The organism is Microcoleus sp. D2_18a_B4 (assembly GCF_036702475.1).
Lineage (GTDB): Bacteria > Cyanobacteriota > Cyanobacteriia > Cyanobacteriales > Microcoleaceae > Microcoleus.
Genome location: NZ_JAUBTL010000051.1, coordinates 1 through 48,563 on the forward strand (window position 1 = coordinate 1; position 48,563 = coordinate 48,563).

Genomic DNA, 48,563 nt, shown 5'->3' on the forward strand with positions numbered 1-48,563 from the left:
ACTGTTGACTGTTGACTGTTGACTGTTGACTGTTGACTGTTGACTGTTGACTGTTGACTGTTGACTGTTGACTGTTCTCATTTTGTCCTATACTTCGATCGCACTATTCTTGATATCTGGGAAAAGTGCGATCGATCAAAAGTTTTCCCCTACCAATCGTCTCACTTCCACGGTTGATAAATTCATCATTTGCGCTACCTGTTCCAGACTCATTCCAGAATTTAAGAGTTGAGTTACGAGCTGGCGCAATGTTGACTCCGCTGCCACTCGTCCCAGTTTTTCTTCCTTATGAGTCTTCAAAAACTCACCCGTTTCAGGAACTCTAAACCTCAATTCTCCTGAAATTAGATGCAATTCCAGTCCCAGCACTTCACTGAATAACCACAGCGTATCGAAAGCGATATTGTTGGCTGCAATCGGCTCATACTGATTGTTTATTAAACGTACTCCCTGTAAAATTGGATTTAGGTAATCTCCCGACGGATCGTACTGAAAATATTCCCTAACTCCCAAAGCCAGATAAATTTCCCGTTTGGTTTCTTGGTCTTTCGTATGAGTTGTTTCCGAAGTAATTTCTAACACAAAATTGGGAGTAATTCCGCCTTCTTCCCAAACTTTATAATTATCCCTTTTGCGGTTGGCAACTCCAAACACCACATAAATATCGGGAGCAACAACCGCTTGGTTGTTCCCTTGTTCATAATAAATGAAAGAATTGGCTGACACGTAAACATCCGAACGTTCTTGAAAGTAAAGCTTGACAGCTTCTACGCTGTAAGTCATGTAATCGCGCGTGATGTCGCTTTCAGCCATCGGCTCTCCGTCGCTGCTGGGATATTCAATTTCTAGTTGTTCGGCTTGAGTTAAAATTGTCATTTTTCAATCTTCCTCAAAGTTATTAATTTAATGTCGGGTAAATAAGCGTTCTAAGGTTTGTAGTGAGGACTTTATTCCTAGTAATTTTATGAGAGCTGAAGTCCTCAGTACAAAACTCTTTAATGGTGGTCGTGACCGCTGACATGATATGATTTAATGCTATAGCAAAACCTTTTGATTTGTAAACAATGGGTTCAATCATCACAAACGTTTCAGGTCGTTCTACATTCACGACTCCAATAGACTTGCTATATCAATGGCTGGTTGAGTAATATATTCCAGAGCGATCGTTCTACAAGGCGTAAATATAAGTAAGGGGAGAGTTAGGGTGGCTCTCCCCCTAAGTTTATTTAGGCAGCCGCCATACTTAAGACTATCGAAATAGAAAAAAAGCCAATCGTCATCCAGATGCAGACACCAATTACGGTTATGGTAGCCGCCCAAGGGCGAATTTTTATTGGGTGAGCTAGGATCATTGTTATCAATAAAGCTGTCAGGATGAGTACAGCAACAATCAATGGCAGTTGGTTAGATACTAAATAAAGTAGCGTGAGAGGGCCAAGTAACGATCCTGCTATAAAAGCTGGAATTAATATTATATAACCAATACTCGCAACTGCGACAAACAAACATATTGGTATGCAGCATACTAAGATTGTTGGTAGAAGAACAGATAAACGTCTTGGCATAAGTTATGGGGAATTTAAGAACGGCGAATGTTGTTTACAAAAATGCGATCGCTAATTAACGACTCATCGTAAGTAGGTGTGCAGAATTAATTACACAATATTTCTACTGAAACCCTTGCCTAGCAAGGAGTCTTTATGTAATTAATTTTGTGTGGTTACTTATAGCAAGTCTATTGGAGTCGTGAATGTAGAACGACCTGAAACGTTTGTGATGATTGAACCCATTGTTTACAAATCAAATGGTTTTGCTATAGCATTCTCTCGGAACTTTTAAAAGTTCGAGATTCCTCCAAAAAATCAACAGCCGTAAGGTACGCAGGGAGCACGCTACATAATTATGTTATGCGTCCTGGACTTTAAGGCTGGTAAGATGGTGTACCGATACAGACTATTTAAATTCTAATTAATCCCTCTGTCTAAAATAATCATTTCCGAACCCACAACCGGACTTCTAGCTATTAACTTGCCTTCCATATTCGCAATTTCTAACTTGCTGAAATCGAGTGAGTTAGCCTCCTTCCACATCTTCGTTGCTAGTTGATTTTGCTCAACTACGCTGAGTTTGTACCAATCTTCAGCGACTTTTACTGTCAAAATGCTGCTGGAAAAATTAGCTTGAACAGACTCAACTAAACCGCCGCCCAGTCGATTCTTAATGTCAGTAACTTGATTTTGAATCGCAGCAATCAGAGACTGTTCGGGCGTCAGCGGTGGCGGTGGGATAATTTCTACTGGTTGGGGTTTTTCCGGCGCCACTAAATCGGGCAACTTGCTTTTGAAGTTAGCAGAGATTGGCTCAGATGGTACGATCGCCTCTGGCGATTTCGGCGTTCCCGATGCCAGAAAATCATCAAAAGTTTGCGGCGACTGCTGCGCTGCTGGCAAAGGCACTTTTGCTACTTTCTCCGGCGGTTTTGGCGAGAAACTGTTGAGAGTTAAACCGACTGCAACGATTAGAATTGCTGCTATGGCGGCGTTTAAAATTGGATCGGACAGCTTCTGGTTCGTAGATGGTGGCAGTAGCGATCGCACTAGCCGCACAATACTTTGCCAAAGTACACCGACGTTCTGTAAAAAGCTCCCTTCCCTGCGTTGGGATACAGGCTTTTTATCAACTTTTACAGCAACTTTTGGTGGCACGCTGTTAACTTCCGCAGCAACAGCGGGAGGAGTTACTGTTGCTGAGTCAGAAGCGGTGGGCGCGATCGGCTTTACTTGCTGCAACGGGGGTTCGGCTGGTAATTTTTTGCCTTTTTTTCCCAAATTCCCAATCGATGCCATCAAAGTTTTGATTCTCTGATTTTTGGGAACCGCGCTGCTGGCATTTTGAGTTTTGCTGCCAGTGGGGGCAGACTTTGGGGCCGAATCAACCTCCGGTGTCGGAGATTGAGAGGGTTCTGGAGTTGACTGGTTTAGTTGTTCTTCTGACATTTTCTCTGCCTTGGGGCGTTGCAAATATATCTAAAAGCGATAAATTTTTAGTTGAGCCATCTCAACCTTAATTTATCATTTCATTAGTTGTAACTGAATCAAAATGAGCATCAAACGCCGTCACTTTCTAATTTTAGGCAGTCTCAGCAGCTTAGGTTTTGCCGGAGTCTGGAAAATGTTGCAGCTTCGGAGTGCCTGGGGTACAGATGCCAACGCTGCTGTCCCTTCTAACGTTGAGGCAGAAAGGGCGATCGTCCCTTTGCCGGCCTCACCGCCTATTTTACGCTTTATTTCGGTAGCCGACACCGGTACCGGCGCTGAAGGTCAGTATGCTGTCGCTGAGGCGATGGCGCAATATCACCGGGAAAACCCTTTTAATGTTACTGTTCTCGCCGGCGACAATATCTACAATAACGGCGAAATTGAAAAAATTAATGCTGTTTTCGAGCGACCTTATCAGCCCTTATTACAGCAAGGTGTAAAATTTTATGCTTGTCTGGGAAATCACGATATCCGCACTGCTAACGGCGATCCGCAAGTTAAATATGCGGGTTTTAATATGCAAGGTCGCTACTATACTTTTCGGCGCGATCCGGTACAGTTTTTTGCTTTAGATACCAATCACAATGCTGACTGGGAAAAGCAGCTTGTTTGGCTGGAAAAAGAGTTGAGTCAGAGCACCGCACCTTGGAAAGTTGTGTTCGGCCACCACCCGATTTATTCCTCTGGCGTCTACGGATCGGATCAATCTTTTATTAAGACTTTGACACCTTTGTTTCAAAAGTACGGCGTGCAGCTTTATATCAACGGACACGAGCACAGTTACGAACGCACTCGCTCGATTAACGGTACGACTTATTTAATTTGCGGTGCCGGCGGTGGCACTCGTCCGGTGAGTCGTTCTGAGTGGACGGAGTATTCTGCTAGCCGCCTGAGTTTTGCGACGTTTGATGTCTATGAAGACAGGATGTTTGTCAGTTCTATCGGTACTGACAAACGGGTTTTCGACCGAGGGGTGATTCAAGTGCGATCGGCTTAATTCAAATTATATTCAGGAGGCAACAAAATGAATAGGGGTTTTAGAGCCAATAAAACTGGTTTTGTTTTAGAAACAACTGTAGAAGGTACGTTGAGAGGCCACGGATATCTCGAAATATGTCCCCAGTTGCCGAAAAAGCGCAAGCGAGATTGGCTCTTAATCTCTACTGAAAATCCCAAGCGATATGCTAAACAGGTTTATATCGGGTCTAGCATTTATGAAACTGAAATAAATGTCGATTTTTATATTGTTGGTTGCGGTTTATTTCCTCTGGGTCTAATTGTTGAGTGCAAGTGGCAAGAAGACAAAGGTTCAGTAGACGAGAAGTATCCTTACCTCAATTTAAATATTAAAAATTGCTATCGGGTTCCTACTATTGTTATAGTGGGCGGTGATGGTATGAGACAAGGTTCGATCGACTGGTTTAAAAAACAAATTCCTGACAATCAAAATCTGTTGGCAGTTCACAAGCTCGAAGGTTTTATTACCTGGGCTAACAAATATCTGTAACAGAAATTACGGAACTTGGCCGCGTCTGGCGAAACTAGGTATTGCTCCTACAAAATATGCTTAGGATCGCGAATTAAATAATTTACACAAGTTTGTGGGGAGTATGGGTTGGGCACTCTTAGCCCGCCCTTTCTGGACGGGCGGGACGCCCATCCCACAAGAACCATCACGCATTGTAAGTTATTTAATTCTCATTCCTTAATTAGAGACTTGGCTTAAATAAGATTTAAAATAAACGTATTAATAATTCCTTGATTTTTCCGCGTTTGAAACTATTAGAATTAATTCCTCTAGATGCTGAGATTTCAATGAGCTTGGGCAGAGATTTATTTGGGAAAAGTTGAGTATCGCTGTAGATTTTTTCGATAAAATCGCAGTTTGAATTAGACAGCATAACTTTCACGCCCCGTTCTGCTAGTTGGGCAAAAATATCTCTCAGTTTAAGCTGTTCCGATTCTTTGAAATTATCTCGGCTGTAAGTCGTGAAGTTACTGGTGGCACTGATTGGATAATAAGGCGGGTCAAAATAAACAAAGTCTTCGCTGCTGGTAGCAAAATCCAAAATTTCATCGAATTTTCTGACTTCAATTTGAGCGGGCGCGAGTAAAGATGAGACCGATCGCAGTAAATCTGCTTGACAAATGTTAGGATTTTTGTATCGACCTATGGGAACATTAAATTCACCTTTTGAGTTTTCTCTGTAGAGGCCGTTGTAACAAGTTTTATTTAGGTAAATCAGGCGTGCTGCTTTTTCTGTATCTGTTGTGTAGGAGCGCGATCGCACCCAGTAATAATAATCTTTATTGGCCTTGGTATGTTCTAACTGATGCTCCTCTAAAAGTAGAATCAGTTCCTCAACTTTATCCCTGACACAGCGATAAGCATTAATCAACTCAGGATTAATATCTGTTAAAACAGCTTGCAAACCAGGGTGCTGCTGTGCTAAGTAAAAAAATACAGCTCCGCCGCCCAAAAAAGGCTCGTAGTAAGTGGTGAACTTTTCAGGAAAATAAGGTTGATATTGTCCAATCAACCGAGTTTTGCCTCCTGCCCATTTCAGAAAGGGACGTGGCAAGACGAAAGAAGGTGCGGCAGCAGACATTTATCTAGAAATAACGGCCCTCTAATATTTATCACAACTAGAACTCAATAGAAATACTTCTGAAGTTCTTACCGGAGGTCGCGTGGCATTAAACAGACAGTGCCGGAGCGATCGGCGAAAAGTTTTCGTTAGAATTATATATGTCAGCCTCGCCGGCAAAAATGCCCGATCGCCCGATCGGCAGATTTAGCTCCGGCTGTGCCAAAATTGTCTAACTCGCTCACAAGTGTTACCAGTCAAAGATTGTGCTGTGACACTTTACCCCACCAAGCTCATGCAAGATTTTATTAATAACGTCTCTCGCTACCCGCGCTTTTTCATTACGATATGCCTGGGAATTTTCTTTTTCCTGTTCGAGCGACTCAAACCCCTGCTCGATCGACCGGCAACTGCGATCGCCCTGATTAGTTCGATTGTAGCGACTTTTGTCTTTCTAACTTTTACACTGCGGGCTATGTTAGGCCTGAGTTCGGTTTAAAGCCTGCGCTTGAACGCAAACATCAACTGCAAATTCAGTTAACACACTAACTCCCAAAGTAACTGCCAACTCTTGCAGGCGATCGCACACTTGACAATAGTCGCTGCGATACATTGGAAGAGGAAAAAAATTGCGCTAGTTACGCCCGCGCTGCTCAACCAAGCCGCAGGCAAACATTACCGAAGTGCAGGACAAGCGTTTGGGGCTATCAACATTCACTGGGGAAATACTGCACCTCTGTTTCCCCGGTGTCCCACTTAATCATTAGGAAGCGGCACACCCCGCCCCGCTTTCCTCTCCCGTTAACCTGACGGTATCACGAGAGTTTCCAGCGGACAAGACAGATGAAGTTTGAACATATCTATCAATTTTTTCAAGACCCCCCTCCTGTTTATCTAAACAAGGAATTAGCTGTGTGTTACATTCTTTCCGTGTTATTGCGCGGAGATTCCTACGGTACAGAACTGATTGGCCAACTAGAGAGGGAATTCCCCATCTACCGACTTTCTGATACCGTTCTCTACAGCGCTCTGAAATTCCTCGAAGATGAAGCCGTAATCACCGGTTACTGGAAAAAAGTAGAAGGACGTGGCCGCCCCCGTCGGATGTATCAAATCCTCCCTGAGTGGCGGCACCAAGCTCAAGACCTCGCTCGTCTCTGGCATGAGTACATTGGTCAGGGAAACGGCGCGTCCGAGCGTCGTTCCCGCGCCTTAGAAACTGGTCAGACGGGTTAGCCGAGTTGGAATCGGATGCCTAAACCCTGGAGATGCTGGCGCTACTTGCAAAGCGATTTGCCTGATTGCCTTCGCTTTGCTCGATCGCCCGCCGCACACCGATTAAAGCAGCTACACAACGTCAGGACTTACGCACGGTCACTTGAGAATTAGGGATGATGGGGAGATAGGGGAATTGGGTGATGGAGAGCAAAACGCCTTGCAGAAGAAGCTTTCTGCGAATTTTGATAACAAAGTGTCTGCGTAAGTCCTCGATCGCTTTCGTATGTAAAGTTCTGTAAAGTAATAGTAGATCATTTAAATTACACAAACTTCTACCGATGGATACTGCTGTTCTTCCTTCTACCTTTGTGCTAACGCTACTGCTGGCTGTTGGCTTGTTTTTCTTCATCAAGGCTTCAGTCAAAGATCGAATCGAACAAGTCAAGCTGGCTTCCGAGAGCGCCCAAGAGTCACTGTTAACCGACTTACAACAGTATTTTGCCCAGAGAGCTTACCGAGTTGCAGCCGTCGATGCCCCCAACTATAAAGTCACGTTTGAGGGTTTTGTCAGGCCGAGTTGGTTTCTAGCTATTTTTCTAACTCTGCTGAGTGCAGGCGGCGCTCTGTGCTTGGGACTGGTTTTGGGAATGCTAGTTCCCCAACAAGGTCAAATTTTCCTAGCTTTGGTACTGCTGTCCCCGCTGGCGGGGGTATTTTACTGGAAAAAAGCTGGACGCTCTGAGCAAGTCTCGCTCAAACTCGAATCAGTTGCTGAGTCGGGAAGCCCAACCAAGAGCTTTGTTACTGTCAGAGCTCACCGGGATGAACTAGCAGCCATGCAAAAAGCTTTAGATTTGAAACTGATCGATTAAAAGTTTGACGCGGAACGTTTTTTGATATGCTAGATGCCGTAGTTAGACTTCTAGCTGACAAACCCATAACTCAAGAGCGGCTTTCTCGTTGATAAACCCGTGGCTGTTTTTTTGATCCACTTGTTCGATCGACAAAACAGTCAATCAAAAAAAACCATTATCGTGAAAGTGCCAATTGTGGCGATCGCCCTTGGGGTGCGATCACGCCTGTTGCGATGGCTCCTTATACCCTAATTTCTAAGGACTTTTCGCAGAAATTTCAGTTGGCACTCTCCAGACAATGAGAACTCTCGCGCTTTTGTTAAAAGACTTAGAAAAACATTGCTGTCAATGTTTTGAGCTAAACATTTTGAGCTATGCGCGGCTGGCTGACACCACAGGAATTTTTTCTGTGGTAGCTTCCAACATCACCTTTAAGCTGGGAAACAAGAAATGGTTTTCTTCTACGTATTGGGCTCCAAATAAACCTTTTTCAGCCCAGAAGTATCTGTCAGTGGTATGCTCGTTACGCTTGACTAACAGCAAAGCTGGGGGAGCAATGCCTTCTGCATGGATGAACTTGCGAGCCGCTGTTACGGGTTTATCTTCGCCGCTCTCGATGCTATATTGAGGCACACACTCTAAAATTCTGCGTCCTTCTTGTCGGCGGCGACTCTTGCGTTTGCGTCTCCTGGCCAATTTCTTTACCTCCTCTGTGAGCAGACAGTATGAGCAGACAGGTTGTAATGATAGCTACCAAATCCGAGGCCAGTATATCCGTTCTAGCTCAAAAAATCAACTGTTTTTAATATATCGACATAATCTTAACATTCGTGCCGATCGACAAAACTGTAGCGGTTGTGGTATGGTTGGCCGCAAGTTCCGGCAAGAGCCAAGCTTGGGGATCGGTGGAAGCTGCGCCGACGGCGAGGCGGGGCAATTTTGGTTCATGAAAGCCCCATGCCTTCAACATAGCTGTCTTCTATCAAAGGGAAGAAACCTGAAATCTAGAAGTCTCTCATCAGTAATCGGCCGCCGATCGTTTGTAATTTACTTAGAATTCCGTTAGATATCTTAATGTGGCGCTCATGTTAATGCCAGCCAGTTCAGAATTTGTCAAACTTTGCCGCTCGCAGGTAGCCATCGCCGTTAGTTTGGGAGCGGAATTCAGCGCGGTATACCTGACACAAGAGATCGTAGAAGGCAGCGAAGCAAAGTTGGTGCCGATCGCAGTTTACCCAGAAACCTCAGCCGAATCGGAAGAAAATCAGGGGTTGAGGTTGCAATCTCCCGAAAGCTCGACAGTGAAACCGGTACCGCGACTGCTGGCGCCACCTGTTCGGCCTGTGGAAGAATCAACGGTAGGGGCGATCGCACCCGATCGACTTCCGGGTAAGGAGCGCACTTCCCATCAGTGCCAAGGCCCGGAGAATGTGTGGCAGCAGCGGATGCAAATTGTGACGCCTCTGATACACGAGGGAGCTGTAATGGGACTTCTAGTCAGCGGTAGGCAAGACAGGCCTTGGAACGAGCGAGAGGAGGCTCAAATACAACAAATTGCTCGCACCTTAGCCCTAGCCTGCATTTTAGACCAGCGATCGCAGTGGATGCAGCAGGAATTGGGTACGAGTCGGCAAATCCAGGCTCAGGTTTACGACACGATGCACAATTTGCTGCATCAGTTCAAAAGTCCGCTGACAGCGTTGCGAACTTTTGGCAAGCTGTTAGCACGGCGGCTGGTACCGGAAGACAAAAACCGCAATGTGGCTTTTAGTATTGTCCGAGAGAGCGATCGGCTGCAAGAGTTGCTCAGCCAGTTCGATCGAACTGTTGACACCGGCGAAGCACATCTAAAACTGCGATCGGGCACTTCAGAAAAAGCAATGTCCAATGTCGAATCAATCCGGCATTCTCCCCTGTCGCTGTCACCTGCGGCCAATGTCCAGGAATCCTGTTTTGTTACAGAAGTCTTAAAACCGCTGTTAACTTCCGCCGAGGCGATCGCATCCGAAAGGCATCTGAAATTGGTAGCCGACATCGAGGCGGATTTGCCACCAGTCTCCGCGAACGATCGAGCTTTGCGCGAAGTTTTGAGCAATTTAATTGACAATGCTTTGAAATATACCCCTGCAGGCCGCCAAATTTATATTAAAGTAAGGTACAAAGCAGCGGATGGCGATCGGGCAGGATACAGCCAATTGCCTGCCATAGCAGTTGCCGTCAGCGACACAGGTTCCGGCATTCCCCCCCAAGATTTAGAGCATTTATTTGAGCGGCACTACCGGGGAGAAAAAGCGCAGACAGAAATTCCCGGCACAGGATTGGGTTTGGCGATCGCCCGCGATTTAGTCCGCCAAATGCAAGGAGAAATAGAAGTATTTTCCCCAGTCAATCCTGAATGGCTGCCCTCGGCGGAAACTCATTTATATCCAACCAATCGCGGCACTACCTTTGTGGTTTGGCTACCCGTGAATAAGTAACGAACTCTATTGCTTGGAGACATTTTTTATGAAGCATCTGCCTTTCTTCGATAAAATTCCCAATTTTTCAAATTCTTTAGAAGTTTTCAAAAAACACTTTTTTCGTGTACGGTTTTTAGCTGCTTTTAACATTCTGACTGTTCTGATTTTGGGCGCGCTGAGCGTATACGCCAAACTCTACAACCAGGGAGACGGAGTTGAACGCCTGTTTAGCGATCCTTTTAATTTCTGGTTCCCTTACGAAGGCATTCTCACCGGAGTTTCCGAAGTCCTATGGTGCATCCCAGTCGCAATTTGTGCATTTACTTTCGGAGTGGTGCGCCAAAAAGACCCGCGGAGTCGATCGGCGATCTTCTTATTTTTTAGTGCTTTACTACTCGGAGTCTTTTTCCTGGATGACAGGTTTCGGATGACTTTGATTCTTTCTCGATTGGGAATATCTAGCAAATTAATTAATTTATGTTATGGTAGTGCTGTTTTCCTTTACGGAGTTAAGTTTTGGCGATACATCAAAACCACTCCTTACCTGCCATTAGTCGCAGCATTCCTCTTGTTTGCTATCTCACGCTTTGAGGATCGTTTGGAGTCTCAAAGTCTAGGAGTACACGCGATGTTAGAAGATGGCACTAAATTATTAGCCCTTCTGAATTTAACACTGTATTTTTGGCACGTATGTCATCAAGAAATAGGGCGACATTTGCATCTGAGGGAAGAACCTTGAGCAGATGATTTTACAAAAAAAGCCGTTGCTCAATTAGGGTATCACTAAGCAACGCGGGCGATCGCATAGGAGCCAAATAATTTCTTTGATTTTGATATGGAATTGAAAGAGCGGCAGATTTTAGATAGTGAATTAAAAATCGAAGGGAATGTCTTAGCAACAAGTTGCCTGAGTGAGAATAACAAATATTTTTTGGTTTCACACGAGCTAAATAATGTCTTAACCTTGTATTTTCGCCCTCAACTATTGTGATACAGCATATTCCATGTAGATGTAGATCGCGAGAAACCGGGTTTCGAGCAACAGAATCAGTAATGATACGAGAACTGTAAAGAAACCCGGTTTCTGGGGTGCACTTCATAAACCTAGAATACGCTGTATATGGAATAAGCTGTCGCGCATTTAAACTGTATATTCAGGGCGGGCGGGACGCCCAACCCCTACTCCCCACAAGACTTTAAATTTTTTTGACATACAATTTAAAGGCAGAACAGCTTATGCTGTATTTTTACGACACAGTTGGTAACGTCTGCGAACATATTGTTAAAAAATATAGCGGTTCTCAAGCGTTGTGAGGTATGGGGGCTTTGTCCTATGCCCTATGCCCTATGCCCTATGCCCTATGCCCGCGTGAGCACCTCATGTTACTGAGAAAGGCTATATATTGAAAACCAATACAATTACAGCGTATCCCAGCTTTATGAAGTGCAGCTTTAGACACGGCAATGCCATTCCCCTACGGGGATTGAGCCATCAGGGGTTTACTTCATAAACCTGTAATCTGCTCTAAGTTAGAAGAATGTGGCTAAAGCCGCAGTGGCTATCCCGACCCCAGAAGGGGGGGACTTGCTGCGGGGAAAAATTCAGTCATAATTTTGATTAATGAGCAATTACCAATTAGCAATTACCCTATTCTCATGCAACTGAAAAACGGTATACGATCAATTCAGCCCGATGAGTTTTCTAGGCATTCGCTAGGGCGGCGATGTTAGTGCATTTACAGATAGTCGGCAGCTCAATAATAAACTGCGTTCCCTGCTCTGGCTTAGAAATACACTCCAATTGACCACAGTGCTTTTCTATTAGAATTTTTCGGCTGATTGACAATCCCATGCCTGTACCTTTTCCTATGGGTTTAGTAGTAAAAAAGGGAGTGAAAAGTTTAGCACGAACTGTTTCTGTCATGCCCAAACCATTATCAGCAATTGTTATCAGGATGCGGGAATCCGAGCTAATGTTGTCATGGGAATTGCCTGGTACAACTTCAGTCCGAATCAAAATCTGGGGGTGAAAAACTGCACCATCTCCTCTTTCTCTACTTAGCCGCTCTTCTAAAGCATCTATAGCATTCGCTAAAAGGTTCATAAACACCTGATTGAGCTGACCGGCATAACAGTTCACCAGCGGCAATGCACCATAGTCTTTTATCACATTAATAGCAGGGCGATCGGACTTAGCCTTTAGTCGGTGCTGTAAGATCATCAAAGTGCTATTAATGCCTTCGTGGATATCGACTGATTTAATTTCAGTTTCATCCAACCGAGAAAAATTGCGTAGAGAGTGAACAATATTGCGAATGCGTTCGATCCCTAACTGCATGGAAGAAAGCAATTTTGGTAAATCATCTATGATAAATGGCAACTCTCCATCTTCTATTTCATGGATAATTTCTGCTTCGGGTTGCGGGTAATACCTTTGGTAAAGATTCACCATATTAATGAGTTCTTTAATATAGTCGTTGGCGTGGGAGAGATTGCCGTAAATAAAGTTAACCGGATTGTTAATTTCATGAGCCACACCTGCAACTAATTGACCGAGACTAGACATTTTTTCACTTTGAACTAGCTGGAGTTGTGTTTCTTGGAGTTCTTTGACAAAATGATCTAAGGCAACAGATTTTTGGTGCTCTTTTTCTTCACTGAGACGGAGTGCTTTCTCTACTTGTTCGCGTCGCTCTATTTCAGCCTGCAAACTCTGACTCAGAGAAAAACTTCTCAAAGCTGTTAGAATCGTAGTGTATAGCTTTGATGTCGTTAATTCAGTTTTAGTTTTATAGTCATTAATATCGTAATTGATAATAATGCTTTTTTCAGGTACTTGTCCGGGTTGACCCGTGCGTAAAATAATTCGCACTAAATGATTGCCTAAAACTTCTCGGACATATTTAACAAAGTTTAAGCCAGCATCATCTGTTTCCATAATTACATCAAGTAAGATGATGGCAACATCAGGATTTTCTTGGATTAGCTGTTTAGCTTCACGAGCGGAGTAAGCATTAATGAAGGTTAAAGATTTATTTTCAAAGACAAACTTCCTTAGTGAAATTTCGGTAGCGGTGTGAACTTGAGCCTCATCATCTACAACTAAAATTTTCCAGCTTTCACTCAGTTTTTCTTCTGTGGTTTCATCTGCAAATAATATCTCGTCATCCGAGTCCATTACTTCGGCAAAGTATACTGTTTCTGGAGATGGTGGAGTTAAGAAATCGTCAAAATCACTTTTCATTGCTGTACACCTTTATTTTTTACTAATGTGTAGGTTTGAAGTTAGAAAACCTGTTAAGCAAAAGGCAGAAGGGAGAAGAGTTAGACAGCAACCTTTTCAGTCATCCTTATTTTACTTTTAATGAGGTGAACTTACTTAGTTATCTTGGCCAGGAAATCGGAATTGTAACTCTACATTGGTGAATCAAGTTGCATCGGTAATTTAATAATAAACTTGGTTCCTCTTCCCACCTCACTTAGACATTCAATTTCACCTTTTAGTTTTTGGGTGACTAAATTGTAAACAATATGTAACCCTAACCCACTGCCACCTTGACCACGCTTAGTGGTAAAGAATGGATCAAAAATTTTACTTAAGTTTTCTGGGGGAATACCTTTACCTTCATCGGCGTATTCAAACCTTAGCCGATTGCCTTCTTGCTCCCAAGCAAAGATTAGTTCCCCAGAAATCCCTGGTTCGTAGGCATGAATCAGAGAATTGATTAGCAAGTTTGTCACAACTTGGGACAAGGCTCCTGGATAAGAATCTATAGCAATTTTGCTATCTCCCTTAATTTTAAGCGAATGTGGGCTATTTTTCAACTTTGGTTTTAATTGTAATAAAATTTCATCAAGATAAGGTCTGATCTGGAAAGTACGCCGTTCTTCGCTAGAGCGATCTACTGCTACTTGCTTAAAGCTTTGAATCAATGCTGCCGCGCGCTCTAGGTTAATTAGAAGTGCCTTACTGCTTTGGGTAGCAATATCGACAAATTCTTCTAAATCCGATCGCTTCATTTTGCCACTTTTATAAAGAGAGGCAAATTCTGTGGTATTTTCTGCCAAAGCTGAAGCAACCGTGACACCCACTCCGATGGGAGTATTAATTTCATGGGCAACACCAGCAACTAATCCTCCCAGAGATGCCATTTTTTCAGATTCGACTAGCTGAGTTTGGGTGGCTTTTAAAGCCTCTAGGGTGTTCGATAATTGTTGAGTCCGATCGCTCACTAATTGCTCTAAGTTTTGATTAAACTCCTGTAAATTTTTGTAAAGTTGAGCATTCTCAATGGAAATAGCAATTTGGGCAGATAACAGTTTTAACAATTCTAGGCGATCGGTAGTAAAAGCCCCTTCAGTCAGGTTATTTTCCAAATAAAGAATGCCTGTCAGCTTACCTTGGTGCAGCAGAGGAGTGCAAAGAATAGACTTCGGTTGAGTGGCTGCAATATAAGGATCGCGGGTAAATTGTCCCTCTTGGGCCGCATTATTTAACACCACATTTTCCTGGGTGCGAATCACATAATTGGCGATCGCACAAGCCAGCAAAGGAGTTCCCCCAGAAGCTGCTATCGGATTGAGAGGAAGCGATTGCAGCACACTAACTTCATCCTCCTGCACCGAACCTTCCGCCTCTAGCGCCCAGTTTCCCGCTTTTTCTAAAATCAAAAAACCTTTTTGCGCCCCCGCATTCTCGATCGCAATTTTCATCAATCTTTCCAGCAACCTACTCAAAACTATTTCACCCGAAATCGCTTGAGAAGCTTTCATCACCGTAGCTAAATCTAGCGTCTCACCCAAATTACTGCTAGTAGTCGCCGTCGTTGTGCGGTTAACCTTTGTTTGAGTAGTTGTCTTTCCTGATGTTCTCACTATTAATTGGGGATACTTTTCCTCCAAACTCTCAACTTTACGTTTAGCCCCCCAGTATTGGTAGCCATAGTGGGCTTTAGTCAAGTAGATGTGGGCAAATTCTTCTTTATCTTTCCCCAACCAGAACTTAGCAGCCAGTTCCGCCGCCAGCGCTTCATTCTGAATAAAATCATGCTCTCTAGCCTCAGCTATCGCGCGATCGTACAAATCCATCGCCTCCAAATCTCGACCTGAAATTCTCGCCATTTCTGCCGCCACCAGCGAGAACTTATGTGCAAAACTTTCCGAGCAGTTGTCCGCCCAAACTTTGATTTGTTTCTGATTAGCTTCTAATTGCTGCCAGTAATCTTTTCGCTCCGATTCAGAAACCTCTGAATACAGAGCAGTTAAAATCAGACAACGGTAAAAATAATGATGAGCACTAGAAATATGACCCATCAAATAATCGATCAGCTCTGCCGCGCGTTCAGATGCTTCTAGCGCCTCACTATACTGTTCGTAAAGATATAAAGTCTGCGCTTTTAAAACATAAAACTCGCACAGCGCTGCCATGCTTTTACGGTCCTGAAAATTTTCTAAATGCTGTTTTTCGCTAACTTCATCCTCTTCGCCCATCAAATTTAAAATTGCTATCTTATTAGCAATAATAATATCAATAGCCCACAAATTTTTAGTATGATAGCAGAAATGGAGCGACTTGCCAATATCTTCCAAAAGGTTATTCAAATTCATGCCTTGGAAGAAATAGGTAATAGTTTGAAACATCCGGTTATAACCCGTCCATTGCAAATTACCAGATTGCAAGCCAACTTTATAACCTTCGTTATTAATTTCCGCCGTAGTTTTGAGCGGTCTCACCCAGCAGTTTAAGTAATTGGCAAAAATCACACTATCTTGGCAGTTTTGAGACAAGTTATTTGAATTTTCGCTGAGAGTCAGAGCGAGTCTGCCAAACTCATAAGCCGATTGGTAATCCCCTAAAATTGAATTCAGGATAATTCCATAACATGAATAGCAGTAAGACCCTCCCGCTACAAAACCGTACTTGAGAGAAAGGTTAATCGCTTTGATCACAGTCAACTTCCACAGCTCTTGAGATGAAAAGAACGTTAGCGGCCCCATGTTTCCCAATAATTTCATGGCCATTTGTTGAGCCGGATCTTTCATCTTGTCGGCATTAATTAATGCAGCAATTTCTTGGTTAGCCAAGTTGGCTTTAGCTGCCGCCATTTCCGCATTAACCGCCTCGCTTAAATTATCTTCATCCAAGTCTATGCCCAGCAATTGAAGGGCTTTTAATCCCGATTGAATTGCTTCTTGATATTTACTTAGCAGAGTGTACTGCACGATCAAAATGTTGTAAATTTCGGCTTTTTCTAGATCAGATTTAGCCTGGGCAAATGCCACTTCTATTAAAGCTTCTGATTCTTCAAAATTGCCGTTTAAATATTCGGCTTCGGCTAGCTCCTTATGAAAGGTAAAAGCTAGTTCGTAGGAGTCTTGCCAAATATCGCCCGGTAAAATTTCTAGACCGAATTTTAAGTAATCTCTGGCAGCAGCATAAGCCGTTGCATCTTTGGCTTTGCGAGCGGCTGTTAAATTTAAAATAGCTAGTTCAGTTTTCTCGCGTTCATCAAGGATTAAATTCCGACCCGAATTTAAATGATCGGCAATTTCAAAAATTCTTTCGGCTCGTCGCTCAGGAGAAATATTTGCCAGTAACAGACGACCAATTTGTAGGTGAATTGCTGTTTGCAGTTTTGAGTCAATTAAAGCGTAACCTGACTGCTGCACGCGGTCGTGCAAAAATCTATAAGTAGTAATTACCAAGTCGGAGTTAATTATTTCTGATTCGGTAGCACCTAACTCAGAAGTAGTTAAGATTAATCCCTCTTGGATGGCTGGCAATAGTTCTTGAAACGTGGCTCCCCAAGATTTTTCATTAATAATTGAAAGAGTGTTTAAGTCAAAACTATTACCCACGCAAGCAGCCAAACGCAAAACTTGCTGAGTTGATTGGGGAAGTCTTTTCAATTTCCCAATCATCAATTCAATGACGTTATCAGTAATACCTACGGATTCAATTTCGGAAATATTCCAATCCCAGTTTCTTTCATGAAAATTGAATCTCAGCAGGCTTTCTTGATAGAGAGTTTTGAGAAACTGATTGACAAAAAAAGGATTGCCTTGAGTTTTACTGACCACTAACTCGGCGAGGGGGAGCGCTGATTTTTGGTCTTTACGCACGGTATCAGTAATTAAGTTAACTATGTGGTGAAGGTGTAAGGGAGCTAAAGTAATTCGCTCGATGCTTGCACCTTCATTTTGCAGCTCGTCCAAAGTCATCATTAAAGGATGAGATGGGTTAACTTCGTTGTCTCGATAAGCACCAATTAGAAATAGATAGTTGGTTTGCTCATCGGCGAGCATTACTTGTAGCAATTTCAATGTAGCGGCATCAGCCCATTGTAAATCGTCGAGAAAGATGACTAAGGGATAGTCAACTGAACAAAAGACGCGGATGAATTTTTGAAATACTAAATTAAAGCGGTTTTGTGCTTCTGTAGCGCCTAATTCTTGTACGGCTGGCTGTGGGCCAATGATTAATTCTACTTCAGGAATGACATCGACAATGATTTGACTATTAGCGCCAACAGCAGCTAATATTTTTTCTTTCCAGGTATTGAGTTGATTTTGGCTTTCAGTTAAGAGTTGCTTGACTAATGATTGAAAGGCTTTGACAACGGCGGCGTAAGGGATATTTCGTTGAAATTGGTCGAATTTTCCGGCAATAAAATAACCTCTGGCTTTAGTAATTGGTTTATAAACTTCTTGTACTAAGGCGGATTTACCAATGCCAGAGTAACCGGATACTAGCATCATTTCGGTGCTGCCTCTGCTGACTCGCTCAAAGGCTGCTAATAAGGTTTCAACTTCTGTTTCTCTGCCGTAAAGTTTTTGAGGTATTTGAAACTTATCTGTAATATCTTTTTGGGCGATGGCAAAATCGGCAATTCCTCCCGTAGTTTTTAATTGTTCTAGGCATTCTTCTAAGTCAGCGATAATTCCCCAAGGGCTTTGATATCTGGCTTCAGCGGTTTTCGCTAATAGCTTCATCACAATATTAGAAACAGCTTTAGGAATTTCTAGATTGATTTGGTGGGGCGGTACTGCCTGTTTGGCAATGTGACAGTGGATTAATTCCATTGCATCGCTGTAATCCCAGGGCACTTGCCCCGTTAGCATTTCGTAAAAAGTTACTCCTAATGAGTAAAAATCAGTGCGGTAGTCTATCGCTCGGTTCATTCTGCCTGTTTGTTCCGGCGATATATAGCTCAGAGTGCCTTCTAAAACATTAGGATTTTTCAGGCTAGGATTTTCGCGCTTTAAAACAGTAGAGATGCCAAAATCTATAATTTGAACTCGCCCTGTGCTTGAGTTGATAATAATATTGCTGGGATTGATATCTTTATGAATAATTTTATGTCGATGAATTTCACCTAAAGCCCTGGTTGTTTTAATAGCTGTTAAGAAAAACTCTTCTAAGGTAAGTTTGTGAGAAGCCAACCAGAGCTTTAATGAGTCTCCACCACAATCCTCGAAAATGATAGCCAAACTGTTATGGTATCTTTCTAAGCTGTAGGTTTGAGGGACACTTTCTAGGTTAAGATTGTGTGTGATTTCGTATTCCTGCTTGTATCTGACTAACGAAGCTGGCATCGGATAATCTTGTTTGAGAAATTTGATAATTACCGGTTTTTTGTCTTGCTTTCTCAGTCCCCGGTAAACTAAAGAATTATTACTTTCATGGATTTGGTTGGTAATGTCGTAGCCCGGTAAGTTAATCATTCTTACATCCTCTTGTCAGTATTAATACTCAATTATTTTTTAGCAATTGTTAATTAATTAAGTAAATGTATCCTCTAATACATAATAATATCCGAAAATTTAAGAAAAACTTCAGTGTAAAAAGAAAAGTTATTTTTTATTAACATTTCTTAAAAATAAGAGGGCTAAACATTCCGGTCAGGAGTCCGATCGCTCTACAGTTTCCTGCAAAATCCGGCAAAACAGAGTGAAGTGCGATCGCCGTTAGTCTTCATAGGAGATTTGGGCCTTGCATAATTAGAGTATAAATAGGGCGAATCACCATGCAATGAAAGCGAGTGCAAATTAACCCATATCCGTACAAACACTAAGAAAAAAGGAAAACAGAACCACATTTGTGTCAAATGTGGCTGTCAATCGATCGCTGATTATGACTCCCACGCCTGGTTACAGCAAGACTCTGAAACCGGAATGCCTAAAAATGTAGGTCAATCGTATAGGTTTTCGGGCAATTAACGAATCAAGGGAGTTCATCACACCACCCTAATAAATTCGGTAACACTTGTGGGAAAACTATTAGGATGTCATAGTTTCGAGACATTTGAGAGGGTTTCCGGTTGCATCTGAGATATTGCACCATTCTCAATTAGGTTTTTAGGAACAGGCAAGATGCCGGTTCCACAAAAGATAAATTTTCTTGTGGAACAGGCCGAAAAGCCTGTTGCTGACAATGGTGCGCCTCTTTTTCCTTCTTCATTCAACATCCCCATTACCAAGGATTGCCAATCATTGTAAAGGCGGCCCAATAATAAGGATGCGAAAGCACTCGATCGCCCCGCGCCGCAATTTCTGGAGGCAAAATTAGATCCCCAGAAAGCCCATCGGCTCGCAACATTCCGTCTTGAATCCGCACGCGCCCCCGCAGCATCTCCAATTGCGCGCGGCGCAAAGCCTCCGCTTTAATCATCAAATTGCCACCGCGTCTGGGGGCCCGCAACTGCCGATAAAACTCAGTCATCAGCCCCAAAGTCCCATCATCGCTGACTTCCCACAAACTCGCTAAAGCGGATCTAGCACCGCTAGCTACCGCCAAACCCGCAAACCCCAACTCCGCCTCTTCGTCGCCCAAAGCGGTACTGCACGCGCTTAAAACTAACAGATTCACCGGCGGTTCATTCCACCGCAACTGTGCCATTTGATCGATACGTAATTTAGTATCCCACAACTGAATGTAAGAATTTTTCGGTTCCCCAGGCAGGAATTCGCTGTGAGTTGCTAAGTGAATGATTCCAAAAGGCCGATTTGCCCGCTGAGCTTGCAAATTTCCCAGAGTAAAATCTTGATTCAAAAATAATTTTCCTTCACTTGGCGGCGCGATCGACTCTAACTCCACCGGTACCGCTGGTAATGGCGCTTTATCTTCAAATACCGACGCCCCCATTGCCAAAACTTCATCATCCGCAATATTGTCGTAGCCGATATCAGTCAAACTCAGACTCGGCATCACGCTAATACTGTATTGCTCAACTAAAAATTGTTTGCCATTGTGAAGAGCAGCAAAGGGCACACTCCGCAAACCTGCTGCCGGAATTACAATTAAATTGTCAATCTTTAAAGCGGCCAATTCTGGGGCCATTGGCGCAATTAACCAGCGATAAAGTTTTTGAGCAGAATCCAAATAACTAATGCTGCTTCTTCTTCTGGGATTAGTTATTTCGGTTTGCAGGGCATCCGCCAATTGCAACACCTGCCACCGCGTTGTCGCCGGAACTACAACGCGCATCGGTTGAGCGTTAGCTGTGACTAACACTAATTCTAAAAGCTCCCCGTTAGGAACATCGGGAATTTCTTGGCTCAGTGGCGACAACCTCTGGGCCAACTTATCTTCTAAGGGGCGATGGGGCCCGGAGGTGAGGTTATTTCTCACAGGCAATAGATTAGATAAATCCCCACTTGCCACCAGCACAGAACCATTTTCTTTGGCTGCGGCTGCATCCGATCTCCTGAGCCAATTCATATAAATAATTGCAGATTTTATCCCACTAATTTGTTCGTTTTTGCGAAGGGTTTCGTAAATCACCGATAGATTAGTAATCGGCTTCCTTGGGGGCAAATCTAGATATTTTTCGTACTCGCGAGTAAAGGTTTGTTCAAATTCTAAAACTCCCGAACCTGCCGCATCTAATCTGCGAGAAGGAGCGAAAATATCCTGGCTAATTGGGGAATTTCGGTCTCGATTGGGCGATCGCAATTCTACTTGCAAAGATGCCGGAAATGACTGCTCCGGATCGGGATTTACGGACTCTAGAGGCGGTTCGGGAATTGGTTCGGGAATTGGTGCGGGAATTGGTGCGGGAATTGGTTCGGGAATTGGTGCGGGAATTGGTGCGGGAATTGGTTCGGGAATTGGTTCGGGAATTGGTTCGGGAATTGGTGCAGGAGTAGAGGGCGCGGTCGGTGTAATTAGGGAAATCTGATTTGGTAAACTTCCTTGGGTGTAAGTTTGTCCAAAAGAAAAAGTGGGCAAAATGGCGTTTCCCACGCCAGCATTAATGCTTCCTCTGGTTCCATTGTCGATCGCGCCGCCAACTACAAACGGTCGATCGCTATTGCCTCCGTGGCGAATTGCGATCGCCCCCGCCCCCGCACCTCCGGTAGTAGAAATACTGGAAACATTGCCCGATATATCATCGTTGAAAACATTGTTCGATCGAAACAAACCGAGGGTTCTCACATCAACGCTGCCGCCAGTGCCACCAGTGCCGCCTCTAGCGTTGATAAAGCCCAACTGAATGTCAGCAGTCGCGTTCAGGGAGACGCCCCCGCCGTTTCCGTTTGAAGTGCCGCTGGAGTTGAGATCGAGAGCGGAAATCCCCGCCTTCGACGTGACAGCAATATTTCCGCCGATCGCCCCCGAAGCGTTCAAAGCTCCCGCAGTTAAAGGGCCAGCATTGGTTTGGAGAGCGATCGCGCCTCCTGTGCCCGCCGATGACGAGTCGATCGCACCTGCAGCAACAGTATTCCCCTCAACCCGAATCCTCCCACCATTCGAGGTAATATTGCCAGTCCGAACCTCGCCGCTTCCTTGCAGGTTCACGCTGCCACCATCCGTCCTTAAATTACCCTCTAAGAGGACATTTTCTGCCTTGATATCGGCTCCCAAAACGGCCGTGCTGTCCCCCCCGAAGCGAGCGGAATCTCGCGCGTTAACGCTCAAAATGCGCGCTGTAATGGTGGAAGCAGCCGTCACGCTAGCAGCATCGGCCGAGAGCTGGCCCAACCTCTGAGTTTGACCGACTAGGCCGCCAAAAGTAATGTTGCCGCCAGCGCGCAGCGTCAAATTATTAGCCCGGCCCGGCGTGCTGTCGAGGGTATTGGCAAAAGTGATATTGCCGGTAGTGGCGGCTAGGGCGGCGGTGCGATCGACTGTGACGTTACTATTGAAAGTCATGTCGCCAGATGTCGCCATATTGCCGGATACCTCGGTACTGCGGGCGTTGACATTCAAACTCGCCAGCGGTGCAGCTTGACCAACTGTAGCGCCGAACAGCACTCGCCCAGCGTCTAGTCTCAGGGCGTGAGCTCCGTCTAGGCTACCGGAGAACAGAATGTTGCCGGTAGCTTCCGTGCTCAAAGCCACGTCAGCATTGAGGGATGCGTTTCCTGTAAAAGTGAGATCGCCGCCGGATGTCGCAATGTTGGCGTTGAGATCAGTTTGGGGCGCGTCGAGAGTCAAGCTAGCGCTGCCGCTTGTATTCAGGGGATTGTCGATCGCGATCGAGCTGCCTTGAAGTGTCAGCGGGCTGTTGAAGGTAATGGGTGCGACGATCGCGATCGACGAGCTGCTACCGTTTTCGCGCCCGATCGCGATCGAGCCGAAATCCCCCGCCAAAGCGCCGAGATCCGTTGCCGTCAAGTCTAAAAGGCCCAAAATATCGCCGGTGCCACCGATTTGAATTCGTCGGTTGTCGTTGGGCTGCAAGCGAATTGTTCCCCCCGCACTGCTGACAGAATTGCTGCCGCCTCTGAAGTCAATGCCGCTAGCAGTGAGAGCGATATTGCCGCTGTTAGCATTGAGTCCGCCCAGAGAGATGCTGCTGGCAAAAATGTTGATGTTGCCACCTTGAGTCTCGATTAAATCGTTGGGGTCATTGACCAAAAACACTCCGCCCGCTCTAAATGTTACCGTGTCTCCCGTTCTCGCTTGCAGGGAAAGTTTGTTATCGGGCAAGTCTTGGAGGGTGATGTAGCCGGGGGTATCTAAAACCACGTTGCTGCCGGCTGTCATCTGTTCCAACTGCACTTCTGAGATCGATGTTTCATTGGGTTCGGGTTCCGATTCCAGTTCCCCGCCAGTCGATGGCGCGCTCGTGTCGCCGTTACCGCTGACGATCGTAATATTTGCCGGATCGAGCCACAAATTGCCGATCGCACCGTTAGTCGCGCGGGTATCGACCTCTCCTTGGAAAGTTAAAGCATTTTTGCCGGAAACTTCTACTCTGCCGCCGTTACCTGCGGCAGTGCCCCCGCGAGCAGTAATATTGCCCAAGAAGCGAGTTATATTGTCTGACCAAATTACCGCCGTGCCGCCATTGCCGCGGTCGATCGCGTTTGCTGCGATCGTAGAATCAGGACTAACATAAGTTACCTGGGCGTTTGGCACTGGTTCCATCCCCCGGAAACCGCCTCCGACGCGCACAGTACCTCCGCCGTCAGTGCCGGAAGCATCGATATTTGCGCCGAAGAGTCCGACTTTTTCCCCTAAAATATTGACTGTGCCGCCAGCATTCCCAGAGGGAGCAAATACATTTACAGAACCGGAGACGATCGCACTTCCGGCAACTGCCGGCACTGTTTGCCCGCCAGTCAGTACCAATTGACCTTGTTCGTTAGTGGTTAAACCTGTGGCTGACACTACGCCGGAGCCCGTCAGCAACTGAGGCAAAGAAACCGGGGCGATCGCCGATTGTTCTGACTGCAAAGACGGAGTAATTTCTAAACTTAATAAATTGCCAACTTGACTGATGCGGACTGCATTTTGTCCCGGAACAGCAGCCACAGTAATTTGACCGTTGGGAGCGGATAATTGTCCTGTATTAATAACGGTTCCACCGAGCAAAGTTAAACTTTGCCCGCTGCCAACTGCCAAGTTTCCGGCATTGATAATTGCACCGATTTGTGAATTATTAAAATTAAATTGATTGGGATTTCCCAGTAAAGCTTTGTAATCATTAATTCCCGCCGAATTGAACCAGCGATCGCCGAAACCAATACCTGTAGCAGTTGTCGCGAAAAAAGACCCCGGCACGTTTAATCTAGCATTTTGACCGAAGACAATTCCCGCCGGATTCATTAAGAATAAATTTGAGTTGCCGCCGGTTACAGAAATCAGACCGTTAATGATGGAAACATTGTTGCCGGAAATCCGCCCTAAAATATTTTGAATATTTGGATTAGTTAGAAAATTAGCGATTTGACCTTCGCTGAGATTAAATTGGCTGAAGCTGTGAAACAGATTTGCGCCGTTTCCTGACAGTTGTCCGCCACTAATGTCTGTGCGGTTTTGCTCGGAGTTAACAACAGTATTAGTGCCGTCATTTGCAGGAACGACAGATTGCGATCGAACTGCTAGCGGTAGCAGCCAAAAACCTAATGTCAAAATTAGAGCAGAACGAAAATAGGTCATTAGTCAGTTGTCAGTTCTCAGTTGTCAGTTGTCAATAGTCATTACTCAATAGTCATTAGTTAGTGGTTATTTTTCTTATATTTGTTGTTATTTGTTGGTTCCAATGACCAATGCCCCATGCCCCATGCCCCATGCCCCATGCCCCATTCCCCATTCCCCATTCTAATCTCTTATCGTTTTGATTTTTTTTGAGCTGTAATGTTCCGCCCAAGTGCCAATAAACTTAAAAAGGTCGATCAAACACTACCACCGCCGGGGTCGATCGCACTCCCAAACCACCCGTTGCCAGAATGTCGGAAATACAATGCAGATTTTATAGCAATCCTAAATGATTCGTGTAATTCTTGTAGGGGCAATCCCCCCGTGGTTGCCCCGATAGATAGGGGGTAGGCACGGGGAGTAGGGGTAGCACTACCCCTACATATTTTTACAAATGATTTAGGATTGCTATATATTGATCTGTAACGAGTGTATTGACAAAATCCCCCCAGAGTCCTAGGATTGGAGCACTGATTGGGTGGGAAAGTAAAAACCCACACAATAACTGGCTCCTCTAATAAAGTTAAAAGCAAAATATTGATGCTTTTAGAGACCAACCATGCAAACTCAAACTTCCTCATTTCTAACTGAACAAATAGTAGAGCAGATATTTTCGTCAGGCGAACTGACTCGCGATGACAGACAGCGAATTCAGTCAATGCTCTTAAATGAGTCTATCGGAGAAAATGAATTGAGCTTAATTGAAAGAGTCATGGAAGGCGTAGTCAAGGGAATACTTGACGTGCTCGATTAGTTTAGAAATGGCGCTCACCTATCTAAATGTAGGGTGCGCCGAGCCGCGCACCTTACCTTAATTTTAAATATAGCAACCGCCAAGACGGTTAGGACATTCTTAATCGCCGAAACCATAGCTATTACTGCTTTTTCCTTCTTCCTTCTTCCTTCTTCCTTCTGCTATAAAATCGAAAATTCTGTCACCGTTCTAAAAATCATCATCGGGGCCCTCATCCGGGCCGTCATCCGAGCTCTGATCGCGACGCACAAGTTCAGAAGGAGGCCTATCGTTACTCCAGGCCCACCACACGCCGCCGCACTGGCAGCGGTAAAATTCTTGCCACTTGCGGCGGTTGAACTCGGTATATACTGGCGATCGGCGATTAATCCAGACCTCAGCGGCATCCGTGCAGCTAGCGCCACACTTGGGGCAGCAAAACTCATTAGCGTGAACCGCCGTCGCAGTCCATTCAGGAGGATGTGGAGCAAAAGCTTCCATGTGTTAGAGTTTCTATCTAAACTGCTGGTAATTACGGCAAATCAAGGGTTGCTAAAGATCCGCAGAGTTCGGAATGACCTAAGCAATGACATAAGTACGCTGTTGAGTGCGTAATTCATCAGCCCGTTATTTTTTTTAGCATTTGCCGTCAGATGAATAGTATAACTGATGTGGTGCAAACCGTCGATCGGCATTCTTAAGTATTTCAAGGACTAGGCTCATGTCTATCTACAATCTTATCTCGTTTCTGGGCATCTTTGGCTTGTGTGCGATCGCCTGGGTTTTTTCCGAAAACCGACAGCCCAAGTATATTCCCTGGCGCGTCATCATCTGGGGCATTGGCTTGCAGTTAGTCTTAGGATTTTTAGTATTCCTGTTCCCCCCAACTCGCATCGCTTTAGAGGGGTTTACTAAGTTACTGGATGGAGTATTCACTGCTGCTGACGCTGGAGCTAGATTTGTATTCGGGAGTAATGTTGTACCCATACCTGGTAAAGAGCCTGCAGTTAATTTAGGATATATTTTTGCCTTTAGAGCTTTACCGACAGTCATCTTTTTTTCTGGCCTCATGGCCTTGCTATACAACATCGGCGTGATTCAAATTGTCACCGAACTTTTTGCCAAAATCTTTTATATGACAATGCGGTTGAGCGGCGCAGAAGCCCTCAGCGGCGCGGCTAATATTTTCGTAGGAATTGAAGCGGCAATTGTTGTCAAGCCTTATTTGCCGAAAATGACTCGTTCGGAACTTTGTGCAATCCTCTCTTGCTGTTTTGGGACAGCCGCTTCTTCAACTTTAGCAATTTACGTCAGTTTTCTAAAGCCAGTTTTTCCCAATATTTTATGGCATTTAGTTTCCGCCTCAATTATCGCCATTCCCGCTTGTTTTGTTCTATCCAAAATCTTAGTACCTGAAACAGGCGTGCCCGTGACAATGGGTGGCATTCCCAAGGAAGAACCAAAGCCTAAAGGCCGCGAGTTTGTGGGCGAAGAAATTTCCGAAATGGATCGCGCAGAATTCAAACAAGAGACTGTTGGGGGAGAACCCATCGAACGAGTCAGCCCTTTGGATGCAGCGATAATTGGTGCATTGGACGGTGTAAAAATGGCGGTGGCAATTGCCGCTGTTTTGATTTTAATCTTAGGCTTAGTTTCGTTAATTAATCAATTCTTTGGTTGGCTGGCATTTTTGCCCGGCCCCATTGGTGGTTTTTTCAAAGTTGTCACCTTAGCAAACATTATGGGATTTTTATTTTATCCCCTGACGCTATTAACAGGAGTTCCCTTTGATGACTCTTGGCAAGCGTCAGTAATCATCGGTCGCAGGCTATTAGAAACAGCCATTCCGCCCTATCAAAGTTTAGCAGAAGCATCGGCAAAAGGACTGGTGAGCGATCGTACAGTTTTAATTGTCAGTTACGCCCTATCCGGCTTCGCCCACTTAGCCTCCGTCGGCATATTTGTCGGCGGTACGATCGCCCTAATTCCATCCCGCCGCAAAGACATTTCCGAACTAGGTTGGAAAGCATTATTTGTCGGCACCTTAGCTACAATGATGATCGCTTGCATCGCCGGCACCTTCGACACCGGAGACGCCAGCATTTTAGGCGCTCAAACAGCTCCTGCGGCCCCGTTAACAGCCCCTGATTCTCCGAAACCGCTGCCATCCCCAGCCGCGAATTCAAAGCCATCTGTTGCCCCAGCAATTGCCAGTCCGAAGCCTTCGCCCAATACCGAAAAAGCGGCTCCGAGAGCTCAAAAATCTCCCTCTCCCGCATCCAAGAAAAACCCTTAATTATCTTCTATGGACTTGTAGGGGCGGGTTTTACGAACAATATTTAACTCCCGTCAAAAATCTACAGAAACCCGCCCCCACACAACCCATAACCTACATCTACTTTGATTTCGATCGCATCAGCCATTGGGTGGGGGCGGGTTTACGAGATTGTAGGTTTTAGGCAATTATTGTCGGTAAAACCCGCCCCTACAAGCCCCTGATAGATATTATTGTTTTTTAGGCAGATGCAATCACCAATTACCAATTATCAATTACCCTAAAATTTATGAATCCCGATCCAGAAATTCGCCGCCTGTTAGATGTGATGCCCGCTTCCGGCCGCATGATGTGTAAAATTATTAATAAGCCACAACAATCAACGGTAATTGACTGCGATTTTCCTTTGCCTTGGAATCAATCTCGCCCGATTTATATTAATTTTGATTTGTGGCGGCTGCTATCTAAGCCGCAGCGGGATTTACTGCTATTGCGGAATGTAAGTTTTCTGTGCAATTTTAAGTGGTTTAAACCGGATATTTATCAAGGTGCGGCTCTGGCGGGAATTGTCGGGACTGTTGTAGAATTGTTGCAGGGAGATGCGATCGGCACTGCGATCGCGGGCGGTTTGACGGGACTCGCCATGACTCGCATTTGGCGCGACAACCGCAGTTCCCAAGTAGAGTTAGATGCTGACGAAGGGGCGATTAGAGTAGCGGGAAGGCGCGGTTACAACGAAGCAGAAGCGGCCGGACATTTGCTTGGGGCGATCGAGGCTGTGGCGCAAATTGAAGGCCGCAGTTTGGATTTTAATGAGTTGATTCGGTGTCAAAACTTAAAGGCAATATCGGGTATTTCGGCGGTGGGCGTACCCGATAGTGTCAGGCAAGAGTGAGAATGACTTCCCGATCGCAACTGATCAAAGCCAGAGTAGTTTTCTGGCAACCCGTCAATAATGTGAAGGCCGAGTCTCAAGATAAGGAGAACATAGAAATTATAGCTTAGCTATGTCTTCTCCCTAATCAGGCGATCGCCCCTACTGCAAAAAAATATCGCTACTCTACCCGATCGACCTTAACATACAAAGATTCCAGAAACTTAACCGCTTCATCCACCATAGCTTCTGGTAATTTCTCCAGAATCGCATTCTGAGAAGTTTCTTGATTAATTTCTTCTGGTTGCTGCAAGTCTGTTTCTACTAAGGTGCCAGTTTCAAATGATTTTTGCTTCGATCAAGCTGCTTTTGGAGTTACAAAACTTCTACTTTCCTCGTCTTAATGAGTAAACTGCATCCCAAATCCTCGCTCTAATAATTACTTCACCTCAGACTATTTGGATCGATTCCTAACTCCCGCAATTTTTGTGCTAATCTGTTCACCTGTTCTTCAGGAGTCAGATAACGTTTTCCCTCTGCGTCGTACCAATACAGCCACTCCCTCGTCACCCCAGAATAATTTCCCCTTTCACAACCAATTCCTAAACCTATTTCGGGCATCCAAACGGGATGTCCCGACTGTAATTCATACTTCCCATTAACTAACTTATGTACTTCCAATCGGGGTTTGCGACGGCGACGAGATGAATAGATAATGTAATAAAGCACGCCTAAATCTTGATATTCCTCCAACTTTGTGCTGTATTCCTTGCGATACTTTTTGGAAACGACTTCCAGCACCAAAGTTGGGACAACATTTTCATCCCACAGCACGTAACTGGGACGCAATTCTTCATCGTAAAACCGTTCTACTCCTAAACTCAAGAAACCGTCGGGGACAATTGGAGCTTTTTCAGGGTGATAATAGATACCCATATCTATGCCAAAAAACCAGTCCATGCGTTCTGCCCAAATTATGAGCAATATCGCTTTTAGCAACCCCGGTATTAGTTCTTGAAGTTCATTATCCACAGGCGTTTCGTCAGAATCTGGCAGTTCATCGGCTGAGGGCAAGTACCTCGGCAAGTTGTAATTTAACATTGCAGTTTTTCCCAAAACTTACATCAATTATAGCGTGGTTGTTTGTCGCTCGACCCTATATAACGTTTTTTATTGCTCGCCATTGCATGATAACCGCCTAATTTTAATACCTAATTTAAACGCCTAATTTGAGCGATTAAATAAACACTTTACTACTGAAAAAAAACCATATTAAAATTTGTAAATAATTGAGTCATGTATTTATTTGTGGTCTAAGATAACGTCATTGCTCAACTAGATATAGTTTTCGCTTGCCGCAGAGCGAGCGAGAAAAAATCATCAATTAGGACGCATATTGATTGCAGTAGCTCGATGCTAGATCGCGCTCGCAATCGCGTGCAAGTCTGTCACTTTCCTATGGGCAAACATACCCAATTTACAATACAGCCATGAACAACCCAGAAACTGCGAATGCCTGGATTATTTACCGACTCCTGCCCAACTTTCAGCGCTTACCCGTCGCCCAATTTCGCAGCCGCAGCGAAGCAGAATCTTCCCTGAAAGTCATCCGGCAAATGCTACCCAATACCGAATTAATACTTGCTTTCGAGGTTGGGCCAGAAAATCCAACTACCGAACTCAATCAGCCCCCTGCTAAAGAACCAAACTTGCAAACTTCAGTTAACCGAGAACTCTTGAAACTTTTCATTATCAGTTCTCGTCCTGTTGTTTCCCGCGTCATTCATTCTTTTCACCGCGATAATTTTGCCTGCGTTTCTGACTGGAGTCCGCTTGTCCCAACTCAAAATCCAGGTGAAGTGATGAGCGTCTTAATTAAACATTTGGCCGCTGACTCTTAGCGTTTGATTGAACAGTCTCGATCGTATTTATAGCGGTAAGGTGCGCCCAGCGCACCCTACATCTACATCAGCGGGGTGATGCTTATTGGTAATAGCTTTAGCAATGTCAGTTTATTGAGTCATAAATTTCTCGATCGCTCTTTCTAGTCGATCGGATCTGATATCTTGTACCATTGTCAGCAACGGGCTAGAAGCCCGTTCCACAAAGAATGGATAGTCTTGTGGGGAGTAGGGGTTGGGCAGGTCAGCAACGGGCTAGAAGCCCGTTCCACAAAGAATGGATAGTCTTGTGGGGAGTAGGGGTTGGGCAGGTCAGCAACGGGCTAGAAGCCCGTTCCACAAAGAATGGATTGTCTTGTGGGGAGTAGGGGTTGGGTACGTCAGCAACGGGCTAGAAGCCCGTTCCACAAAGAATGGATTGTCTTGTGGGGAGTAGGGGTTGGGTACGTCAGCAACGGGCTAGAAGCCCGTTCCACAAAGAATGGATTGTCTTGTGGAGTCGGCTTCTAGCCCGCCCATAAAAAACTTATTGAGAATGTTGCAAGATGTAAGTCGGATCGTAGGGAGCATCTCATATTTGTAAAAACACTTCTTCTGGCTCCTTCCTTCTTCCTTCTTCCTCTTTTCTCCTGACTCCTGACTCCTGACTCCTACCTCCAATTTCTAGCGGAGGGCTGCTTTCATTGAGACGCTCCCGGACTGTCGTTGCGGGCGATCGCCAACTCAGGAACAATGATAAACTTGATATTCATACCCATCCACCGCAGGCAACTCGCGCGATTCAACCTGGCATTTTTGTGCTTCTAGATTCACAGGTGCGCGAAAATTAACCAACCACAAATCAAGCGGGCGTTCTAATTGACTGAGTGTTTTATAAAGTATCCCTGCCGCTATTTCCGGCCCATCCCTTCTCTGATTAGCTAAAAGAAACAGCGGAGAATCAAAAGCTTTAACTTCTTCTTTCTTCCTAACATCCGTTATATCCGTTACATCCGCTACAAAATCCGTTGCCGAACTTCTTTCCCATTCCCACCCTATCCCCATCAACTCTCCTATTTCTACATGAGTCTTTTGAGTAGTGGCAATTAACACGGGAACTTTCGATAATTCGCGGATAACCGGAATTAAAAGGTCTGGTTTGTAATATTTGCGATAGCCGAGATTGGAATTTACTGTGACACCGCTCACAAAACCCATTGCTAAAATTAGCACCACTGCTTTTTTGCCCGGAACTTCGATCGCCCGTAAATTAAACCATTGACTTTTTACTGTATGTGTGTTAAAAGTAACCGCCAAGGTTGCTCCTAAAAGCAATATCACCCCCGGAAAGTAGACGAAATTGTATCGAGCCCCGCGAGTTAGGTCAATTCCTAGAATATATGCAAAGCTGAAAAATAGGAAAATTGCTCCTAGCACAAACCCGCCGAAAGTAACAGTACCTAAACGAGTATCTGGCGTTGTTAAGGAATTTTTAAAAGCGCTAAACAGGATGGGAAGCACCAATATAAAAAATATTGTCATGGCGATCGCCGATACAACTACTACTGCCAAATTTTGCGATTCCACAGGCAGCAGAGACATGACAGTGATCCATCCAGCTAAAGCTTGAAAAATCGGATTTATCCAATCTAAAAATGTGCGATCGCCGCTGACAATCCAATTAGTTAGTTCGCTGCCGTATTTATTCGACAAAAATACCGGCAGCCAAACTAAACCGCCCGCCAAAGTACCCATCGCTACTGCGAAAAGCCGCCACAGGATTTGAAATTGCCAAATATTAGGCCGCTGGCTGTTGTCAATTGGCAACTTTCCATTTAACTGCTGCGAGATTACCGCAATTAATGCTATTGCTTCGGCACACAAAGTCAGTGCAAAAAAGTAGTGAACCGCAATTCCCAAACAGTTAACAACTACCCAAAGCAGCACCGCCCAAATAGGTATGGGAGCGCGCTGTTGCAGCTTTTTGGCAGCTAAGGCGAGGCAAAAAAGAGAGGCAATAACTAATAAGATTCCTAAAGTGTAATGGCGAGCTTCTTGAGCCAGATAAATGCCGTAGGGAGAAACTGCCATCATCGCGGCCGCACATTGACCGACTAAACGAGAACTAAAAGCAAACTTGCCCAAAAAGTAGATAGCGGGAACTGAAATCACGCCCAATAGAGCAGGGAGCGATCGCCCAATCCAAACTAAACTATCCTGTGAAGGCCCAAACAGTCGCATCCACCAGTGGGCGAGCATAAAATACACTGGTGGATGGTTGCTTTCTAGCAGCAAATGGTTGAGGACATCTGCAATCCCAGCACCGGAACCTAATTGTAGCGGTTGTAATAATGTAGAAAGGTCGATCGCGCGATCGAGATGCACCCCTCGAAAACTGTTGCCCAAGCTAAAAACTAGAGTCGAAAACTCGTCTGTCCACAGCGGTTTAGAGTTTAAATTGGCAAATCGCAAGATCAAGGCGATCGCCGTCCACAGTAATAGCAACAACAGTTGTTTGTTCTTTATCATTAATTCAGTCATTCAAAGGCATTGGGAAGAAGAGTCATTAGTCATTAGTCATTAGTCATTAGTCATTTTATCAATGATCCATTACCAATTACCCATTACCCATTACCCATTACCCATTACCTATCTACGTCCGTCACCCGCCAACTCAACTTCATATTAATCCAGAAATTCCACAGAGTCACAGCCACGATCGCAATTAAGTTAGCCAAATATTCATTCATCCCAAAAACATTAAACAGCACATTAACCAGCAGCACATTCAAAATCAAACCCATCAAGCAAATGGTATTAAATTTCAACAGCCGTTTCAATCGCTGGCGCTTTCCTGGCTGCCGCTTAGAAATATCCCCAAAAGTCCACAAATCATTCCACAAAAAGTTACTGATAATTGCAAATTCAGCCGCAACGATCAGACTGCGAGTTAGCTCCCAATTGAGGATATCCCGCAGCACGTACAAAACCCCCATATTCACAAATACGCCGCTGAAACCCACAAGGCCAAACCGCAGAAACTTGCCCATCGGCCAGCGGGCAAACCGCAACCTCAGCAAATGCCGCAAATACTCAATATACTGTTTCCAGGTAACTTTGCTCTCGCCTTCTTGTCGCTCCTGAAACACGTAACCAACTTCTCCAATCCAGCGGATGTCGCCCCTGCCGAGCACTTCAATCAAAATTTTGTAACCTGCAGGATTCATGGTTTTGCCCGCTATGCAACTGCGACGCACCATAAAATAGCCGCTCATCGGATCGGAAACTCGGCCCACCACTCCCGGCAGGATCACCAACCCCACGGTTTGAGCGCCCCGCGATAAAAATCGCCTGACAACGCTCCAGTCGCTCACCCCGCCGTCGGCAACGTGGCGGCTCGCAGCGGCCAAATCGGCGCCCCGCTGAATTTCTGCTAAAAGCTGCAACAGCGTCTCCGGGGGATGCTGCAAGTCGGCATCGATGACGCCCAAAACCTCGCCCCGAGCGGCCTGCCACCCGCGAATTACCGCTGTGGAAAGTCCCCGCTCGTCTTCGCGGCGCATCACCCGCAATTGCGGATATTCCGGTGTCAGGGACAGGGCGACTTCCCAGGTGCGATCGGGGCTGTTGTCATCGACTACAATTAGTTCGTAGTTGCCGGGAATACTTCCGTCGAGCAAGTGGCTCAATTTTTCCACAATACTCTTGACATTCTTGCACTCGTTGTAGGTGGGAATGACCAGGGAAAAATAAATGGGCGGTGTGCCTGCGTCTGTAAAAGTTGAATTGAAAGTCTGTACAGCAGGAATTTGCAAAGGCCCAGACGGCACTGGCAAGAGGTGATTGGCTTGGTTTATGCCCATAATTTCAGTTCCCAAAAAGTAAAGGATGGTGTTGTAAGACTTGAGATTTTAGAAGATCGTTCCTCCATAATTGATTAGTTAAAATATAAAAACGCCTTAATTCCAGGCAGCAATTCAGTAGCTTAGCTAACAAAAAAACTGTGGATGCAATTCTAGATCGAGCTTTACAAGGTTATAACATCTCTACAGCAGAGGCATTGGTTCTTTTGCAGCAAAGAGATCCCGATGCGCGAGCTTCTATTCAAGCAACCGCTGACTTGCTCCGCCGCCGACAATCAGGGGATACTGTCACCTACGTTATCAATCGGAATATTAACTTTACTAACATTTGCGAGCAGCATTGCAGTTTTTGTGCATTCCGCCGCGACGAGGGAGATGAGGGCGCTTTTTGGTTAGATGCGGCTCAAATTCAGGAAAAGGCAACTGATGCAGTGCAGCGGGGTGCGACGGAAATTTGTATGCAGGGGGGCTTAAATCTTCAAGCTAAGCTCAACGGCGCATTTTTACCTTATTATCTGCAATTGGTGAAAACTATTAAGGATAAGTTTCCTCAATTGCACTTGCACGCTTTTTCGCCCCAAGAAATAGAATTTATTGCCAGAGGAGATAATCTTAGTTTCAGCTATGTAATTTCAGCTTTGCAGGATGCGGGAGTTGGTTCGATGCCGGGAACTGCGGCGGAAGTTCTCGACGATTCTGTGCGACGGGTAATTTGCCCAGAAAAACTAAATTCGGCAACTTGGCTGGAAATTGTGGGAACTGCTCACCGTCTGGGTTTGCCGACAACGAGTACGATGCTTTGCGGGCATATTGAGACGGCAGGGCAGCAGGTTTTGCATTTAGAAAAAGTGCGATCGCTCCAACAAACTGCGATCGACCAAAACTATGGGGCACGCATTACAGAATTTATTTTACTACCATTTGTCGGACAGCAAGCACCGGCACCTTTGCGGAGTCGAGTCGGCCGCGACCAACCAATTTTAGCAGATACATTGTTACTCACCGCAGTATCGAGAATCTTCTTAGGCAATTTGATTTCCAATCACCAGCCGAGTTGGGTAAAATTAGGTTTAGATGGAGCTACAGAAGCGCTGAAATGGGGCTGCAATGACATCGGCGGCACTTTGATGGAAGAGCACATTACAACGATGGCCGGTGCGGTTGGCGGCAGTTGTCAGTCTGTCGAAGATTTGCAAAATGCGATTCGTTCTTTGGGCCGGAGTTATCAGCAAAGAGATACAATTTATCGACCTTTAGGGGTTGACAATTTGGCAGTAAGTGTGTGATTTTTGGGATACCAAGTGCGAAGTGCGTAACGTCTCCTACGAGTTTAGCCGTTAGCGAAGCCCTAGGAGAGGATCGCACTTTCAAATTCTTCTAGCGCTTGCAAATTTCCAACCTGCCAAGCACGTTCTACTGTAGCCGGAATCAGTTGGGCGATCGCGATTTCTGGAAAATTCGGACTAATATCCGATTCTACATACTCTCCATCTTGCAGCAAATAAATGAGAAGTCTGCCGCTGTCATAAACCCATACTTCTGGAGCTCCAATAATTTTATAGGCATCGATCTTAGTTTTAGAAGTAACATCCGTCTCAATTGCCAAATCGGGCGGCGGATCGTCCGGTAAAAGTCGGCGGCGGCCAATCATCCGCTGATAATTTAGAATATAAAAGCAAGCATCAGGTTCAACTCCTGCTGCACCTTCCCGTTTGAAAGTAGTAGAACCAAATGGTTCATATATTCTGCCCGCAGACTTGAGTAAATTTTTTACAATATCGGAAATTAAATCTTTCGGAATTTCCCGATCTAGTAAGGGAACCCTAATTTCTAAGGTACTGTTGCTGTAGGCAATTCTAGTTCTTCGCTTTTCTCCTAATTCCTGCAAAATCGACTCAAATTCCAGCCAAGTTATATTGGGAATAGTTACCACACTACCGGGAGAAAGCGTTATTTGGCTAACTGGTTTTAGGACGGGGGTGATAACAATCATAAGCTGAATTGCGAGCTAGTTGTTAAGTTTGTGCCAAGGGCAGGCAGGATGCCTACCCCACAAGAAAATTTATTCTTTGTGGAACAGGCATCTTGCCTGTTCTCGATCGTTAAATTTGTGCCAAGGGCAGGCAGGATGCCTAACCCCTACACCCTACAAGTAAACTCATTCTTTGTGGAACAGGCATCTTGCCTGTTCTCGATCGTTAAATTTGTGCCAAGGGCAGGCAGGATGCCTAACCCCTACACCCCACAAGAAAACTCATTCTTTGTGGAACAGGTATCTTGCCTGTTCTCGATCGTTAAATTTGTGCCAAGGGCAGGCAGGATGCCTACCCTACAAGTAAACTCATTCTTTGTGGAACAGGCATCTTGCCTGTTCTTGATAAGAATACAAGATATCTGTTGAGTTTAGCACGGGCAACGAGAAGAGATTCGCGATCGCACTTTTGACTCAATTCTAGAAACATCGATCGCACATTTATGAATTCATTGCAGCCGGATTAATTTGACTAAAAGACTCATGATTTCTCCCTGATCGGGTGTAATAATGATCCGATTGTCGGGAATCGCGATCCTCTTCGAGGGCTGCGCTAACGGATGAGTCCAACGAACAGCTTCCTCGTAGCGCAATGCGTGCAGTTGGTGGATAGTTCGGCGTACCCCCAGCGGCGAACCAATGATGACGTGACGGACTGCTTCGCGATCGCCCTCAAAGGTTTGGTTGGTTAAAACATTCGGCGATGTTTGGTTGGATGATGAATCTTGCAACATAGCTTTGACCAATAATTTTGGATAGGTTTGATGCTTTGTAACGGTAAAACCGCGTACAATGACAGATTGAAGAAAAGACAACAATTCCCCTACAGCACAAGTGGCTTAGCTGGTGCTGTCTAATCTATATTAGACTAACTGTAAATTAATTTAGGGTAGATTTCAATTATTTTAGGCCAAAGCCAAATAAATTAATATAACTTAACAAATAGCCTATGGAAACCTCAGAAAGAGCCGATCGATCGCCCCTAATGCGACTGAGAGTTCAGCGGTTTATGACTCAAAAGCAGCTAGCAGAAGCACTTGGCGTTACGGAAGCGACGGTAAGCAACTGGGAATCGGGGCGATCGGTACCGAAGCTAACGCCTGTTCAATACAAGAAGTTGCTAGAGATTCTGCAAATTACCTCTGCTGAATTACCAGACCAATTTGGTTTTCCCAGCGAGGGCGATCGATAGAATATTAAGAGTGGCAAATAATAATGATACTGTTTACCTTCTCAGCCAATTAAAAATGTGGTGGTTCATCAAAATGACAACTCTGACCGTAGAAATTCTTTGTTCTGAGGCGGCAATATTTTCAGCAGCCGAGTCTCAACACCCGGAACCTCTGCTTTACGGAATCACAGACGGAAAGGCTGTTGGAACATATTTGGAGCAAAAGTTCAGACTCTATCTCAAGCAGCAATATGAATTTATAGATGGCAATTCAGCAAGCGGCATCGATTTCCCAGGGATATTGGTTGACGTGAAGGTAACAAGTGTTAGGCAACCGCAGTCGTCATGTCCTTTCAAATCTGCAAGGCAAAAGATTTTTGGGCTGGGATATTCACTGATTATCTTTGTTTACGAAAAGACAGACAACAGTACCATCCGAACTGCAACGCTGAATATTTTGCATACAATTTACGTTAGTGCCGAAAGAACAGCAGATTTTCAAATGACCCGTGGAATTCGCTATATTTTAGATAACGAAGGCAATAAAGATGATTTGCTTGCTTTCATGTTTGACAAAAATCTACCTGTTGACGAAATTGAAGCAGGTAACATTGCAGACGAAATACTGAGAAACCCACCCTTGCAAGGTTTTTTGACCATTTCTAATGCGTTGCAATGGCGACTTCAGTATGGAAGGGTCATTGAGCGTGCCGGACAACAGGAAGGTGTTATCGCAGTTTATAAATCTAACCAATGAGTTCTAACAATCGCAAAACCAAACTAGAATACGGCGATTTTCAGACACCGCCGGCATTAGCCGAGATGGTATGTCGAAAATTAGTAGAACTTAATGTCAATCCTGGCACCATAATTGAGCCGACGTGCGGTATCGGTAATTTTATTCAAGCTGCTGCACGTTCGTTTCCATCCGCCGCCAAAATTATCGGGGTTGAAATAAATCAAAATTACTTAAAAGAAGTCAGACTAAATAAGCAATTATTTCAGGATGAGAGATGCGATATTTGGCACGGAGATTTCTTTGATTTTGATTGGAAATCATTAGTCGATCGATGTAGCACTCGACTGCTTGTACTCGGCAACTTTCCGTGGGTGACCAACTCGCAACAAGGAACTATTGGTAGCGAAAATTTACCTAAAAAAAACAATTTTCAAAATCACAGTGGCTTAGATGCTCTCACAGGTAAGAGTAACTTCGATATCTCAGAATGGATGCTGATTCAGGCGGTGCAATGGCTGCAAAAGCGCGATGCCGATCTAGCGATGCTTTGCAAGACTTCGACTGCTAGAAAGTTATTGAATTACCTTCACTCTCAAAAACTCAATCTCGCTGACTGTGCAACTTACAAAATAGATGCTAAAAAATATTTTGATGCAAATGTTGATGCTTGTTTGTTAGTCTGCAAATTTGATGCTCATTCGCGAAACTACTTCTGCGATGTATTTAGCAGTTTAGAAACTTCAGACTGTCACCGAATTGGATATCACAACAATCTCTTGGTTAAGGATATAAATTCTTTCAGTAAATTGAGTAATTTATATGCTGTGAATTCAGGGACAAAATGGCGATCGGGTGTAAAGCACGACTGTTCTAACGTGATGGAGTTTCGCAAAATAGACAATTATTTTGTAAATACATTCGGAGAAGTTGTCGATATTGAGGACACTTATCTGTTTCCGCTAATCAAAGGCTCTGGTGTTGCTCAAAATCGAATTAATGCTACCGATCGATATATGCTCATTACTCAAAAATTTATCGGGGAGTCAACTGAAAATATCAAAAAAATAGCTCCTAAAACCGGGCGCTATCTGGAGGATTGCGGGCAATATTTAGATAATCGAAAAAGCAAAATTTATCAAAACAACCCTCGATTTTCGATTTTTGGAGTTGGCGATTATACCTTCAAACTTTGGAAAATTGCGATTTGCGGGCTTTATAAAAAACTGGATTTTAGGTTGATCGGTGAAATAGCTGATAAACCTGTGGTTTTTGATGATACTGTTTACTTTCTCGGCTTTGACGACGAGGGAGTTGCGCGTCAAACTTTTGAGCTTTTGAATTCACCGGCGGCGATTAACTTTTATTCAGCGATCGTATTTTGGGATGAAAAGCGCCCGATTAAATCCAGTATTTTAAATTGTCTGAATCTGGCACTACTGGCAGATTGGGAGTTTGTAACCGCAGATGCACGCAGATAAACGCAGATGGATAGAGATATAATTTATATTATCAGTAATTCTGAAAACCTATAACTCTAACTTTACCCAAGCTCGTAAACTTCGAGGAATTTGTGGAGTGGCTGCCTGAAAATTCGGCAGTAAGCTGATTATAACTCACATTTTTCAGCATTTGCATGAACAGGCAAGATGCCTGTTCCAGAAGAGATCAATTTTCTTGTGGGGTGGGCCGAAGAGCCCGCCCCAAAAAGACTTAATCTCTCGCGCTTTTACACCTTAAACTTCTCCACAATTCGTCTCATCGCTTCCTCCACATTCTCCCGACTATTAAACGCCGAAATGCGGAAATAACCCTCACCCGCCGCACCAAAACCAGAACCCGGAGTTCCCACCACATTGCAAGTTTCCAGCAACTTCTGAAAGAAATCCCAACTCGACAAACCGTGAGGCGTTTTCACCCACACATAAGGTGCATTTTCGCCACCAAAAACCTCGATTCCCGCCGCTGTCAATTTCTCCCGAATAATCGCAGCATTTTCCATGTAAAAATTGACTAAAGCCTGAATCTGTGCCTTGCCAGCATCAGAATAAACCGCCTCAGCACCGCGCTGCACGATGTAAGAAACACCGTTAAACTTAGTAGATTGGCGGCGGTTCCACAACTTCCAAATTTCGACATCGGAACCATCGGCTGCTTTTCCAGTCAAAGTCTTCGGTACAACTGTTAGCGCACAGCGAGTACCCGTAAAACCAGCATTTTTGGAAAAAGAACGAAATTCGATCGCACAATCCCGCGCCCCTTCAATTTCGTAGATAGAATGCGGTAAACTCGGATCGGTAATATACGCTTCGTAGGCCGCATCGAAGAAAATAATCGAACCGTTAGCCTTAGCATAATTTACCCAAGCTTGCAAGTGTTCCTTGGTTGCAGTTGCCCCCGTCGGGTTATTCGGGAAACACAGGTAAATTAAATCGACTTTTTTGTCAGTGGGAATTTCCGCAGTAAAATTGTTTTCCGCTGTAATTGGCAGGTAAACTAAGCCGCCGTATTCGCCATTTTCGTTCGCATCTCCCGTGTGGCCAGCCATCACGTTAGTGTCTACATACACCGGATAAACTGGATCGGTAACTGCGATCGTGTTATTGTTGCCAAAGATATCGAGAATATTGCCACAATCGCACTTAGAACCATCAGAAATAAAGATTTCCGAAGCATCAACATCGCATCCCCGCGACTTGAAATCGTGCTCGGCAATTTTCTCCCGCAGCCACTCATAACCTTGTTCCGGGCCGTATCCTTTAAAGCTATCCCGCGAACCCATTTCTTCCACCGCCGCCACCATCGCCTCTCGACAAGCAGCCGGTAGCGGTTCAGTCACGTCGCCAATCCCCAGCCGGATGATGGGCGCTTGGGGATTCGCCTCTGCAAAGGCTTTCACCCTGCGCCCAATTTCGGGAAACAGGTAGCCAGCTTTGAGTTTGAGGTAGTTGTCGTTGATAGTTGCCATAGTTCGATCGCTACAAATGTCGTACAATAGCTTACTCCCAATTGTCTCTCTCCAGAAGCAGGAAGTTCGGCAACCGATGTTGTAAAGGATTTAACCGATGTGACGGAGGAGGTTCACGGAAGAGGAAGATTTTCCCCACTCGGACAGTCAAACACTCCGATACTCAGCCATTACAGGCCATATTCGCAGTTGCTGACGGGCCATTGACCAAAAAATCAAACTATCTTGTATAATCAAAATAGTGTGCAGCGCAGAAACAATTATGGACGAGATCGAGTACGCCAAACTCTATCAAGAACTGGCGGCAATTCTGGATGAGTTTAATTTGGGTTGGGTAGTTCAACAAGTAGCCGATACTGTAGAGATAGGCAAAGTAATTGAAGAGCGATCGCTCAAAAGAAAAACACCTCTGCTCAAGATAGAAGATTATACCGCAAAAGAACAACTTTTGCTGTTAATTAATGCTGTCGAGCAAGCGACTGTGAACACTTCCGAAATGGAAGACGAAATTGCTTATTTCTTGAAAGTAGAATCAGAAACCTCTCCCCTCGGCACAAAAATTACATTTGCCAATTCAGGTGCAGAAACAGCCAAAACAATCGAGTTTACCTCCAGCGTCACAGCCCCCCGTCACAAACAGGCGATCGCCCTCAAGCACTTGCTGGAAAAACTGCCCTCCGGGCCCAGCAACTACGCCATCAATTCCGAAATTAAAAGCAAATTAAAAAGCTCGATCGATCCCGATTTTAACACAGCGGCAGAACAATCCAGAATTTTTGACACTTACCTCTTCACTATTCTGCTAAAAGCAGTTGCTAATGAAGGCGGTACTATTTATTACAACAATGTTTTAGACGACGAAACACCGAAATATTTAACATTTAGAAAAACAGCGGGAAAAATCCACGGAAGTGCACATCCATACACTCATGCTGTTGTGGAATTTCCCGACAAACCAGCCCTGGAAGTTCACCTAGGAGTAAAAGTCCAAGGTAGAGCCGGAGTTCTGCACAACTGCAACGTTTTAATTTTGTACCAAAAAGAAGCGAATATCTGCCGCTTGCTCAACCGCGAACCCCGACACTCGCAGGTAATTTTAGCAGTAAAATCGGAACACAGCACCTCAGAACTTAAACTAGAAATGGCGGGTGCTTTTATCGGCTTAGCGTCAGACATTCGCTACGAAGGCGGCAGCTATTTCATTTCTAACAGTTACTCCCAACCGATAGCCAAACTGCTAACTACCGCTCGCAAAAAATGGGAACTCAACATTTTTCCTAGAGCCACAAACGATGTCCACCGACTGATGTACTCGTTTCAAACTATCTTTAAAGACTTTAAGGCTAGAAACTAACATCAGGGAACTGGGAATTGGGCATGGGGCATGGGGCATCGGGCATCGGGCATCGGGCCTTGGGAATAGTTAGTGTAGGACTTCGCGTAAATACGAAATAAACCGGGTTTTTCACCAGTATTAAAGGCAAAAATGCACTATTGAGTAAAAAAACGGTTTCCGTATCTAGGACTATAGTGATTAGTGGTTAGTGGTTACTGGTTAGTAGTTTTTCTCATAACAAATAAAAACCAACAAATTACCAATGCCCCATGCCCCATGCCCCATGCCCAATTCCCAATTCCCCATGCCGCATCCCCAATATAATTTATGATGTTGCGAGCACCCGAACCTTACGAATAATGTTTAAGAAAGATAAATCTTCCCTGCTGTTTACGATCGGAGCCGCCACACTTCTGATCGGTTTAGGCTTTGTCACCTACTACCTCGTCATTTCCCGTGGGCCCGCCAAAGATTTGCCGCCGGGGGCAACCGTTGTCCCGCAAGATACGATGATGGCCCTATCCATCAGCACCGATGAATCCCAGTGGAATAAACTGCGAGAGTTTGGCACGCCGGAGTCAAAAGCTTCGTTTGAGAGGTTTTTAAGCGAAATGCGCGATCGCCTCCTCACAAGCAACGGCTACGCCTACCAGCAAGACATTCAACCCTGGGTGGGTAACACAGCAATGGTAGCCTTTCTCCGCAACAAAATAGCTATACCAGCCCCCCCGCCCGCACCCAATGCGCCCCCGTCTCCGCCAATTCAACAGTCAGTGGCAATTATCCTGCCAATTGCCAACCCGATCAAAGCCCAAGAATTATTAGCAAAACCCAGAACCCTCAGCCAAGGAAAAATAGTTGAGCGTAATTATAAAGGCGTGCAAGTCACAGAAACTCAAGGAGTACCCGATCGCAATTTCTCAGTCGCGGTACTCGGCACAAGGTATCTAGCAGTCACCACAGATCCTAGCGCTACAGACAGAATAATCGACACATACAAAGGCGAACCTTCCCTAGCCAAAACCCCTGGCTATGGAGACGCCATAGACAAAATAAAAAGTCCGGGCGCCTTCGGTCAAATTTACGTCAATATGCCCGTTGCCGCCGCCTATGCCGCCGCCAACTCAGCCCGTGAAATTTCGCCAGAAAGCCTCGAAAAACTGCAACAGAATCAGGGATTTGCCACCACAGCGACGCTGGAGGCTGAAGGAATTGGATTCAAATCAGTCTCTTGGCTAAAACCAGATTCTACCAGAAGGATAGCAGTAGAAAACAATGCTCTAAAAATGGTTAACCGCCTGCCAAACAATACAATAATGATGGTATCCGGCGGCAACTTGCAGCGTTTGTGGCAAGACTACGTATTAGGAGCCGAGGCAAACCCGATTTCCCCGATTAATCCCCAAGTTTTACGCACAGGTTTAAAATCTACTACCGGCATGGATTTAGATAAAGACTTGATGAACTGGATGGCGGGAGAATTTTCTATATCATTAATACCAGCCCCCGCGCAGAATCCCAGAGACAAATTTGCGGCCGGATTTGTATTTATGGTGGAAACAAACAACCAGGGCGCTGCGAACAAATCCCTGAAACAGCTTGATGAAACGATGAAAACTAAAGGGTTTAGAGTGGAGGAAATTCAAGTCGGCGGCAAACCGGCGATTAAATGGACATCGCCGTTTGGAGGGATTACGGTAACTCGCGGCTGGATGAACAATGTAGCGTTTATGACAGTAGGAGCTCCCGTGGTTGATGCGATCGTTCCGGCACCGAAAAGTCCGCTTTTAAGCAGCGAACTGTTCCAGAAAACTGTACGATCGGAACTTAAACCTCACAACGGCAATTTCTTCATCGACACCGAGACGGCGTTTAACCCGAAAAACCTCGCTTTACCGGAGTTTCCTCCCAGCCAAAAAATGTGGATTGACGCCACGCGGTCGATCGGCGTTACAGCGGCCGTCATTGGCGATCGTACCACCCGTTATGACGCTTTTGTCGGTCTCAAAAAATCCACCCAATCCACTCCTTCTGCAAAGCCTTCACCGCGCCCAGCTTCTCCCAGTCCCTCGCCCACTGTCCAAACTTCACCCAATTAACTCTTAAATCCTTCCACAAATCCGCCTGCACACCCCCTTAAACACAAACAGGGCGATCGATTAAAACCGAAAAACAGGCGATCGAAATCGGCAATAGTGGACTTGACTACAAGAGGGAAATAGAGCCGGATTTAAGTAGTTTTACTTCACAAAAAGTCACACAAAAAAAACCAAAAACCCGGTTTTTTCTTTAAATAAACCGGGTTTCTGAACACCCTAAGAATTTGGCTTACTGAAGAATAATTCAGAATTCACAATCCAGAATCCATTCTGGATTCTGTGCGACAGGATGGAGAATCCAGGTTTAAAGCCCCCGATTTTAATCGTGGATCACAAAAAATTCTTTCCGTGACCGTTAACCCTCACTTCAGGCATGGGGGATTCTGAATTCAGAATTCTGTCTTCTGACAATCAAGCATCCAGGATACCCGCCACGTGATTCATCCGTCCAGAAATAAAAAACCTGTATCCCATGAAACTTGCCGAACGTATTTATCTCGCGCAAGTCAATGCTTCAATCTTAAAATCTAAAATCTAAAATCTAAAATCTAAAATCGATTGACTCCTTCTCATTTCTTCTTTCCATAATTTTAATTTTTGGCAAGTGTAGAGGATTTTTTGTTGTGTATAAAATATTTTGGGATGTTTCCGGGTCAGTCTTGGAGGCAGAAACCTAGTTTTTGAACCCCTATACTTCCTTCATACTATCAATAATAGTTAAAAAAGCGGGTTTCTAGGCGTCGGAGGGCCTCTAAGAAGGCCGTTGTTGTTATTTTTTATTAATATGTCATGCGGAAGATACAGAGCCTAGGCATTTCGAGTTATATTTAGATTGTGGAAAAGATACGCTGAGACAATTGCCAAAGCAGAGGCCAATTCTACCTATTGAGTCCTGAATGCACTTGCAGTCAGAAACCCGGTTGCTTCATAAATATAGCGTCTTCAACCGTTCCGAAAAACCTATGCAGATATTGGCCTTCCTAGTCAGCACCTGTACAAGATCGGAACGTGCAGTCAAGCGTCTTAACTGACTACGTTCATCAATGACACCGTGATGTAAACGCCAGCATTATGCACTGTCGAAGGCGATTAATGAACGAGTGAACAGGTTTATAGCCAAGCGTGTCGCTTTCCTAACAAGGGAACGTGAACATTTACCTACCAGGTAAACCTTACTTAGCAATAAGACTGACAGAATAACTCACAAATACCCCCTGTGAAAATGAGGGGTAGATTTCCAATATTCTACGAAATTGACCAGACACAGCACAGATGTGCAAATCTTTAGTGACACAGCCGTCAACCAAGTTTTTTCTACAAAGCCGATTTCTTTATTTAATTTCTGTGATTTATAGCGGTTCTCAAGCGTGGTGAGGTATGGGGTTAGTCCTATGCCCTATGCCCTATGCCCTATGCCCTATGCCCTCTGTCCTATGATCACCTCATGTTACTGAGAAAGACTATATATATTTTACCCATTAAAAACCTATGAAAACCGTCAAAAATATTCAAAAAACGTCGAAATTCCTCTCAAAAGCAAGAATAAGCAAACTGACACTTGCTCTGCAAATAGTCTTAATAAATCTTTACTTTGTGCAAGCAAAAGCAGAAGGTCAAACAATTGTTCCAGCGGCGGACGCAACGGGCACTACCGTCACTCCCGCAGCCCAAAACGGAACTCCTGGGCAGCCAACTCGCTTCGATATTGAAGGCGGACAATTATCGAGCGATCGACAAAATCTTTTCCACAGCTTTAAAGAATTCGGCTTGTCGGAAAATCAGATTGCCAACTTTATATCAAACCCCAACATTCGCAACATTTTAGCGGGCATAGGCGGCGGCAACCCGTCGATTATTAACGGCTTAATTCAAGTAACCGGCGGCAATTCTAACTTGTTTCTGATGAATCCATCCGGCATCATATTTGGCAACAGTGCCAGCTTAAACGTGCCGGCTTCTTTCACAGCAACCACCGCCACCGCTATTGGATTTGGTTCAAACTCGTTTAACGCTGTCGGTACTAGCACCTACACATCTCTGACAGGCGCGCCCAATTCCTTTGCTTTTGGAGCCGATCGAGCAGGGGCAATTATCAGCACGGCAGACTTAGCAGTCAAGTCAGGGCAGAACTTAACCTTGCTCGGTGGCACCGTTGTCAGCACAGGCAGCGTTTCGGCCCCAGACGGTCAAATTACCGTAGCATCAGTCTCCGGGACAAATTTAGTGCAGATCCGCCAGCGAGGCAATTTGCTGAGTTTGGAAATCGAGCCGCCCTCAGCGACTAGCACCACAGAAACATCCAGCACAGATTCGACATTCTCGATCGCAACCTTGCCCGAACTGCTCACAGGCATCGGTGAAACGAACGCTACAGGCCTCAGCGTCAATGCCAACGGTGAAGTGGTACTCACGGCGTCTAACCGAGCATTAGCTGCGGGGGACGTAGCACTAAAAGAGGCAAACGCTCGGGCGATCGAAATTCAAGCAGCCAACACCATTGCAGTCAGCGGAAACCTGACAAGTTCCCAAGGCGGCGCGATCGCCCTAGAAGCTAGGGGCGACATTAGCACTGCGGATCTCGACTCCCACTCCGACACCACCGCAGGCGGCAACATCAGCGTCACCAGCCGTACAGGAAAAGTAGAAACAGGCAATATCAACGCAAGATCGATCGACAAAACCAGCAACGCCGGAAACGTTAGTATTGCAGCACCCTCAAGCAGCATTCAAACAGGGTTCATAGACGCCAACTCCGAAGAAAAACAAGGCGGCGAAGTCACCCTCAACGCCCGCAACGACATCCAAGTAACCCATATCAACACCGAAGGCCGAACAGGCGGAGGAGATATTGACATTACAGCCGGCCGTTATTTCCGAGCCACAGGCACTTTCACAAACGATAACAACTGCTTGTCGCAAGCTTGCAGCATTTCCGCATCCACGACTGGTAGCGCTAATGGTGGAGATATCACCTTTCGCCACGGTGGCGAAGCCTCGAACACTCTTTTCAGCGTCGGGGCCGACTATAACAAACTCAACGGTACTGCTGGCAGCATTGCCACTGGGGGTCCAAAGAAGGAAAATGTTATTACGCAGGGAAGTTATTTCAGCCCCGATCCTCAGATAGTACAGCCGACCCAAATTAACATTACGGCTTCTTCTGTCTCGCCCACACCCGCACCCACACCCGCACCAACACCAGCGCCGACACCAGCACCGACACCAGCACCGACACCAGCACCGACACCAGCACCGACACCAGCACCGACACCAGCACCAACACCAGCACCAACACCAGCACCAACACCAGCACCAACACCAGCACCAGCGCCAGCACCAACACCAGCACCAACACCAGCACCAGCACCAGCGCCAGCACCAACACCCGCACCAACACCAGCACCAGCGCCAGCACCAACACCCGCACCAACACCAGCACCAGCGCCAGCACCAACACCAGCACCAACACCAGCACCAGCGCCAGCACCAACACCAGCACCAGCACCAGTACCAGCGCCAGCACCAGCACCAGCACCAGCACCAGCGCCAGCACCAGCGCCCGCACCAGCACCAGCACCAGCGCCAGCCCCAGCACCAGCACCAGCGCCAGCACCAGCACCAGCACCAGCGCCAGCGCCAGCACCCGCACCAGCGCCAGCACCCGCACCCGCACCCGCACCGGCACCAGCGCCGGCACCAGCGCCAGCACCCGCACCCGCACCAGCGCCAGCACCAGCGCCAGCACCCGCACCCGCACCCGCACCCGCACCCGCACCCGCACCAGCACCTTTACAAACACTAACGCCAGCACCAGCCCCGGCACCAGCCCCGGCACCAGCCCCGGCCCCGGCACCAGCACCAGCACCAGCACCAGCACCAGCACCAGCACCAGCACCAGCGCCCGCACCAGCACCAGCGCCCGCACCAGCGCCGGTACCCAATGTTTTGCCGATCGCACCCACAATTCAAAATCCAGCGCCGGTACCCAATGTTTTGCCGATCGCACCCACA

Annotated in this window: 35 protein-coding genes and 1 pseudogene; 18 read left to right on the plus strand and 18 right to left on the minus strand. The window is 45.4% G+C overall.

The annotated features are described in order from the left end of the window. Positions 1-135: 135 nt before the first annotated feature. Together QUB04_RS24345 and QUB04_RS24350 are read right to left on the minus strand one after the other, a co-directional pair. Positions 136-876, minus strand: coding sequence for a Uma2 family endonuclease (locus QUB04_RS24345; protein ID WP_333288321.1), 741 nt, complete (start codon positions 874-876; stop codon positions 136-138). A 1,088-nt stretch (positions 877-1,964) separates the two neighbouring features. Then, complete coding sequence (locus QUB04_RS24350; protein ID WP_333288323.1) at positions 1,965-2,996, minus strand: hypothetical protein; 1,032 nt, start codon at positions 2,994-2,996, stop codon at positions 1,965-1,967. A 103-nt stretch (positions 2,997-3,099) separates the two neighbouring features. Here QUB04_RS24350 and QUB04_RS24355 point away from each other — a divergent pair, with 103 nt between their 5' ends. Next, complete coding sequence (locus QUB04_RS24355) at positions 3,100-4,035, plus strand: metallophosphoesterase (RefSeq protein WP_333288325.1); 936 nt, start codon at positions 3,100-3,102, stop codon at positions 4,033-4,035. A gap of 27 nt (positions 4,036-4,062) precedes the next feature. Beyond that, the gene (locus QUB04_RS24360; RefSeq protein ID WP_333139600.1) at positions 4,063-4,545 is read left to right on the plus strand and encodes a PD-(D/E)XK nuclease superfamily protein; all 483 of its coding nucleotides are present in this window, start codon (positions 4,063-4,065) and stop codon (positions 4,543-4,545) included. A 226-nt stretch (positions 4,546-4,771) separates the two neighbouring features. Here QUB04_RS24360 and QUB04_RS24365 read toward each other — a convergent pair whose 3' ends face one another. Beyond that, positions 4,772-5,647 (minus strand): DNA adenine methylase, encoded by an 876-nt coding sequence (locus QUB04_RS24365; RefSeq protein ID WP_333288327.1) that lies wholly within the window; start codon positions 5,645-5,647, stop codon positions 4,772-4,774. 274 nt (positions 5,648-5,921) lie between these two features. Here QUB04_RS24365 and QUB04_RS24370 point away from each other — a divergent pair, with 274 nt between their 5' ends. The 3 genes from QUB04_RS24370 to QUB04_RS24380 all read left to right on the plus strand — a co-directional run bounded on the left by QUB04_RS24370 (position 5,922) and on the right by QUB04_RS24380 (position 7,716). After that, positions 5,922-6,125: a DUF751 family protein gene (locus QUB04_RS24370; protein ID WP_190657763.1), complete on the plus strand. Its 204-nt coding sequence runs from the start codon at positions 5,922-5,924 to the stop codon at positions 6,123-6,125. 344 nt (positions 6,126-6,469) lie between these two features. Further along, positions 6,470-6,862 (plus strand): PadR family transcriptional regulator, encoded by a 393-nt coding sequence (locus QUB04_RS24375; protein ID WP_333139606.1) that lies wholly within the window; start codon positions 6,470-6,472, stop codon positions 6,860-6,862. Between the two features lie 320 nt (positions 6,863-7,182). Beyond that, positions 7,183-7,716 (plus strand): cofactor assembly of complex C subunit B, encoded by a 534-nt coding sequence (locus tag QUB04_RS24380; protein ID WP_333288329.1) that lies wholly within the window; start codon positions 7,183-7,185, stop codon positions 7,714-7,716. A gap of 354 nt (positions 7,717-8,070) precedes the next feature. Here the strand turns inward: QUB04_RS24380 and QUB04_RS24385 are convergent, their stop codons facing one another. Together QUB04_RS24385 and QUB04_RS24390 are read right to left on the minus strand one after the other, a co-directional pair. Then, a complete protein-coding gene (locus QUB04_RS24385) occupies positions 8,071-8,394 on the minus strand; it encodes a DUF3155 domain-containing protein (protein WP_006635576.1) in 324 nt (107 codons plus the stop codon). 106 nt (positions 8,395-8,500) lie between these two features. Next, a complete protein-coding gene (locus tag QUB04_RS24390) occupies positions 8,501-8,668 on the minus strand; it encodes a hypothetical protein (protein ID WP_333288331.1) in 168 nt (55 codons plus the stop codon). A 121-nt stretch (positions 8,669-8,789) separates the two neighbouring features. Here QUB04_RS24390 and QUB04_RS24395 point away from each other — a divergent pair, with 121 nt between their 5' ends. Beyond that, positions 8,790-10,175: a HAMP domain-containing sensor histidine kinase gene (locus tag QUB04_RS24395; protein WP_333288333.1), complete on the plus strand. Its 1,386-nt coding sequence runs from the start codon at positions 8,790-8,792 to the stop codon at positions 10,173-10,175. A 28-nt stretch (positions 10,176-10,203) separates the two neighbouring features. Then, positions 10,204-10,896: a hypothetical protein gene (locus QUB04_RS24400; protein WP_333288335.1), complete on the plus strand. Its 693-nt coding sequence runs from the start codon at positions 10,204-10,206 to the stop codon at positions 10,894-10,896. Positions 10,897-10,906: 10 nt separating this feature from the next. On the opposite strand, the pseudogene QUB04_RS24405 reads toward QUB04_RS24400, so the two are convergent. From QUB04_RS24405 to QUB04_RS24425, 4 genes and pseudogenes are all read right to left on the minus strand, one after another. Further along, positions 10,907-11,149: pseudogene (locus tag QUB04_RS24405) on the minus strand (hypothetical protein); the annotation flags it as partial. Between the two features lie 710 nt (positions 11,150-11,859). Further along, a complete protein-coding gene (locus QUB04_RS24410; protein WP_333139615.1) occupies positions 11,860-13,401 on the minus strand; it encodes an ATP-binding protein in 1,542 nt (513 codons plus the stop codon). Between the two features lie 170 nt (positions 13,402-13,571). Then, positions 13,572-18,881, minus strand: a complete 5,310-nt coding sequence (locus QUB04_RS24415; protein ID WP_333288337.1) for an ATP-binding sensor histidine kinase — start codon at positions 18,879-18,881, stop codon at positions 13,572-13,574. A gap of 748 nt (positions 18,882-19,629) precedes the next feature. Continuing rightward, a complete protein-coding gene (locus QUB04_RS24425) occupies positions 19,630-24,546 on the minus strand; it encodes a CHAT domain-containing protein (protein WP_333288339.1) in 4,917 nt (1,638 codons plus the stop codon). A 598-nt stretch (positions 24,547-25,144) separates the two neighbouring features. Here QUB04_RS24425 and QUB04_RS24430 point away from each other — a divergent pair. Then, positions 25,145-25,339 (plus strand): hypothetical protein, encoded by a 195-nt coding sequence (locus tag QUB04_RS24430; RefSeq protein WP_333225289.1) that lies wholly within the window; start codon positions 25,145-25,147, stop codon positions 25,337-25,339. Positions 25,340-25,528: 189 nt separating this feature from the next. Here QUB04_RS24430 and QUB04_RS24435 read toward each other — a convergent pair whose 3' ends face one another. Then, positions 25,529-25,819 carry a hypothetical protein gene (locus QUB04_RS24435; protein ID WP_333144753.1) on the minus strand — a complete coding sequence of 97 codons (291 nt, stop codon included), beginning with the start codon at positions 25,817-25,819 and terminating at the stop codon, positions 25,529-25,531. Between the two features lie 220 nt (positions 25,820-26,039). Between QUB04_RS24435 and QUB04_RS24440 the strand changes: the two genes are divergently transcribed. Both QUB04_RS24440 and QUB04_RS24445 read left to right on the plus strand, forming a co-directional pair. Further along, positions 26,040-27,614 carry a nucleoside transporter C-terminal domain-containing protein gene (locus tag QUB04_RS24440; protein WP_333288341.1) on the plus strand — a complete coding sequence of 525 codons (1,575 nt, stop codon included), beginning with the start codon at positions 26,040-26,042 and terminating at the stop codon, positions 27,612-27,614. Between the two features lie 268 nt (positions 27,615-27,882). After that, positions 27,883-28,488 carry a DUF3318 domain-containing protein gene (locus QUB04_RS24445; RefSeq protein ID WP_333288343.1) on the plus strand — a complete coding sequence of 202 codons (606 nt, stop codon included), beginning with the start codon at positions 27,883-27,885 and terminating at the stop codon, positions 28,486-28,488. A gap of 160 nt (positions 28,489-28,648) precedes the next feature. Here the strand turns inward: QUB04_RS24445 and QUB04_RS24450 are convergent, their stop codons facing one another. Both QUB04_RS24450 and QUB04_RS24455 read right to left on the minus strand, forming a co-directional pair. Next, complete coding sequence (locus QUB04_RS24450; RefSeq protein WP_333288345.1) at positions 28,649-28,780, minus strand: hypothetical protein; 132 nt, start codon at positions 28,778-28,780, stop codon at positions 28,649-28,651. A 131-nt stretch (positions 28,781-28,911) separates the two neighbouring features. Then, positions 28,912-29,568, minus strand: a complete 657-nt coding sequence (locus QUB04_RS24455; RefSeq protein ID WP_333288347.1) for a Uma2 family endonuclease — start codon at positions 29,566-29,568, stop codon at positions 28,912-28,914. 389 nt (positions 29,569-29,957) lie between these two features. Between QUB04_RS24455 and QUB04_RS24460 the strand changes: the two genes are divergently transcribed. After that, a complete protein-coding gene (locus QUB04_RS24460) occupies positions 29,958-30,368 on the plus strand; it encodes a hypothetical protein (protein WP_333104801.1) in 411 nt (136 codons plus the stop codon). A 571-nt stretch (positions 30,369-30,939) separates the two neighbouring features. Here QUB04_RS24460 and QUB04_RS24465 read toward each other — a convergent pair. From QUB04_RS24465 to QUB04_RS24475, 3 genes are all read right to left on the minus strand, one after another. Next, a complete protein-coding gene (locus tag QUB04_RS24465) occupies positions 30,940-31,101 on the minus strand; it encodes a hypothetical protein (protein ID WP_333288349.1) in 162 nt (53 codons plus the stop codon). After that, complete coding sequence (locus QUB04_RS24470) at positions 31,092-32,876, minus strand: glycosyltransferase family 39 protein (protein ID WP_333288350.1); 1,785 nt, start codon at positions 32,874-32,876, stop codon at positions 31,092-31,094. The genes QUB04_RS24465 and QUB04_RS24470 overlap by 10 nt, the downstream gene beginning before the upstream one ends. 116 nt (positions 32,877-32,992) lie before the next feature. Further along, a complete protein-coding gene (locus QUB04_RS24475) occupies positions 32,993-34,210 on the minus strand; it encodes a glycosyltransferase (protein WP_333288352.1) in 1,218 nt (405 codons plus the stop codon). Between the two features lie 140 nt (positions 34,211-34,350). Between QUB04_RS24475 and cofH the strand changes: the two genes are divergently transcribed. Further along, positions 34,351-35,496, plus strand: coding sequence for a 7,8-didemethyl-8-hydroxy-5-deazariboflavin synthase subunit CofH (gene cofH, locus QUB04_RS24480; protein ID WP_333288355.1), 1,146 nt, complete (start codon positions 34,351-34,353; stop codon positions 35,494-35,496). Positions 35,497-35,558: 62 nt separating this feature from the next. Here the strand turns inward: cofH and QUB04_RS24485 are convergent, their stop codons facing one another. Both QUB04_RS24485 and QUB04_RS24490 read right to left on the minus strand, forming a co-directional pair. After that, positions 35,559-36,203: a Uma2 family endonuclease gene (locus tag QUB04_RS24485; protein WP_333288357.1), complete on the minus strand. Its 645-nt coding sequence runs from the start codon at positions 36,201-36,203 to the stop codon at positions 35,559-35,561. A 488-nt stretch (positions 36,204-36,691) separates the two neighbouring features. Next, entirely contained in the window at positions 36,692-37,057 is a 366-nt protein-coding gene (locus QUB04_RS24490; protein ID WP_333288359.1) for a hypothetical protein, read from the minus strand. A 134-nt stretch (positions 37,058-37,191) separates the two neighbouring features. Here QUB04_RS24490 and QUB04_RS24495 point away from each other — a divergent pair, with 134 nt between their 5' ends. From QUB04_RS24495 to QUB04_RS24505, 3 genes are read left to right on the plus strand one after another with little or no spacing between them, the layout of a single operon-like run. Next, positions 37,192-37,434: a helix-turn-helix transcriptional regulator gene (locus tag QUB04_RS24495; RefSeq protein ID WP_333288361.1), complete on the plus strand. Its 243-nt coding sequence runs from the start codon at positions 37,192-37,194 to the stop codon at positions 37,432-37,434. 10 nt (positions 37,435-37,444) lie between these two features. Continuing rightward, the gene (locus QUB04_RS24500; protein WP_333042058.1) at positions 37,445-38,170 is read left to right on the plus strand and encodes a restriction endonuclease; all 726 of its coding nucleotides are present in this window, start codon (positions 37,445-37,447) and stop codon (positions 38,168-38,170) included. Then, positions 38,167-39,630: a class I SAM-dependent methyltransferase gene (locus QUB04_RS24505; RefSeq protein ID WP_333288363.1), complete on the plus strand. Its 1,464-nt coding sequence runs from the start codon at positions 38,167-38,169 to the stop codon at positions 39,628-39,630. Before QUB04_RS24500 ends, QUB04_RS24505 begins: the two co-directional genes overlap by 4 nt. A gap of 248 nt (positions 39,631-39,878) precedes the next feature. On the opposite strand, the gene QUB04_RS24510 is transcribed toward QUB04_RS24505, so the two are convergent. Continuing rightward, positions 39,879-41,117 (minus strand): LL-diaminopimelate aminotransferase, encoded by a 1,239-nt coding sequence (locus QUB04_RS24510; protein ID WP_333288365.1) that lies wholly within the window; start codon positions 41,115-41,117, stop codon positions 39,879-39,881. Between the two features lie 262 nt (positions 41,118-41,379). On the opposite strand from QUB04_RS24510, the gene QUB04_RS24515 reads away from it, so the two are divergent. The 3 genes from QUB04_RS24515 to QUB04_RS24525 all read left to right on the plus strand — a co-directional run. Then, a complete protein-coding gene (locus QUB04_RS24515) occupies positions 41,380-42,471 on the plus strand; it encodes a hypothetical protein (protein ID WP_333288368.1) in 1,092 nt (363 codons plus the stop codon). Positions 42,472-42,812: 341 nt separating this feature from the next. Beyond that, a complete protein-coding gene (locus QUB04_RS24520; protein WP_333288370.1) occupies positions 42,813-44,552 on the plus strand; it encodes a DUF3352 domain-containing protein in 1,740 nt (579 codons plus the stop codon). A 1,488-nt stretch (positions 44,553-46,040) separates the two neighbouring features. Beyond that, a partial coding sequence (locus QUB04_RS24525; RefSeq protein WP_333288372.1) for a two-partner secretion domain-containing protein occupies positions 46,041-48,563 on the plus strand: 2,523 nt, incomplete at its 3' end.

Coding starts and splice junctions, on each gene's coding strand:
- QUB04_RS24410 (WP_333139615.1), bottom strand. CDS start 13,401: ATGAAAAGTGATTTTGACGATTTCTTAACTCCACCATCTCCAGAAACA.
- QUB04_RS24515 (WP_333288368.1), top strand. CDS start 41,380: ATGGACGAGATCGAGTACGCCAAACTCTATCAAGAACTGGCGGCAATT.
- QUB04_RS24415 (WP_333288337.1), bottom strand. CDS start 18,881: ATGATTAACTTACCGGGCTACGACATTACCAACCAAATCCATGAAAGT.
- QUB04_RS24360 (WP_333139600.1), top strand. CDS start 4,063: ATGAATAGGGGTTTTAGAGCCAATAAAACTGGTTTTGTTTTAGAAACA.
- QUB04_RS24460 (WP_333104801.1), top strand. CDS start 29,958: ATGAACAACCCAGAAACTGCGAATGCCTGGATTATTTACCGACTCCTG.
- QUB04_RS24350 (WP_333288323.1), bottom strand. CDS start 2,996: ATGTCAGAAGAACAACTAAACCAGTCAACTCCAGAACCCTCTCAATCT.
- QUB04_RS24380 (WP_333288329.1), top strand. CDS start 7,183: ATGGATACTGCTGTTCTTCCTTCTACCTTTGTGCTAACGCTACTGCTG.
- QUB04_RS24455 (WP_333288347.1), bottom strand. CDS start 29,568: ATGTTAAATTACAACTTGCCGAGGTACTTGCCCTCAGCCGATGAACTG.
- QUB04_RS24505 (WP_333288363.1), top strand. CDS start 38,167: ATGAGTTCTAACAATCGCAAAACCAAACTAGAATACGGCGATTTTCAG.
- QUB04_RS24510 (WP_333288365.1), bottom strand. CDS start 41,117: ATGGCAACTATCAACGACAACTACCTCAAACTCAAAGCTGGCTACCTG.
- QUB04_RS24485 (WP_333288357.1), bottom strand. CDS start 36,203: ATGATTGTTATCACCCCCGTCCTAAAACCAGTTAGCCAAATAACGCTT.
- QUB04_RS24400 (WP_333288335.1), top strand. CDS start 10,204: ATGAAGCATCTGCCTTTCTTCGATAAAATTCCCAATTTTTCAAATTCT.
- QUB04_RS24365 (WP_333288327.1), bottom strand. CDS start 5,647: ATGTCTGCTGCCGCACCTTCTTTCGTCTTGCCACGTCCCTTTCTGAAA.
- QUB04_RS24345 (WP_333288321.1), bottom strand. CDS start 876: ATGACAATTTTAACTCAAGCCGAACAACTAGAAATTGAATATCCCAGC.
- QUB04_RS24495 (WP_333288361.1), top strand. CDS start 37,192: ATGGAAACCTCAGAAAGAGCCGATCGATCGCCCCTAATGCGACTGAGA.
- QUB04_RS24355 (WP_333288325.1), top strand. CDS start 3,100: ATGAGCATCAAACGCCGTCACTTTCTAATTTTAGGCAGTCTCAGCAGC.
- QUB04_RS24475 (WP_333288352.1), bottom strand. CDS start 34,210: ATGGGCATAAACCAAGCCAATCACCTCTTGCCAGTGCCGTCTGGGCCT.
- QUB04_RS24445 (WP_333288343.1), top strand. CDS start 27,883: ATGAATCCCGATCCAGAAATTCGCCGCCTGTTAGATGTGATGCCCGCT.
- QUB04_RS24425 (WP_333288339.1), bottom strand. CDS start 24,546: ATGACCTATTTTCGTTCTGCTCTAATTTTGACATTAGGTTTTTGGCTG.
- QUB04_RS24370 (WP_190657763.1), top strand. CDS start 5,922: ATGCAAGATTTTATTAATAACGTCTCTCGCTACCCGCGCTTTTTCATT.
- QUB04_RS24375 (WP_333139606.1), top strand. CDS start 6,470: ATGAAGTTTGAACATATCTATCAATTTTTTCAAGACCCCCCTCCTGTT.
- QUB04_RS24395 (WP_333288333.1), top strand. CDS start 8,790: ATGCCAGCCAGTTCAGAATTTGTCAAACTTTGCCGCTCGCAGGTAGCC.
- QUB04_RS24390 (WP_333288331.1), bottom strand. CDS start 8,668: ATGTTGAAGGCATGGGGCTTTCATGAACCAAAATTGCCCCGCCTCGCC.
- QUB04_RS24470 (WP_333288350.1), bottom strand. CDS start 32,876: ATGATAAAGAACAAACAACTGTTGTTGCTATTACTGTGGACGGCGATC.
- QUB04_RS24520 (WP_333288370.1), top strand. CDS start 42,813: ATGTTTAAGAAAGATAAATCTTCCCTGCTGTTTACGATCGGAGCCGCC.
- QUB04_RS24435 (WP_333144753.1), bottom strand. CDS start 25,819: ATGGAAGCTTTTGCTCCACATCCTCCTGAATGGACTGCGACGGCGGTT.
- QUB04_RS24430 (WP_333225289.1), top strand. CDS start 25,145: ATGCAAACTCAAACTTCCTCATTTCTAACTGAACAAATAGTAGAGCAG.
- QUB04_RS24440 (WP_333288341.1), top strand. CDS start 26,040: ATGTCTATCTACAATCTTATCTCGTTTCTGGGCATCTTTGGCTTGTGT.